The sequence below is a fragment of the Hahella sp. CCB-MM4 genome, assembly GCF_002260525.1.
GTDB lineage: Bacteria > Pseudomonadota > Gammaproteobacteria > Pseudomonadales > Oleiphilaceae > Hahella.
This window is the reverse complement of the sequence record NZ_MRYI01000003.1, coordinates 57,672-115,342: the sequence shown is the minus strand read 5'-3', so window position 1 is coordinate 115,342 and position 57,671 is coordinate 57,672. Positions and strand designations below refer to the sequence as shown.

Annotated in this window: 48 protein-coding genes (2 of these 48 cut by a window edge); 40 read left to right on the top strand and 8 right to left on the bottom strand. The window is 48.3% G+C overall.

Features of this window, described 5'->3' with window-relative positions; genetic code table 11:
* Both dusA and BTA51_RS30630 read right to left on the bottom strand, forming a co-directional pair.
* On the bottom strand, window positions 1-375 hold the beginning of the coding sequence (dusA, locus tag BTA51_RS07635) for a tRNA dihydrouridine(20/20a) synthase DusA (protein ID WP_256385708.1). The gene continues 630 nt to the left of window position 1, outside the view; the window shows 375 of its 1,005 coding nt (coding positions 1-375); its start codon is at window positions 373-375; its stop codon lies off the left edge, out of view.
* A gap of 203 nt (window positions 376-578) precedes the next feature.
* On the bottom strand, window positions 579-881 hold the full coding sequence (locus tag BTA51_RS30630; RefSeq protein ID WP_094706853.1) for a helix-hairpin-helix domain-containing protein: 303 nt from the start codon (window positions 879-881) through the stop codon (window positions 579-581).
* Between the two features lie 247 nt (window positions 882-1,128).
* On the opposite strand from BTA51_RS30630, the gene BTA51_RS07625 reads away from it, so the two are divergent.
* The 9 genes from BTA51_RS07625 to BTA51_RS07585 all read left to right on the top strand — a co-directional run bounded on the left by BTA51_RS07625 (window position 1,129) and on the right by BTA51_RS07585 (window position 13,091).
* Window positions 1,129-1,485, top strand: coding sequence for a histone-like nucleoid-structuring protein, MvaT/MvaU family (locus BTA51_RS07625; protein WP_094706852.1), 357 nt, complete (start codon window positions 1,129-1,131; stop codon window positions 1,483-1,485).
* 242 nt (window positions 1,486-1,727) lie between these two features.
* A complete protein-coding gene (locus BTA51_RS07620) occupies window positions 1,728-3,212 on the top strand; it encodes a capsule assembly Wzi family protein (RefSeq protein ID WP_246840965.1) in 1,485 nt (494 codons plus the stop codon).
* A gap of 4 nt (window positions 3,213-3,216) precedes the next feature.
* Complete coding sequence (locus BTA51_RS07615) at window positions 3,217-5,712, top strand: SLBB domain-containing protein (protein WP_168188098.1); 2,496 nt, start codon at window positions 3,217-3,219, stop codon at window positions 5,710-5,712.
* Between the two features lie 44 nt (window positions 5,713-5,756).
* Window positions 5,757-6,773, top strand: coding sequence for a Wzz/FepE/Etk N-terminal domain-containing protein (locus BTA51_RS07610; RefSeq protein ID WP_210404785.1), 1,017 nt, complete (start codon window positions 5,757-5,759; stop codon window positions 6,771-6,773).
* Window positions 6,774-6,791: 18 nt separating this feature from the next.
* On the top strand, window positions 6,792-7,865 hold the full coding sequence (gene wecA / locus BTA51_RS07605) for a UDP-N-acetylglucosamine--undecaprenyl-phosphate N-acetylglucosaminephosphotransferase (protein WP_094706850.1): 1,074 nt from the start codon (window positions 6,792-6,794) through the stop codon (window positions 7,863-7,865).
* A gap of 75 nt (window positions 7,866-7,940) precedes the next feature.
* On the top strand, window positions 7,941-8,687 hold the full coding sequence (locus BTA51_RS07600) for a glycosyltransferase family 2 protein (RefSeq protein ID WP_094706849.1): 747 nt from the start codon (window positions 7,941-7,943) through the stop codon (window positions 8,685-8,687).
* Window positions 8,688-9,135: 448 nt separating this feature from the next.
* Window positions 9,136-10,056, top strand: a complete 921-nt coding sequence (locus BTA51_RS07595; protein WP_094706848.1) for a ketoacyl-ACP synthase III — start codon at window positions 9,136-9,138, stop codon at window positions 10,054-10,056.
* 118 nt (window positions 10,057-10,174) lie between these two features.
* Window positions 10,175-11,488, top strand: coding sequence for a Wzz/FepE/Etk N-terminal domain-containing protein (locus BTA51_RS07590; protein WP_094706847.1), 1,314 nt, complete (start codon window positions 10,175-10,177; stop codon window positions 11,486-11,488).
* A 190-nt stretch (window positions 11,489-11,678) separates the two neighbouring features.
* Window positions 11,679-13,091 (top strand): mannose-1-phosphate guanylyltransferase/mannose-6-phosphate isomerase, encoded by a 1,413-nt coding sequence (locus tag BTA51_RS07585; protein ID WP_094706846.1) that lies wholly within the window; start codon window positions 11,679-11,681, stop codon window positions 13,089-13,091.
* 68 nt (window positions 13,092-13,159) lie between these two features.
* Here BTA51_RS07585 and BTA51_RS07580 read toward each other — a convergent pair whose 3' ends face one another.
* Window positions 13,160-14,068 (bottom strand): metal ABC transporter substrate-binding protein, encoded by a 909-nt coding sequence (locus BTA51_RS07580; RefSeq protein WP_094706845.1) that lies wholly within the window; start codon window positions 14,066-14,068, stop codon window positions 13,160-13,162.
* Between the two features lie 222 nt (window positions 14,069-14,290).
* On the opposite strand from BTA51_RS07580, the gene BTA51_RS07575 reads away from it, so the two are divergent.
* From BTA51_RS07575 to BTA51_RS07540, 8 genes are all read left to right on the top strand, one after another.
* Window positions 14,291-14,641 carry a PilZ domain-containing protein gene (locus tag BTA51_RS07575; RefSeq protein ID WP_094706844.1) on the top strand — a complete coding sequence of 117 codons (351 nt, stop codon included), beginning with the start codon at window positions 14,291-14,293 and terminating at the stop codon, window positions 14,639-14,641.
* Window positions 14,642-14,872: 231 nt separating this feature from the next.
* Window positions 14,873-15,658, top strand: a complete 786-nt coding sequence (locus tag BTA51_RS07570) for a TatD family hydrolase (protein ID WP_094706843.1) — start codon at window positions 14,873-14,875, stop codon at window positions 15,656-15,658.
* A 90-nt stretch (window positions 15,659-15,748) separates the two neighbouring features.
* A complete protein-coding gene (locus BTA51_RS07565) occupies window positions 15,749-16,597 on the top strand; it encodes an alpha/beta fold hydrolase (RefSeq protein ID WP_094706842.1) in 849 nt (282 codons plus the stop codon).
* An 84-nt stretch (window positions 16,598-16,681) separates the two neighbouring features.
* Entirely contained in the window at window positions 16,682-17,569 is an 888-nt protein-coding gene (locus tag BTA51_RS07560; protein ID WP_168188097.1) for a DUF4892 domain-containing protein, read from the top strand.
* A gap of 21 nt (window positions 17,570-17,590) precedes the next feature.
* Window positions 17,591-18,721, top strand: coding sequence for a patatin-like phospholipase family protein (locus BTA51_RS07555; RefSeq protein WP_094706840.1), 1,131 nt, complete (start codon window positions 17,591-17,593; stop codon window positions 18,719-18,721).
* Between the two features lie 117 nt (window positions 18,722-18,838).
* A complete protein-coding gene (gene prmB / locus BTA51_RS07550; protein WP_094706839.1) occupies window positions 18,839-19,768 on the top strand; it encodes a 50S ribosomal protein L3 N(5)-glutamine methyltransferase in 930 nt (309 codons plus the stop codon).
* Between the two features lie 181 nt (window positions 19,769-19,949).
* Window positions 19,950-21,050, top strand: coding sequence for a chorismate synthase (gene aroC / locus BTA51_RS07545; protein ID WP_094706838.1), 1,101 nt, complete (start codon window positions 19,950-19,952; stop codon window positions 21,048-21,050).
* Complete coding sequence (locus BTA51_RS07540) at window positions 21,004-22,218, top strand: MFS transporter (RefSeq protein WP_094706837.1); 1,215 nt, start codon at window positions 21,004-21,006, stop codon at window positions 22,216-22,218. Before aroC ends, BTA51_RS07540 begins: the two co-directional genes overlap by 47 nt.
* A gap of 23 nt (window positions 22,219-22,241) precedes the next feature.
* Here BTA51_RS07540 and BTA51_RS07535 read toward each other — a convergent pair whose 3' ends face one another.
* Window positions 22,242-23,102, bottom strand: coding sequence for a LysR family transcriptional regulator (locus tag BTA51_RS07535; protein ID WP_094706836.1), 861 nt, complete (start codon window positions 23,100-23,102; stop codon window positions 22,242-22,244).
* A 155-nt stretch (window positions 23,103-23,257) separates the two neighbouring features.
* Between BTA51_RS07535 and leuC the strand changes: the two genes are divergently transcribed.
* The 21 genes from leuC to cysG all read left to right on the top strand — a co-directional run bounded on the left by leuC (window position 23,258) and on the right by cysG (window position 49,836).
* Window positions 23,258-24,673, top strand: a complete 1,416-nt coding sequence (leuC, locus tag BTA51_RS07530; protein ID WP_094707251.1) for a 3-isopropylmalate dehydratase large subunit — start codon at window positions 23,258-23,260, stop codon at window positions 24,671-24,673.
* Window positions 24,674-24,694: 21 nt separating this feature from the next.
* Window positions 24,695-25,342, top strand: a complete 648-nt coding sequence (gene leuD, locus BTA51_RS07525) for a 3-isopropylmalate dehydratase small subunit (protein WP_094706835.1) — start codon at window positions 24,695-24,697, stop codon at window positions 25,340-25,342.
* Window positions 25,343-25,563: 221 nt separating this feature from the next.
* Window positions 25,564-26,664: a 3-isopropylmalate dehydrogenase gene (leuB, locus tag BTA51_RS07520; RefSeq protein ID WP_094706834.1), complete on the top strand. Its 1,101-nt coding sequence runs from the start codon at window positions 25,564-25,566 to the stop codon at window positions 26,662-26,664.
* A gap of 155 nt (window positions 26,665-26,819) precedes the next feature.
* Entirely contained in the window at window positions 26,820-27,935 is a 1,116-nt protein-coding gene (gene asd / locus BTA51_RS07515; RefSeq protein WP_094706833.1) for an aspartate-semialdehyde dehydrogenase, read from the top strand.
* 553 nt (window positions 27,936-28,488) lie between these two features.
* Entirely contained in the window at window positions 28,489-31,530 is a 3,042-nt protein-coding gene (locus BTA51_RS07510; protein WP_094706832.1) for a FimV/HubP family polar landmark protein, read from the top strand.
* Between the two features lie 53 nt (window positions 31,531-31,583).
* Window positions 31,584-32,447: a tRNA pseudouridine(38-40) synthase TruA gene (gene truA / locus BTA51_RS07505; protein WP_094706831.1), complete on the top strand. Its 864-nt coding sequence runs from the start codon at window positions 31,584-31,586 to the stop codon at window positions 32,445-32,447.
* A 147-nt stretch (window positions 32,448-32,594) separates the two neighbouring features.
* Window positions 32,595-33,221, top strand: coding sequence for a phosphoribosylanthranilate isomerase (locus BTA51_RS07500; RefSeq protein ID WP_246840964.1), 627 nt, complete (start codon window positions 32,595-32,597; stop codon window positions 33,219-33,221).
* The gene (gene trpB, locus BTA51_RS07495) at window positions 33,205-34,428 is read left to right on the top strand and encodes a tryptophan synthase subunit beta (RefSeq protein ID WP_094706829.1); all 1,224 of its coding nucleotides are present in this window, start codon (window positions 33,205-33,207) and stop codon (window positions 34,426-34,428) included. Before BTA51_RS07500 ends, trpB begins: the two co-directional genes overlap by 17 nt.
* Window positions 34,429-34,507: 79 nt before the next feature.
* The gene (gene trpA / locus BTA51_RS07490) at window positions 34,508-35,311 is read left to right on the top strand and encodes a tryptophan synthase subunit alpha (protein WP_094706828.1); all 804 of its coding nucleotides are present in this window, start codon (window positions 34,508-34,510) and stop codon (window positions 35,309-35,311) included.
* Window positions 35,312-35,357: 46 nt separating this feature from the next.
* Window positions 35,358-36,308: an acetyl-CoA carboxylase, carboxyltransferase subunit beta gene (gene accD, locus BTA51_RS07485; protein WP_094706827.1), complete on the top strand. Its 951-nt coding sequence runs from the start codon at window positions 35,358-35,360 to the stop codon at window positions 36,306-36,308.
* The gene (folC, locus tag BTA51_RS07480) at window positions 36,301-37,560 is read left to right on the top strand and encodes a bifunctional tetrahydrofolate synthase/dihydrofolate synthase (RefSeq protein WP_168188096.1); all 1,260 of its coding nucleotides are present in this window, start codon (window positions 36,301-36,303) and stop codon (window positions 37,558-37,560) included. The genes accD and folC overlap by 8 nt, the downstream gene beginning before the upstream one ends.
* 74 nt (window positions 37,561-37,634) lie before the next feature.
* Window positions 37,635-38,357 (top strand): SPOR domain-containing protein, encoded by a 723-nt coding sequence (locus BTA51_RS07475; RefSeq protein WP_094706825.1) that lies wholly within the window; start codon window positions 37,635-37,637, stop codon window positions 38,355-38,357.
* A 152-nt stretch (window positions 38,358-38,509) separates the two neighbouring features.
* Window positions 38,510-39,019 carry a CvpA family protein gene (locus tag BTA51_RS07470; RefSeq protein WP_371333177.1) on the top strand — a complete coding sequence of 170 codons (510 nt, stop codon included), beginning with the start codon at window positions 38,510-38,512 and terminating at the stop codon, window positions 39,017-39,019.
* Between the two features lie 67 nt (window positions 39,020-39,086).
* A complete protein-coding gene (gene purF / locus BTA51_RS07465; protein WP_094706823.1) occupies window positions 39,087-40,607 on the top strand; it encodes an amidophosphoribosyltransferase in 1,521 nt (506 codons plus the stop codon).
* Between the two features lie 41 nt (window positions 40,608-40,648).
* Entirely contained in the window at window positions 40,649-41,866 is a 1,218-nt protein-coding gene (locus tag BTA51_RS07460; RefSeq protein ID WP_094706822.1) for an O-succinylhomoserine sulfhydrylase, read from the top strand.
* Window positions 41,867-42,062: 196 nt separating this feature from the next.
* A complete protein-coding gene (locus BTA51_RS07455; RefSeq protein ID WP_094706821.1) occupies window positions 42,063-44,576 on the top strand; it encodes a DNA translocase FtsK in 2,514 nt (837 codons plus the stop codon).
* A gap of 3 nt (window positions 44,577-44,579) precedes the next feature.
* The gene (gene lolA / locus BTA51_RS07450; RefSeq protein ID WP_094706820.1) at window positions 44,580-45,206 is read left to right on the top strand and encodes an outer membrane lipoprotein chaperone LolA; all 627 of its coding nucleotides are present in this window, start codon (window positions 44,580-44,582) and stop codon (window positions 45,204-45,206) included.
* A gap of 4 nt (window positions 45,207-45,210) precedes the next feature.
* The gene (locus BTA51_RS07445; RefSeq protein ID WP_371333176.1) at window positions 45,211-46,554 is read left to right on the top strand and encodes a replication-associated recombination protein A; all 1,344 of its coding nucleotides are present in this window, start codon (window positions 45,211-45,213) and stop codon (window positions 46,552-46,554) included.
* Between the two features lie 107 nt (window positions 46,555-46,661).
* On the top strand, window positions 46,662-47,051 hold the full coding sequence (gene crcB, locus BTA51_RS07440) for a fluoride efflux transporter CrcB (protein ID WP_094706819.1): 390 nt from the start codon (window positions 46,662-46,664) through the stop codon (window positions 47,049-47,051).
* Between the two features lie 72 nt (window positions 47,052-47,123).
* On the top strand, window positions 47,124-48,407 hold the full coding sequence (serS, locus tag BTA51_RS07435; RefSeq protein ID WP_094706818.1) for a serine--tRNA ligase: 1,284 nt from the start codon (window positions 47,124-47,126) through the stop codon (window positions 48,405-48,407).
* 13 nt (window positions 48,408-48,420) lie between these two features.
* Window positions 48,421-49,836, top strand: a complete 1,416-nt coding sequence (gene cysG / locus BTA51_RS07430) for a siroheme synthase CysG (protein ID WP_094706817.1) — start codon at window positions 48,421-48,423, stop codon at window positions 49,834-49,836.
* A gap of 75 nt (window positions 49,837-49,911) precedes the next feature.
* Here cysG and BTA51_RS07425 read toward each other — a convergent pair whose 3' ends face one another.
* Window positions 49,912-50,982, bottom strand: coding sequence for a 3-deoxy-7-phosphoheptulonate synthase (locus tag BTA51_RS07425; RefSeq protein ID WP_094706816.1), 1,071 nt, complete (start codon window positions 50,980-50,982; stop codon window positions 49,912-49,914).
* A 905-nt stretch (window positions 50,983-51,887) separates the two neighbouring features.
* Between BTA51_RS07425 and BTA51_RS07420 the strand changes: the two genes are divergently transcribed.
* Window positions 51,888-53,726 carry a DUF1631 family protein gene (locus BTA51_RS07420; RefSeq protein ID WP_094706815.1) on the top strand — a complete coding sequence of 613 codons (1,839 nt, stop codon included), beginning with the start codon at window positions 51,888-51,890 and terminating at the stop codon, window positions 53,724-53,726.
* Between the two features lie 4 nt (window positions 53,727-53,730).
* Window positions 53,731-54,138 carry a PilZ domain-containing protein gene (locus BTA51_RS07415; protein WP_094706814.1) on the top strand — a complete coding sequence of 136 codons (408 nt, stop codon included), beginning with the start codon at window positions 53,731-53,733 and terminating at the stop codon, window positions 54,136-54,138.
* A gap of 82 nt (window positions 54,139-54,220) precedes the next feature.
* On the opposite strand, the gene BTA51_RS07410 is transcribed toward BTA51_RS07415, so the two are convergent.
* From BTA51_RS07410 to BTA51_RS07400, 3 genes are all read right to left on the bottom strand, one after another.
* On the bottom strand, window positions 54,221-55,300 hold the full coding sequence (locus BTA51_RS07410; RefSeq protein WP_246840963.1) for an alpha/beta fold hydrolase: 1,080 nt from the start codon (window positions 55,298-55,300) through the stop codon (window positions 54,221-54,223).
* Between the two features lie 180 nt (window positions 55,301-55,480).
* Window positions 55,481-56,269, bottom strand: a complete 789-nt coding sequence (locus BTA51_RS07405; RefSeq protein ID WP_094706813.1) for an enoyl-ACP reductase — start codon at window positions 56,267-56,269, stop codon at window positions 55,481-55,483.
* A gap of 206 nt (window positions 56,270-56,475) precedes the next feature.
* Window positions 56,476-57,671 carry the 3' portion of an ABC transporter ATP-binding protein gene (locus tag BTA51_RS07400; protein ID WP_094706812.1) on the bottom strand. Its footprint extends 430 nt past the window's final position, so only the last 1,196 of its 1,626 coding nucleotides appear in the window; its start codon lies off the right edge, out of view — the gene reads right to left on this strand; it ends in the stop codon at window positions 56,476-56,478.

The following is a 57,671-nucleotide window of genomic DNA, read 5'->3' as shown; positions in this document are numbered from 1 at the left end:
AAGGCAATCCGATACAAGTTCTTTTTCTGCCATCAGGCAGGCGCCAATCATATTGTTCTGAACGCGATCGCTTGGGCAGCCAACATTTAAATTAATTTCATCATAACCCCATTGCTCACATAACTTGGAACATTCAGCTAACTGTTTTGGGTCACTGCCACCTAATTGTACAGCGATTGGGTGTTCTTCCGGGTTAAAGTCCAAAAATCTTGATTTATCCCCAAATAGAATAGCTCCAGTTGTTATCATCTCGGTATATAACAATGAGTGGCGACTAATAAGTCTCGCCAGATAACGATAGTGGCGATCAGTCCAGTCCATCATTGGAGCAATAGAAAACTTTCGGCTGAATGGGGTGGTCACTTTGGTTGGCACAGATAATTCCAGACTACGTATTAAAGTGGGTATGGTTTGCAATGGTGTAAACCACCATATTCTAACTCATTTAAGCCTTGTAGTCTTAGACTGCTGATGGGGGAAATAGTAGTTAGTTCGAGGTTGAGGGAGCCCGGAGTGAAATAGAGGCAGTTTCCATTGCAATCTGATAGAGGTCCGGGTTCCCTGCGGGGTAAATAGCGCTATTTAATAGCGATCAAGCTGCGGTTGGCATCGACAGTTTTATTTCCGATTCCCTTTACCAATGCAAGTTCGTCTATTGTCATAAAAGCTCCATTTGTATTTCGAAATTCTACAATGGCCTCTGCTTTTTTTAGCCCAATACCTTTTAGAGTTGTTGCAATGGTATTCGCATCGGCGGTGTTAATATTGACTTTCTCGATGGATGCAATTTTCTGGATGGGGGGTTCGGAAGTTTCAGCGTAGGCGCTGTTAATAAATGTCATTGCCAAAACAAATACTATAGCAGAAAAGATTTTTTCCATGGTTCACTCCTTTGAATATTTTCCTTGCAATCGAAACTGCGAAAACAATATTAATTGTCATTATTTTTTTTGAATATTAGAAATCACTGAATCTGATGTAGGCGCTAGCGTACAATTGTAAGAAATTGTAGATATGTCTTGATAATTTTTGTTTATCGTATAAATTGATATTCAACTTATTTGTGATAAGTTTGTTGTATCTAACAATCAACTTTGATGAACTCTTTTAGAGGTGGAGTCAGTCTGAATGAATAAACTTGCTGCATATATAGAAGCCAAGTCCGAAATGGAAAACTTGAAGAAGCGTCTCGAAGCTTTGGAGAGTGATGAGTCTTTAAAGCAAACGCTTAAATTCCAGAATGAACTTGATAAGTTAATGGATAAGTTTGGCGTGTCCCAGGATGATGTATTGAAAATGTGGGGCAAAGCCAAGGCTGATGCAAAGGGTGCCGCTGATAAGCGTCGCGGAACTCGTCCATTAAAGACATATAAAAACCCTAAAACCGGTGAAACAGTTAAGACTCGCGGTGGAAATCATAAAACTCTTAACGCTTGGCGTGAAGAATATGGTAAAGACGCGGTAGATAGCTGGCTGGTTAAATAGTCATAGATGTCACTTTCTAGGTTGAGTTTTCCTTTCAACCTTCTAGATTAAATAATTTTAAAGGCCGTATGAATTTCGAGCAATTCATGCGGCCTTTCTGTATCTGTAGCTCAGATTGCCATTTGGTCTAATCCAAATCCTTGATTTGTCATTGTCATTTGAAAGTTCTCTTCCCTATAATCATTTCAAACCATAATAAATGAAACTGACTGGATGTCGGTTGCTGAAGGAATGAAAGTTCTGTGAAGGGCCTACTTATAACTTACCTGATAGCCATGGTGTTATCGGGAAGTTCCGCTGTTATTGCCGCTCCATGGACGTCTATTGATGACGTCAGGCTGCGCCAAAGTCTTCAATTGCTTGTAGATTCAGGGTACATCAGTCTGAACGTTACTGCTTGGCCGGTCAATTGGGCCAGTATTCAGCGGGAGCTATCTAGAATTTCTCGAAATCATATTTTCTCACCCTCAGCGAGGGTGGCCTATGACTATATTTCATATGAATTATCCAGAGACAGATCCAGGGCTGTTAAAGTAGAAGCAGGAGCAAGAGCATCATCAGAGGCTCCGCTTTTGAAAAAATATGGTGATGCCTATGGTGAAAATAACGAGCTTTGGGGCAAGCTTGATGCCATAGGAAATAGTTGGGCGTTAGGTATAAAGGCTAGTATGGTAGAAGGAGACTACAGTGATAGTCCTATAGGCCGTTTGGATGGTTCATACATAGCCGGGTTGTGGGGGAATTGGATTATAGGTATTGGCGCTGTAGATCGGTGGTGGGGGGCGGGTTGGCAATCCAGCCTTGTACTTTCGACAAATGCACGACCTGTGCCTGGTATCTATATCAAGCGAAACAATGATTCTACGCCAGACAGTAACTGGCTCAAGTGGGTGGGGCCCTGGAGTCTGGATCTTTTTTTAGGGCAGCTTGAGAGGGATCGGTACATTTCCGATGCAAAGTTTCTTGGTGCAAGGTTCTCGTTTCGGCCGGTTCAGCCACTGGAGGTAGGAATCACAAGGGTGGCTCAATGGGGTGGAGAGGGAAGACCAGAAACGCTTTCTTCGCTATATAATTTGATGATTGGTAAGGATAACCGGGATGATGGGGGGGTTACCGAAGAAAATGAGCCAGGTAATCAACTAGGCGGTATAGATGTTCGTTATTCATTTCGTGTTAATGGATTGCCTAGTGCAGGATATATTCAGGCAATAGGAGAGGATGAAGCAGGTGGTTTACCCTCAAAGACTGCGGGTCTTGTAGGTTTGGAAAGTAATTTTCGGTTAAATAGCTCGAGCATCAATACATATGTGGAGTATGTGGATACCAGAGCTGGAAGGCTTTTTACTGGAAAAGACTATGTAAATACATTTTACAGTCACTCTATCTATCAAAATGGATATCGATATAAGGGGCGAACTTTGGGGGCCTCAATTGATAATGATTCTAAAATGGTTACGTTGGGAGTGTCATTAATACAGCAGGATGACAGCCTGCTCACATTTTCTACTAGCTATATTGAATTGAATGATGATGCTTCCAGCAGTGGGGCTCTTCCGCATGTAAGCTTTAATCAGAAAAAATTGATGGCATATAGGTTAGAGTACCAAGATGAATGGAATGCTTTACGCTATCGCGTGGGTATGAATGTCTATAGTGAAGAAATGGCAAACGACTATACAAATAGTGGTCATTTTGCTCTGTCAGCCGAAGGAACATACAGGTTTTAATTTCATGTTAAGATTCGTTGTCTGCTTATTATTCATCCTTACGACATCCATACAGGCAGCAGTGCCTCAGAATCTCACCAAAGAGCAAATTCAAATATTTATGGAGTTGCCGGCAGCTCAAAGGGAGCAGCTGGCAAAAAAAATGGGGATCGATATAGGTTCTATGCAGAATCATATGCAATCATATGAGCGAAGCAAGTTTGAAAACGTTGAAGTTGTGAAGCCCCTAACGGAGAGTGTTGATCTCTCCAATACTGCTAATGAAGTCTCGGATAGTCTTTTTAGTGAAGAGGAATCAGAAGGCTTCTCTAAGAAGGGGCTTTTTGACAAAGATTTGAAGCCATTTGGTTATGACTTATTTGCAGGAGTGCCTACCACTTTTGCGCCGGTTACAGAAATTCCAGTGCCGGCCGAATATATTGTCGGACCTGGAGACGTCATAAAACTCCAGTTGTACGGAAAAGAAAATCGCATTGTAGATATGACGGTAACTCGAGATGGGACTATTCAAATGCCTGATGTTGGTCCTGTCAGTGTTGCCGGTCTCAGTTTTATAGAAGTTAAGCGCGAACTCAGTCAGCTCGTTAAAGAGCGCTATATTGGAGTGGAAAGTTCTATTTCATTAGGTGAATTGCGAAGCATGCGAGTGTTTGTCCTTGGAGAGGCAAGGGTCCCGGGTTCTTACACAGTGAGTTCACTTTCTACTATTACAAATGCTTTGTACGTTAGTGGCGGAATATTGGAAAGTGGATCATTAAGGAATGTTCAGTTAAAACGAAATGGAAAACTAATTAGTACTCTTGATTTATATGAGCTTCTCTTGGCTGGGGATACCAGTAAAGATTTAAGGCTTCTTCCTGGGGATGTGGTGTTTATACCTTCCGTAGGTAAAACCGTCTCTGTTGATGGAGAGGTCAGAAGACCTGCAATGTACGAAATTAAGTCAGAAAGAAATATCTCTCAGGCTATTGATTTAGCCGGCGGATTGATGCCTCGCGCAAATCTGTCTGCCGTCAAGATGAGTCGGGTGAAGCGGGGGCGGAATACAGAAATTCTAGATGTAGATTTGACAAGTGCAGCCCCTAAAAATCTGGGTTTGGAAAATGGTGATTCTATATATGTTGGCTCTGTAAATGAATTGGCTGAGGGGTATGTTTCTATCAGTGGTGATGTTGTGCGCCCTGGTAATTATGCCTGGCATAAAGGATTGCGTATATCCGATCTTCTCCCATCTTTAAGATTGGATTTGAATGATTCCGCTGATTTGAACTATGCCTTGTTGGTTCGAGAAATAAACGAAAAGAGAGAAGTGTCAACAACGGCAGTTAGTCTCGCTCAGGCTATTAGTCAGCCAGGCTCTCAATATGATCTCCAGTTGGATGAATTAGATTCTTTAATTGTATTTAAAGCGGGAGAAGCTCGCCTTGAGCTATTAACGCCAGTTAATTTAAAGCTTGAGCAGCAAGCGAGGCCGGGAGAGCCTCAAAAAATAGTAAGTATCGCAGGAGAGGTGCGGTTTCCTGGTGAGTATCCACTGCCGCAAAATCAGAGTGTCGAAAATCTCATAATGGCTGCGGGAGGGTTGTTAGATAGTGCCTTCACAGCAAATGCTGAAGTTTCAAGAATTACGAAGTCGGAAGATGGGCAGGTAAAAACCCAGATAATTCCTGTAAATATTACTGACTTATTAAATAAAGAAGACTATTTTAAATTTGAGGGTCGCGACAGAATATTTATTAAGCGAATCCCGGATTACGCATTACGGATGACCATTCGTATAGAGGGGGAGGTTTTGTTTCCTGGAGAGTATACCTTAACCAGAGGGCAAGCTCTTTCTGATCTTCTGAGTCGAGCAGGTGGGTTGACCGATATTGCATTTCCAGAGGGAGCGGTCTTTACCAGAAAAAATCTTGCGGATCTGGAGGCGGAGAGATTGAAAGACGCCCAGGATCGCCTTCAAAGAGATTTAGCCTCATTGCAAATTGAAGCGGCAAATGCCAGTGGAGAAGTCCGTTCAGAAGATGTCTCTACATTGCAAGGAATTCTGGAGCAAGTAAAATCCTCAAAGCCCCTTGGTAGGCTGGTTGTTGATCTAAAGCAGATAGTTGAAGGCAATAAAGCTCAAGACGTAGTGCTGCAGGATGGGGATACCCTGTATGTTCCTCAGATATCTCAGTCTATTACGGTGATCGGAGAAGTTCAGTTTTCCACCAGTCATTTATATAAGCATGGATTGACCGTTGACGATTATATAAAGTTGAGTGGGGGGGAAACTTCTGAGGCTGATGGAAGCAGAGTTTATGTGGTAAGGGCAAATGGTTCGATATGGCTTCCTAGTAACAGCGGGTGGTTTTCTTCTCAGCAGATAGATCTTAGTAATGGAGACACAATTGTCGTGCCTATTGACACAGATCGACTGAATAGCCTTCAGCTTTGGACCAATGTTAGTCAAATATTCTATCAAATTGCTCTTGGTGCTGCTGCCGTAGGAAGTTTATAGGTAGGGGTTAACGTAATAACTGCTACAAGTGTAGTAGTGAGGCGATGATATTATCGATTAAAAAAATGAGACAATGGGCAGAGATGAGTTCTAATCATGCAAAGCGGGGGCTATTGCCAGAAAAAGGAGAAATAATTCCTTCTATTTGGGAGAGAGCTAGTGAAAATAAGAGAGAGCTGGACTTATTTGAGTTAATTTCAGTCTTGTGGGCTGGCAAGTGGGTAATAATTCTGTTTGCAGCTGTGTTTGCCGGCGGTGCTGTTTTCTATTCTCTTAGTCTTCCAGACAAGTATGAGTCTGAGGTAACTTTGGCCCCAGCAGTGGAGCAGAAAAGTGCTTTTGGGTCCCTGGCAGGGCAGTTTGGCGGACTTACTGGCTTGGCTGGTATTAGCTTTGGTGGTAGTGGTTCGGATAAGCTGGTGCTCTCGTTAGAAGTCTTGAAGTCGAGAGAGTTCATAGGAAAATTTATACAAGCGCATGATCTCATGGTACCTTTGCTGGCTGCAAAGGGGTGGGATGCTTCCTCTAATAGCCTTGTTATTAATGAAAAAGTATTTGATGTAAATACACAGCAATGGATTAGGAAGGTTAAGCCTCCCGCTGTGGCTCAGCCTACTCTGTTGGAAGCAACGAGAGCATTCCAGGCAATTATGGCTGTAACGCAAGATAAGCAGACTGGAATGGTATACCTTGCCGTTGAATATTTTTCTCCCGATCTTGCTCAGCAATGGGTTATGGCATTAGTAGAAGATATTAACAAGGAAATGAAGAATAGAGATTTGCTGGATGCAAAGAAGAGCATTTCCTACCTTGAGGCTCAAGTTGAGAAAACTGTTGTTGCTGATGCAAAAGCGATGCTATATCAATTAATAGAAGAGCAAACGAAAAAAGTGATGTTTGCTGAAATAAGAGATGAATATGTTTTTAAAATCGTTGATCCAGCCATTGTTCCTGAAGAAAGGAGTAGACCCAAGAGGTTTTTGATTGTTTTTGTTGGTGGTTTTGCTGGGATGATGATCGCTGTTCTGGCTGTACTAGTTCGATATTTTAATAAAAAATAATCTTCCTCGGGAGCAAATATGGATATCTTTGTTGCAATATTGATTGCATTCATATTGAGCTTTATAGCTGTTAGTGCGGTAAACCCTATTGCAGTAAAGGTGGGGTTAGTTGATGTGCCAAACGCAAGGAAGCGACACTCAGGCAATGTTCCTTTAGTCGGTGGAATTGCTATATTTTTTGCGGTGATATTCGAAATCGTATTCTATGTGGATAGCGGTTGGCAAGTTGATCTTTATTTATTGGCTTCCACTTTGGTAGTAACTATTGGTGCGTTGGATGACCGTTATGATTTGAAGGTCTCATATCGTTTATTGGCGCAGACTCTAGCTGCTTTAATAATGATCATTGGGGCGGGGCTATACATTGATGATCTTGGAGATCTTTTGGGATTCGGCATAGTTGAGTTGGGATATGGAGGTGTTCTTTTTACAATAGTTGCTGTAATGGGAGGGATAAATGCTTTCAATATGGTTGATGGGATTGATGGCTTAGTAGGTTGTTTAAGTTTGGTAAGCTTCTCGTCATTGGCATTTTTATTGGCGCTTGTGGACAGTTATTGGTTGTTCCTTCCGGTATTTTTTATGGGAGCGATATTGGCCTATTTGATGTTTAATCTGGGGTGGCCAAGCAAAAAAGCAAAGAAGATTTTTATGGGCGATGCAGGGAGTATGCTTATTGGTTTCACTGTCGTATGGCTACTTGTTGTGGGTACTCAAGAAGAGGAAGTTGCATTTCACTCAGTGACAGCACTATGGATCATAGCTGTGCCATTAATGGATATGGCTGCAATAATGTGTCGCCGAATGCTAAAAGGCGAATCGCCGTTTAAGCCTGATAGAAATCATCTCCATCATATATTTATTCGAGCGGGTTTTACTTCAAGGCAGGCTCTTCTAGTAATAACATTGACCGCATCTTTGCTTGCGATGTTTGGTGTTGCCATGCAACTACTGGAAGTTAAAGAGTGGGTTTCATTGTCTCTATTTTTATCGGTATTTGCATTGTATTGTTGGCAGCTACAGTATATATGGAGGGCTGTAAGTAGGATACGTCGTTTGTTAAGTAGGACTGGTGTCCAGGGCGCACGCTAGCTACCAGTACTGAATATTGATGTAGTATTGTATAAGTAAGGTTTAAATTACTCTGTTGTGCTTCGGCTTTAAATTATGAAAATTAGTGTTATTACAGCGACATGGAATAGTGAGGATACAATAAAGGAAACTCTGGATTCTATGTCCGCTCAAGATTATGAAAATATTGAGTACATAGTTATTGATGGTGGCTCCAGAGATAATACTTTAAAAATTATAAGAGACTCTGGCGTTAAGGTGGATATACTCGTTTCAGAGAAGGACGGTGGAATATATGATGCTCTGAATAAAGGTATTGCGCTGGCTACCGGGGATGTAATTGGATTTCTGCACTCGGATGACGTCTATGCTTCTAACAGCGTTTTAACTAAAATTTCTCAGGCCTTTGAGCATACTGGAGTTGATGCTGTATATGGTGATCTTGAATATGTGTCAGGTATAGATGAAAGTAAGGTCATTAGGAAGTGGGTAAGTGGGAAGTTTAATAGGCGAAAGATAGGCTTTGGTTGGATGCCGCCTCACCCTACGTTTTACATGAAGAGGAAGCATTATCAAAAGTACGGTGGATTTAGTCTGGGGTATAAGATTGCTGCTGACTACGATTCTATACTTCGATACTTGTGGAAAAATAGTTTGGACGCGAAATACATCCCTGATGTGTTGGTGAGAATGAAGACAGGTGGTGCCAGTAATAGAAGCCTGAAGAATATTCTTATAAAATCCAAAGAGGATTTTCAGGCTTTGAAAGCTAATGGTATATCGCCTTTATTTCCATTGATATGGAAGAATATCTCTAAAATTCCGCAGTTCATTAATCGATAGTAGCTTTACGTTTTTCTTGTCAGTGTTGGCTGCATTTTGTCTACTTGACCCTCTTGGTTGCAATTAGAGTTGTGCCAGCAGAGATAGGTATTTCAGGATGCCATACTCGAGTCTAATCGCAGCTTCATATCACGGTAATAAGTCTGTTGAGTAGGCTCGCAAGGAGTAGCCGGGCTATTCAGAATCACCGTCACATAGATATATGAGACAGTCCAAATCCTTGAGAGTTTAATTAGTCTCTCTGTTTTACATGTGGAAGGTTGCAAAGCCAAGTCGGTAGTTTGTCGAGTCTAACGGCTCCAGTGATCTGGTGTCTTGAGGAAGATGTATTTGGCAAATTGATTTATAGATTAAGGTCGAATTTCCTTGTCGCTATAAATACTTAAACTATGAGTCAACAGTGAGGCGTAAGCACACGCAGTACACGTGCACAGAAACCGGATTCAAAATGATCGGAATAGAACACATTAGCACCTATCTTCCAATGAGTCGGATAGAAAACCTGTCCAGATTGGAGCAATTTGAAATAAACGACTCCTTTATTTCCGATAAAATCGGAATGGTTGAGTTGGCTGTAAAAGACAAAGGTGATGATACTTCTGATCTGTGCGTAAAGGCTGTTAATCAGTTACTGATTGAGAAAGGTGAGATACTGTCTGAAATTGAGTGTCTTATCGTTTGTACCCAGAATCCTGATAACTATGGCTTGCCTCACACTTCTGCAATTGTGCATGGAAAATTAGATCTCCCCAGTAACTGTGCATGCTTTGACGTATCTTTGGGATGTTCTGGATATGTCTATAGTTTGTCCATTATCAAGTCGTTCATGGAGGCTAACGGATACAAAAAAGGATTGTTGATTACAGCGGATCCTTACTCGAAAGTTATCGATATGAACGACAAGAATACGTCCTTGCTTTTTGGAGATGCGGCAACCGTAACTCTGATGAGCGATCAGCCTAAATGGCAAATCGGAAAGAGTATATTCGGCACGGATGGTTCCAGGAATGAGGCTATTCAAGTACGTGCATCTGATCGTAAGTTCGAAATGGCTGGTCGAGCAGTTTTGGATTTTTGCGCAAATATTGTTCCGGACAATATTCGGGAAACCCTCTCAGTCAACAATTTTCAGTTGGCAGATATCGATAAGTTTATTCTGCATCAGGGGAGTAAATTTATTGTCAACATGATTATCAAGCGAATGGAACTTGATCCTGCCAAAGTTCCTTTTGAAGCATCTTCTTATGGTAATACAGTGTCCTCATCTATCCCTATGATTCTCGCAAATGAAAATGATGCGCAGAGTATTTTGTTGTCAGGCTTTGGTGTTGGAGTGAGCTGGGGAAGCGTTGTATTAATGAGGGATTGACAAAATTTTTCATTTTTCCCGCTGCTAACTAACACTTCAGGTTTCTACATCATTGGAAGACTAGAGCCATTCAGATAGAATGGGGCAGCTCTAATCCATGCTGTAGAAAGTGATCAATATGAACCAATATCAAGTTCCTCAAGGTAATGAAGTAGACTTGGGGCAGCTATTTTGGGATGTCATAAAGCGCTGGAAAATGGTTTTTACTATTACTCTGATCGGCGCTGCAATCGCTTTGGGAATAGCTCTCGGCTCTCCGCAAATATATAAGCCTGTTATTCATATCTCTTTACCCAATGATGCCCATGTGGAACATTTTAATCAGGAAAGTGTGGTTAAAATGGAAGGTCGGGAATTGTTTCGCAGATTTTATCAAGCACTTCGCTCAGAAGTGAATTTCAGGCTCTATCTATCAGAATATATGCCTTCCATAAATGAGGGGGAGAGGATTGATGCGAAGGTCGCAGAGGATCTCTCAATAAATAGTTTTATCAGTTCGCTTGAGGTTGTAATGCTTGAACCTTATGGTGGCCGAGATGCATATATTGAGTATCCCTCGCTGATTGAATTGGGATTTCGGAGTTCAGACGAAGCTGTAGCCGTCAAGTTGCTAAACGAATATGTGGTGTATACCAACAAATCTTTACTAATGGATCTGAAGCATCAATTATTTAGGATAACGCATCAACGATTGGATCAAATAAATACTAGGATTTCTACACTTCGTAAGACTGCTGCTTTTAAAAGAGAGCAGAAAATAAAGCGGCTAGAAGCAAAGCGCTCACTGGAAATTAGTCAGCTGAAAAATAATAAGAGAGCTTTGATTGATCTCGCAAGTCGAAATCAAAAGGCGACTCTGGAAAGAGTGAGGGAATCTTTGGTTATCGCTGAAAGTCTCAATATAGAAGATCCCCATCCTCAGGCTAACTTAATAACTGATGGCGGCGAGACAAATACTTCAGGAAGTCAGAGTGCCCCTCTGTATTTGATGGGAGTTAGATATCTAAAAGCTCTGCAAGAAATTCTCTCCAAGAGGAAGGGAGATGTCATTTTTCTTAAGGAGGTAAATGAGATTGATAGCCGTATCGAGGCGATAATAAATGATCCAGAGCTAACGCAGTTGAAAAATAGAGCGTCAGATGATCCCTACATCGATGAGCTTCCGGAGTTGATGGAAGAAGCGGATGATTTAAAGGTGAAAGATCCAAGTTTTGAAGGGATTATGCTTTATCAAATCAGTAAGCCTGCAAGCATCACGGGTGAAGCCATAAAGCCTGACAGACTATCCATAGCGGTTTTTGGGGTGTCATTGGCAGCGATTGTTGCGTTGTTTGTGGCTGTGTTTGTTGAGGGAAACCGACGACGTAAGGTAAAAGCGCATGGAAATGGTTCACACTCTGGAGTTGTGCTAAAGATAAGAGGGGGCTCCTGAAAGGTATTTGTAATTTCGCTATCCTGCAGAGTTCGCTATCCTGAATACTATCTACTTCTGAAATGAGCTGTGGCGATAACTATATTTAAATTTGTCAAAGTCGCCCGGCTAAGTAAATATGAAACCCATAACATAAAGCAGGTAACTGGGTTACCTTAATAGACCATTCGATATCAAGGATAAATTGATCATGTCGCTTGCGACCGTAATCTTGTGCGGAGGCTCAGGTTCTCGTCTTTGGCCTCTCTCTCGTGAAGCATACCCCAAGCAATTCCTAAACCTTACCTGTGGTCAAAGTCTCCTGGAGGAGACTATTGCGCGAGTTTCGCAGTTGGGGGGAGCAGGGAAAATCTCGGTTGTATCCAATGAAGAGCATCGGTTTCTGGTGGCGCAATCCCTTGAGGTTCGCAAAGACTTGGACAGACTGCCAATCATCCTGGAGCCTGTGGGGCGAAATACTGCTCCGGCAATTTCGGTTGCGGCGATGCAGGCAATTGAGAACGACCCCGACAGCATTTTGTTAGTACTGCCAGCTGACCATGTCATTGGTAAGTCCGATGTGTTTGTAGAGGCTGTAGATAAGGCTAAGGCTGCAGCTTCTGAAGGGAAACTGGTAACTTTCGGTATTGTTCCTGATAGTCCTCATACCGGCTACGGATACATCAAAGCAAATATCGCAGGTTCTGATTCCGCGCCAGTGGAAGAGTTTGTTGAGAAACCTGATCAGGCGACCGCCCAAACCTATCTTGATTCCGGGAAATACTACTGGAACAGTGGCATGTTTATGTTCCGGGCAGATCGGTATCTGCAAGAATTAAAGAAATTCAGAGCGGATATTTATGAGGCTTGTGAGAAGGCCTATGCCGGCCGTCAGGCGGATCTGGATTTCATGAGGGTGGACAAGGCAGCATTTGAGGCGTGCCCTGATGATTCTATTGACTATGCTGTGATGGAAAAGACCCAGGATGCTGTGGTTATTCCGTTGGATGCTGGCTGGAGTGATGTCGGTTCCTGGTCCACCTTGTGGGAAATACAGGAAAAAGACGGCTCTGGTAATGTAAAAGTCGGTGACGTCATTACCGAAGATGTGGAAGGTTCCTATATTCATTCTGAGGGGCGTCTGATTGCTGCTATTGGTCTGAAAAATCACGTTATTGTGGAAACCGATGACGTGGTCATGGTGGCGGATAAAGACCGGGTCCAGGATGTTAAAAAACTGGTTGCCCAGGTGAAAGCCCAGGACCGGGAAGAGTATCGCTTTCACAAGAGAGTGCACCGTCCTTGGGGAACCTATGAAGGGATCGCCAGATCCGAGCGTTTTCAAGTGAAGCGCATTACAGTGAAGCCTGGTGGGCGCTTGTCTTTACAGAAACACCACCATCGTGCTGAGCATTGGGTGATCGTGTCCGGGACTGCCAAGGTGACGCGTGGTGAGGAAGAAATGATTCTCACAGAAGATCAGTCTACCTATATACCGTTAGGCGTCGTGCATCGCCTGGAAAATCCCGGCGTTATTCCTGTTGAGCTGATAGAGGTGCAGACAGGGAGTTATCTGGGTGAGGACGACATTGTTCGATTTGATGATACCTACGGTCGGGCATAGGCGAGTTTTCCCTCTCGCATGAAAAAAAGCAGTAGTCTTCGGGCTACTGCTTTTTTATTTGAGTTTTCCTATTTGCAGTTTTCCAGCTTTCTGAGAGTGTCGCTGAAGAAGTCTGTGTAGGTGGCAGACTGTCCCGCCATTGGATCAATTTCGATGATTTTTGTACCTTCCTGATCAAATATCTTGTCAACCAACTTGCTGCTGAATTGAGGTTCTACAATCACGCAGGTGGGGTGATCGATCGCTTTTTGTTTGAGTTGAACCAAGTGTTTAGCGCCGGGGTTTACATCTGTCTGTGGTGTGACTATGTCGGTGATTGTGAGGTTAAGGTCCCTTGCTAAATAAGCATATGCGTTGTGATAAGTGATCAATTGGAGTTCGTTTAAATTTGTGGTCTGTGTGCCAGTAAGGTTTGTCAGCTTCTGTTCGAAGGTGTTGAATGCCATAGAGATACGACCTGGATCTGCGCCTGCTTCCTCAAGCCGCATTCCGGTCAATTGTGCAATCGCGGCAGCATTTTCCCGGTTGAGCCAGATGTGGGGGTCAACAAGTTGATCTTCATGGGAATGATCCGAGTCTGTATGCTCAGTCAAAGCATTTAAGTGGATCAGCAATTCGGGATGTGACTTCTCCATCTCTTCAATCAGTGCGATCTGGAAGTCCGCCGGATTGTTTTTTAGTACGGTCAGGAGAAAGTTTTCGAGACCTGGACCGGCCCATACGAACAGATCTGCCTTACTCAGTTTTCGAAGATCACTTGGTTTTAAGGAGTAATGATGTGGACTTGCCTGAGGAGGGAGCAGATAGTCAACAGTTATCAAGTCGCCGTATGCCTCCTGGAGAATCAAAGCCAAAGGCTTGATTGAGGTCAGGATGAAGGTGGGTGTTTCTGCCCTGGTTTGCCATGACACAACAGATAAAAAGATGGCGAATAGGCTTCCAAGGTATCGGAAAAACAGTGGTTTAGTATGGGGCATAAATAGACTGCAGTTGGTGAAAGGTTATAACATAACAAATTATACATAGAAGTCAGCTTTTGAAAAGCCTGTCGCTACAATTGGTAAGCACTAGACTTTTATCCTCGTCAGAATACACTACACTAAGTGTGTCTATTTAAAGCAAAAACAGCTGTGCAGCTTTCCGTGTTTGGCAATGCAACACTGGCTGTTGGCAGAAGTAACTCTAAGGAAACCGGACCCATGCCTCCAAAATTCGGAGCCCGTAGTGGAATATTAACCCTCACAATCAAGGACAAGGCGGTACTTTACGCCGCTTATATGCCGTTTGTTAGAAACGGCGGTTTATTTATACCGACTGCCAAGTCATATCAGCTGGGGGATGAAGTTTTTCTGTTGCTGAACCTGATGGATGAACCGGAGAAGATTCCTGTTGCCGGCAAAGTCGTTTGGGTCACTCCTAAAGGCGCACAAGGAAATAGAGCGGCTGGAATCGGTGTTCAGTTTAATGGTGAAGATGAAACCGCCAGGAATAAGATTGAGACTTATCTGGCGGGTGCTCTTACTTCAGATCGCCCCACCCATACGATGTAATTGTTGCAAGTCCTAAGCGACTCTGTGTCGATCCTTTTGAATTGCCATGGCAGCTATTCTGCGTTGCTATCATCACATGGATGATATCGTAACCGGGAAAGATGAAAGCCGGGAAGAATGGAAGCCGGGACGGCAGAAGGTCCTAATGTCTGTAGAGCCGATCAGACTGGTTGTCTGAGACGGCTCTTTTCTTTATATAGTTGTATGTTTCATAAATAGTTTGGATTACGCATGCCGTTAGTCGATTCACATTGTCATCTGGATAGAATTGACCTGTCAGAAGTGGGAGGGAGCCTTGATGAGGCTCTGAAAGAAGCGCGGGAAAAAGGTGTGACCGGATTTCTGTGTGTGGATATTGATCTGGATAATTTTCAGGATGTGCTGACCATTGCTGAAAAGTATCCCGATGTATGGTGTTCCGCCGGAGTCCACCCATTAGCAAAAATAGCTGCGGATCAGTTGGACTCTGATGAGTTAAAGAGACTGGCTTTGTCCAGTGATAAAGTTATCGCGGTCGGTGAATGCGGTCTGGATTATTACTACGACGCAGATACTGCCGATAATCAGAGACAGATATTTGAAAAGCAGCTAAAAGTCGCCTGTGAGATTGGAAAGCCGGTCATTGTTCACACCAGAGAGGCTCGCGAAGACACCTTGGCATTATTGCGAAAATATGTACCGCAAGGGCTTACGGGTGTGCTCCACTGTTTTACTGAGTCACTTGAAATGGCGGAAGCGGCGGTTGACCTTGGTTTCTATATTTCATTCTCGGGGATCATAACATTCCGGAATGCAGAGCCTTTGCGAGAGGTCGTCAGGCGAGTGCCGATGGATAAGATTTTAGTCGAGACAGACAGCCCATATCTGGCACCGGTTCCCTATCGTGGGAAAAGTAATCAGCCCAAGTGGGTCGTCGAAGTGGCTCAGTGGGTTGCTGACCTGAAAGGGATTGGATTTGAGCAGCTGGGGCAGGCGACAACCGAAAATTTCAGATCACTGTTTAAGCTTCCTGAGTAAATGAAATACCTGAATAAGCGGAATATCTGAATAAGCACACAATAGACCGGTTGAAAAGAGGGTGGGCTGGATGAGAAGAGGACAGGCCGAGTGAAAGAAGTGACTTTACAGTTGCCGGATATCAAATTGGGCGGGATTCGCTGGGGTGAGGGGAATCCAACCAAAGTTCTGGCGTTGCATGGTTGGCTGGATAATGCGGCGACCTATACATTTCTCGCGCCGTTGTTGGTTGAAGCCGGACTGGACCTTGTTGCTGTGGACCTTGCCGGACATGGTAACTCCCAGCATCGGGCGGCAGGGGGATTCTATCATCTGGTAGACTACATCAAGGAAGTTGGTCAGGCGATTGAGGCGTTAGAGTGGAAGCGCCCTATACTGCTGGGGCATTCGCTCGGCGCGGTTATTTCTTCACTTTATGCTTCTGCGGCCGGGGAGACGATATCCCGGCTGATTCTTATGGAGGCGCTTGGTCCAATGGCTGATCCGCCGGAGAAAACCAGTGAAAATCTGAAGAGGGCCCTGCAACGGGCAATGAAGCCTTCCTCACAAAAGCGTCCCTACTATACTATTGAAAAAGCTGTGGAAGACCGATCGAGAGGATTTGGCGGACTCAGCCTTCTAGCCTCGGAAGCCCTTGTGCAGAGGAATTTGACCGTTGATAAGCAGGGTTGGGTTTGGAAAACAGATTCCAGATTGCGGTGGCCTTCATTTGTTCGTTTCACTGAGCCTCAGGTTGAAAACTACTTGAGTTCTATTAATTTGCCAACATTATTAGTAGCAGCATCCAACGGTATTATTTCATTGGATCCGGAAAAAAATTCTCGGCTGAGTTTTCTCTCCAACGTCAAAAAGGTGCTGGTGGAAGGTGGGCATCACATGCACATGGATGGTGATGTGGTCACTCTCGCTGAGGAAATCATATCGTTTATCCGGGAATGATTTTCAGATAATTGGTGACAGTCGGTTGGCTCGGGTATCTGGTATTTCAGATTAATGATTGGACGGCGTAAAGGAAAAAGCGTAATGGCGGCAACCATGGGTATGAAGACATTGATGTTGGTGTTGGTAGGATTACTATCAATGGCCGCAAATGCGGTGGAAGCCGTACAGGTGCCACTGCAGCCTTTTCCATTGTCGAAGGTGGTTGAGAGTCGTCAGCAGGACATTCCTGAGTATCGGTTGATTACCGGCCCTTTATCCAGCATAGGTGCCATTGTGCGAGCGGAGCAGGAGGAAATAGTCAAAGGCAAGGTCTCTGTTGTCACCTATGAAGTACCCCGGGTGCACACTCCAAGAGAGGTAATGGAGCATTACCTTTCTCAAATCGCGGAAAACAATGCTCGAATCCTGTTCCGCTGTGAAGGAAGGGATTGTGGCAGAAGTAATGATTGGGCCAATGAAATCTTTGAAGAGAGAATTCTCTATGGTCACGATCGCTATCAATACTACACCGTTGCCAGTTTTACCAAAGGCGGTGTTCCTTATGTTGGTGTGATTTATACGATTCGTCGCGGCAACCAGAGAATCTATGCCCATACGGAGTTTATAGAGCTGAGCGAGCCCTATGGAGCGAAGAAAAGTGACAGTGATCGTTATTTGATGATTCCAGCCAGTGAAATATCGGAAACCCGAACACTGAATGAAAAGCTGAATCCCTGGCTTGAAAAGGTGAAAGCGGAGTTTAAAAAGCCTCAAATTGTTATCGTCACTTACAGTAAGCAGGCAAGTGCATCAGAGCTTGAAAATCTGGAAGAGGCCAAGAATCAGGGGAGAATTATGCAGCTGTATCTGGCGCGACAGGCGGTCCCTGAGTCGTCAATAGAAGTGATTGCGGTCGGCCCGTTTGCGTCAGAATCGGTATTTAGCGAACACAAGGTGTTTGTCAGGATATATGCCGTAGAAGCGAAATAGCAGAAGGGAGGGGCTTGATAGATGAGTGACAAATCGCAATCAGGAAACCAGGCCGGGCAGCCAAACTCGGGCTCTCCCAGTCACTCAAAGAAGAATGGTAAAACTGTGGCTCTCGTTTTGGGGAGTGGTGGTGCCAGAGGGTATGCCCATGTGGGGGTTATCGAGGTTCTGGAAGAGCGCGGATACGATATTGTCGCTTTATCAGGTTGCTCGATGGGAGCCCTGGTGGGAGGTATATATGCCGCGGGTAAACTCAGTGAATTCAAGGATTGGGCGACGGGTCTGGACCGTTTCGATATTCTGAGGCTGTTGGACGTGTCATTTAGTTCTCCTGGGGCTATTCGAGGGGAAAAGGTCTTTTCTGTGGTGAGGGATCTTATCGGCGATACTCGCATTGAGGACTTGCCGATAGATTACACTGCTGTGGCCACCGATTTGTTGCATCACAAGGAAATCTGGTTTCAGGAAGGGCTCCTAAGACAGGCGATTCGAGCGTCTGTGGCGATTCCCAGTCTTCTCACGCCAGAGGTAGTAAAGGGGCGGGTGCTTGTTGATGGCGGATTGCTTAATCCTTTGCCAATTATTCCCACGATTGCTTCCCATGCGGATCTGATTGTCGCGGTCAACCTCAGCTTTTTTGATGGAAAAATGGAAGATCGATACTACGACACGATGGAAGTTGCCAGTGATCGGAGTTTTGAAGATTGGATGGGGCAGGTATGGCAAAAAGCCGCCCAGTTGTTTGATCGGGATGCGAAAGAAAAAATTTCAGAAGTGCTGGATCTGGATCTAAAGGATTCTACCGAGAACGATCCTGAGGCAAAAAATGCTATCCAGCCCTCAAACAATGAGCAGGATGAACCGGATGGGAGCGGCAATAAAGGAGGCAATAAAGGGAGCGCTCGTAAAGAGCGTGTACTGTCGTTGGGAAAATTTGACGCGATGAATATGGCATTTGAAGCCATGCAAAGCTCTTTGACTCAATATAAGCTGGCAGGCTATCCACCAGACGTTTTAATCAATATCCCCAAACACGTATGCCTGAGTTTTGATTATCACAAGGCACCTGAACTCATTCAGATTGGTCGTGAAATTGCGACAAAGACTCTGGACGATTTTGAAAACGGGAAGGATGCTCCTTTTAGTCTGTAGGGGATGGGTTATAGGGGAAGTGTTTTTTGTTTCCGGGGAGCTTCCTGAAAACTCCGGAGAGTTAGAAAATAGTCAGTAAACCTCCTATAATACCGCCTTTTCGCTGGAGCCCACTCCGTGTTTGACGCCAATACTCTTGCCCCTCTGCAAACCATCCAGGACTATTTGAGATATGCCTATTCAAAATTCAGGGAGGCTGATCTCTTCTATGGGCATGGTACTGATAATGCCTGGGACGAAGCCGTTCACCTGGTTGCCGGTGTGTTACATTTGCCCTGGGATGTGAGTCCGTCATTGCTTGCCGGCAGGTTGACGGATATGGAAAAAGAGGCGCTTGCCATTGCGCTTAAGCGGCGGGTTGTTGATCGTGAACCGGTGGCATACATTCTCGGAGAATCCTGGTTTATGGGCCTGCCCTTCAAGGTGACTCCTGATGTGCTGATTCCAAGGTCGCCACTGGCTGAAATGCTGACCGATGAACTCCAGCCCTGGTTGGAAGGCTTGTATCCTGAGCGTATCCTGGATTTATGCTGCGGAAGCGGTTGTATTGGTATTGCCGCAGCCTATGTATTCGAAGATACCGAAGTCGTTATGACTGATATTTCAGATCCCGCCATTGATATCGCCAGGGAAAATATCGATCGTCATGCCGTGTCTGATCGTGTCACGGTTGTGAAATCTGATCTTCTGGGTGATGTCGAAGGTACTTTTGATGTAATTCTGACCAATCCACCCTATGTCGATCAGCCGGATATGACGTCACTTCCACCTGAGTTTCTGCATGAGCCCAGGCTTGGTCTGGAGTCAGGGGAAGATGGCCTGGATGCGACCAAAAAAATCCTGGCAGATGCGGCCAATTATCTCAACGAGGGCGGAATTCTGGTGTGTGAAGTCGGAAACAGTATAGATGCCTTGTTTGAGCAGTTTCCCGATGTCATGTTTATCTGCCCTGAATTTGAGCATGGCGGCCATGGTGTGTTTGTGTTGACCAAAGAGCAGCTTGTTGCACATCAGGACCAGTTCAAAGCGGCTGCTGGTACAATTTAAGCTGTTGATACAAATTAAGCTGCAGGGACAATTTAAGGTTGTAGGTACAATTTAAACGGTGTCGACTACGGTATTCTGTCGACGATGAGCAGTGTCCGCCCTGTTAAAAAACTACTTTTGACCTGTTAAGAAACTACTTTTAACCTGTTAAGAAACTACTTCTAAAAAGTGATATAAGTCTATGTCAGGAAACAGTTTTGGAAAGCTCTTTACCGTCACGACCTTCGGCGAAAGCCATGGCATCGCTCTGGGATGTATCGTTGATGGCTGTCCTCCCGGGATAGAGTTGACGGAAGCGGATCTTCAATATGATCTGGACCGACGCAAGCCCGGCACCTCCAGACATACCACTCAGCGAAAGGAGCCTGATCAGGTCAGAATTCTGTCCGGTGTGTTCGAAGGTAAAACTACAGGTACTCCGATAGGTCTTTTGATCGAAAATACCGATCAGAAATCCAAAGACTATGGCAATATCAAAGACCAATTTCGCCCGGCCCATGCCGACTATACATACTGGCATAAATACGGCATTCGGGACTACCGCGGTGGTGGCCGGAGCTCTGCAAGAGAGACGGCAATGCGTGTTGCTGCCGGGGCGATTGCCAAGAAGTTCCTTGCTGCCAAGGGGATCCAGGTGCGAGGCTACCTTTCCCAGTTAGGCCCTATCAAAATTGAAAAAGTGGACTGGTCGATTGTTAATAACAATCCCTTCTTCTGTCCGGATGCGGATAAAATTGAGGAAATGTCAGCCTATATGGACGCCTTGAGAAAGGAGGGTGATTCTATCGGGGCTAAGATTACAGTTGTGGCGCAAGGAGTGCCACCTGGGCTGGGTGAGCCGATCTTCGATCGCCTGGACGCGGAGCTGGCGCACGCGCTGATGAGTATCAATGCGGTTAAGGGAGTTGAGATCGGTGCAGGCTTTGACAGTATTGAGCAAAAAGGAACTTTGCATCGGGATTCGCTAACCCCCCAGGGATTTCTCTCCAATAATGCTGGCGGTATATTGGGAGGGATTTCCAGTGGCCAGGAAATCATTGCCCACATGGCGCTAAAGCCCACCTCCAGTTTGCACTTGCCAGGACAATCCATTGATGTAAATGGTGAGTCAGTAGAGGTAGTCACCAAAGGGCGCCATGATCCCTGTGTGGGGATACGGGCCACGCCGATCGCTGAAGCGATGATGGCGCTGGTGCTAATGGATCATTACCTGCGGCATCGGGCGCAGAATGCCGATGTTGTGGTCAGTACTCCCGATATTGAGGCTGGTAAGCGAGGATAGCCTGAAAGACGTCGACAGGCGGGACGCTTCCTGGAAGCTGTCCACATTCTATTTCTTCTATTTTGCACTGGTGGGCGGAATTGCTCCGTTCCTGCCGGTGTATCTTCAGAATACCGGCTACGGGGCTGCCGAAGTCGGGCAATTAATGTCCATCATCATGCTGACCAAGCTGCTGGCGCCCAACTTCTGGGGTTGGATTGCTGACCGCACCGGTCGTCAGTTGTTATTGGTGCGTGTGGGCAGTTTCTCTGCGTCAGTCTTCTTTCTGGGATTTCTGTTGCTGCATGGCTTCTGGTGGCATGCGCTCTTTCTTGTATTATTCAGCTGTTTCTGGAATGCGGTGCTTCCCCAGTGGGAAGTTATTACTTTGTTTAATCTCGGGGATGGTCGTAGTCAGTACAGTCGCATTCGGTTATGGGGTTCCGTTGGGTTCATCGTCGTAGTATCAGGCTTGGGTCTGTTTTTCGACTATTTCAGCATACATTGGCTTCCGTTCTGGTTGTTAGCGTTCCTCTGTGGAATCTTCCTCACTTCCTGGTTGGTGCATCATCAGCCGGGGAAGCAGGGGCACGGGTCGTTTATGGAGTTTATCCGCACGGTTAAAAGTGTTGATGTGCTGGTGTTCTTTGTAACGGCTTTTCTGGTTCAGCTCTCTTTTGGGCCTTATTACACCTTTCTCAGTATTTATCTGAGTAACCTGGGTTATGACATGGTCACCATAGGTGCTCTATGGGGGTTGGGTGTGCTTGCCGAGGTTCTGCTGTTTATCCGGATGCACAAGTTTATTGAGCGATTCCCATTACGGATGATCATCTTACTATGCTTGTCATTAACTGCACTTCGATGGCTGGGGATTGCTTACTTGGCGTCAAATGTCCTGCTGCTTGTGATGTTGCAGCTCTTGCATGCTGCGAGTTTCGGGGGGCTGCATGCGTCGTCCATCGAGATGGTACACCGTAGCTTCAAGCCTGAGCATGCGGGTCAGGCGCAGGCGATGTATAGCGCCGTAAGCTTTGGGGCAGGAGGTTCGCTGGGGGCATTTGCGAGCGGGATGCTGGTTGAGCAGTATAGTATCTCCACCGCTTTTGTTCTGGCTGGTGTTGTTTCGGCTTTATCTGCCTTGTTGCTGCTCATCGTCTGGCCACAATTGAACCGGTTTTGGGATTAAGGTTGTCGAATCTGCTCCGGCGGCTAATGTTCCAGCTGTTTTAAGAAAGCATTGGCTGCCCGACTGAGCATCCGGCGGGTGTCATGAATAACACCCAGCTCCCGTCGTAGCGGTTGCCCGATTTTCAGTAGCTGAAGGCTGCTATCCAGCATCGATTCGGGTAGTACGCTCCAGCCAAGTCCCACTGATACCATCATTTTGATCGTTTCCAGATAGTTTGTTGGAATGGATGGGCGTAATTGCAACTGATGTCGTTGAAATATTGTTGAAATCTTCTGGAATGTAATGGTGTTGGCGGCAGGCAGGATGGCCCGGTATTTGGTCAGGTCTTTCAGCTCCGGTGTATCAAGAGTGCTTAATGGGTGCTCTTTGGATGCGACAAAGATCAGATCATCATGCCAAAGAGTGTGATATTCCATCAGAGGGTTTTGAGTTTCGGGGAGGGTCATCAGTGCCAGCTCCACGTCGCCATTCAAGACAGCTTGTTCTGCATCCTCGGAGGCGAGAAACCGAAGATCGAAATCCACTTCCGGATAGTCCTTCACAAAGCGGCGAATTTGCTCCGGAAGTCTGTGTAACCCAATATGGTGGCTGGTCGCGATACTGAGTGTTCCGCCGACATTCTCATGTAGGTTCTGGATCAGTGCCTGGGTGTTCTCCACTTCACGAATGATATGTTCAGCCCTCGTTTTTAGAAGTTTGCCGGCTTCTGTCAGTCTGGCATTACGGGGGAGTCGTTCAATCAACGGCGTGGCGAAAGTTTGCTCCAGGTTGGCAAGCCGTTTCGACACTGCCGGCTGGGTGACGTGAAGTTGCTCGGCGGCCGCGGAAAATGAGCCGGTTTCAGCAATTTTGATAAAGGTCTTAAGGTCTATAAGATCCATGGTATTCCAAATATTTATAGAAAACATGAAAAGAATGAATTGGTTTTATTGTAAGCGGGAAAATAGAATAGATACCAGTGACTGGAAAGAAATTCCCGGAAGCGAGCGGAAGTGAATCCGACGATAAAGAAAAAAACTCTGATGAGGTGATGAAGATGGCAGGCAGAACCCTGTATGACAAACTCTGGGACGCGCACTTGGTGAAGCAGCGCGATGACGGTAGTGCGTTGATTTATATCGACCGCCAGCTACTGCATGAAGTCACTTCTCCGCAGGCGTTTGAAGGGCTTCGCCTTGCAGGGCGGAAGCCGTGGCGTATTGATGCCAATCTGGCCACCCCTGATCACAATGTACCGACAACAGAGCGATCCTCGGGGGTTGCCGGGATCGAAGACCCTGTATCAAGAATACAAGTGCAGACATTGGACGAAAACTGCGAAGAGTTTGGCATTGTGGAATTCAAGATGCTGGATAAGCGTCAGGGGATCGTCCACGTCATTGGTCCTGAGCAGGGGGCCACACTGCCGGGTATGACCATTGTCTGCGGTGACTCCCATACCAGTACCCACGGCGCGTTTGCAGCCCTGGCACACGGTATTGGAACTTCCGAAGTCGAGCATGTGCTGGCGACGCAGTGCCTGGTGCAGAAAAAAATGAAGAACCTGTTGATAAAGGTTAATGGGACTCTGCAGCCGGGAGTATATGCCAAAGACATCATTCTCGCGGTGATCGGCGAAATCGGTACCGCCGGCGGGACAGGATATGCCATGGAGTTTGCCGGAACGGCGATAGAGTCGCTGTCGATGGAAGGCCGCATGACCATCTGCAACATGGCCATTGAAGCCGGTGCAAGAGCCGGGCTTGTGGCTGTAGACGATAAAACCATTGAGTACGTCAAAGGGCGTCCCTATTCGCCGGAAGGTGAAATCTGGGATCGAGCTGTCGAAGCCTGGAAAGATCTCAAGAGTGATGCTGATGCTGTGTTCGATAAGGTGGTGGAGCTCGACGGCTCTGCGATTGCCCCTCAGATCACCTGGGGAACCTCTCCCGAAATGGTGGTCAGCATTGAAGGCAATGTACCCAATCCGGAAAAAGCGGCAGACGCTACCAGTGCTGATGGGATAGAGCGCGCTCTTAAATATATGGGATTAAGCGCCGATATGCCGATCAGCAAAGTTCAGCTTGATCGGGTGTTTATTGGTTCCTGTACCAACTCCCGGATTGAGGATCTGCGTGAAGCGGCCACCATCGTCAAAGGCCGTAAAGTTGCATCCACCATTAAGCAGGCCCTGGTGGTTCCAGGCTCCGGATTGGTGAAAGAGCAGGCTGAAAAGGAAGGTCTGGACAAAATCTTTATCGAGGCCGGACTGGAGTGGCGGGAGCCTGGATGTTCCATGTGTCTGGCGATGAATGCCGACAAACTGGGGCAGGGTGAGCACTGTGCCTCCACTTCTAACCGTAACTTTGAGGGGCGTCAGGGGTTTGGTGGTCGTACTCATCTGGTGAGTCCGGCAATGGCTGCAGCTGCTGCGGTATTTGGACATTTTGTTGATGTGCGTGAGTTGGTATAACCGCCCGGGGGAAGAATTATCATGAAAAAGTTCGTAAAGGAAACCGGTGTTGTGGCACCTATAGATCGTGCCAATGTGGATACCGATATGATCATTCCAAAGCAATTTCTGAAGTCCATCAAGCGTTCGGGGTTCGGTCCGAATCTTTTTGATGAATTGCGTTATCTGGATGAGGGGAAGCCTGATCAGGATTGCAGTCAGCGCCCATTGAATCCTGACTTCATCTTGAACCATTCAAGGTATCAGGGGGCCAGTATCCTGCTGGCGCGCCGTAATTTTGGGTGCGGTTCTAGTCGTGAGCACGCTCCCTGGGCCTTGGACGATTATGGTTTTCGTGCGGTTATCGCCCCGAGTTTTGCGGATATATTCTTCAATAATTGCTTTAAGAATGGCTTGCTACCTATTGTTTTAATTGAGGAAATTGTCGAGGAATTGTTTGCCGAAACCTTTGCAAACGAGGGGTATAAGTTAACCGTTGACCTCGAAAAGAAAGTGGTGGTCAAGCCAGACGGTACTGAATACGGCTTTGAGGTTGACGATTTCCGTCAGCATTGTCTGCTGAATGGCCTGGATGAGATAGGGGTAACCCTGGAAGACGCAGACGCGATCAAGCAGTATGAAGAACAAAGACGGGATGATGCACCCTGGTTGTTTTTAGGTGTCCAGTAACCAGTCAGTTTTTTAGTGGCTGCTCCGTACGACTTTGACTGCACGAAACGTGACTGCACTGGAGCATGGCTGTACTAGAGCATGGCTGTAATAGAGCATTGCTGTACTAGAGTCTGGCTGTATTGGAACATAGAGAAAAGCCTGAAAGATGGGCTTAATTAGATTTAGTCGCCAACCGGGAGAGTCGTAGACTTTAGGTTGGCGAGTCAATGAGGATGAACATGTCAAAACAAATATTGGTTCTGCCCGGCGATGGTATCGGGCCGGAAATCGTCACTGAAGCAAAAAAGGTTCTTGAGCTGGTCAACGAGCAGTATGAGCTTGGGCTAAATCTTGTCGAAGGACTGGTGGGCGGCGCTTCCATCGATGCCAATGGAGTGCCCCTGACCGAAGAAACTCTGGCAACCGCCAGGGAATCCGTCGCAATACTGCTGGGCGCTGTCGGTGGTCCCAAGTGGGACAAGCTGGATATGGCCATCAGGCCAGAGAAAGGGCTGTTGGGGCTGCGGAGTAATCTGGAGCTGTTCGCTAATTTGCGTCCTGCAATTTTGTATCCTCAACTGGCAGAAGCTTCCAGCCTCAAGCCTGAAATTGTGGCTGGTCTTGATATTCTTATCGTGCGGGAGTTGACCGGCGGTATTTACTTTGGGCAGCCCAGAGGTGTGAGAACTCTGGAAGCATCCTCAGATTATCCTGAAGGAGAGCGCCAGGGCTACAACACCTATGTGTATAGCGAAAGTGAAATACGCCGGATAGGGCGTGTGGCTTTTGAATCTGCTCGCAAGCGTAGCAAGAAAGTATGTTCGATAGATAAGGCCAATGTGCTTGAAGTGACCGTGTTGTGGCGGGAAATCATGGAGGAATTGGCAAAGGATTATCCTGATGTGGAATTGACCCACATGTATGTGGATAACGCTGCCATGCAATTGGTGAAGGCTCCAAAGCAATTTGATGTCATGGTAACCGGCAACATGTTTGGAGACATCCTTTCAGATGAAGCCGCCATGCTGACTGGGTCCATCGGTATGCTGCCTTCCGCTTCCCTGAATTCATCCGGTTTCGGTATGTATGAACCATGCCATGGCTCAGCGCCGGATATCGCCGGGCAGGGCAAGGCCAATCCGCTGGCAACTATTCTTTCCGTAGCGATGATGTTACGCTACTCAGTTGGGTCTGAGCAGAGTGCTGCTGCTATCGAGGCGGCTGTCGGTAAGGTTCTTGATCAGGGATTAAGGACGCCGGACATCGCTGGCTCGGGTGACGTGAAGGTGGTTTCAACAGCCGAAATGGGCGATGCAGTCGTAGCTGCATTGAAAATCTGAGTGTTCATCCAAGACGCGCACTGGTTCTGATTGATCATGTAGGGGCGAACCTGAGTGTTCGCCCTGTGTGCAATGAAGACGAATAGGATAAGTCATACAAATACCGGATCGAATCCGGAAATTAAGTCATACCAAATAAATGAGGTAATAGAGGAATGAAGAAAGTAGGTTTTGTAGGTTGGCGGGGCATGGTGGGCTCTGTATTGATGCAGCGTATGATCGAAGAAGGCGATTTCACGCGTATCGAGCCTATTTTCTTCACCACCTCTCAGCTTGGTCAGCCGGCTCCTGATGTTGGTAAGGCGGCACCGCCGTTGAAGGACGCCAACAGTATTGAAGAACTGTCCGATCTGGACATTATTATCACCTGTCAGGGTGGAGACTATACCAATAGTGTCTATCCTAAGCTGCGGGAAAGCGGCTGGCAGGGTTATTGGATCGATGCGGCTTCAGCGCTGCGTATGGCTGATCAATCGGTCATCGTCCTCGATCCTGTTAACCGTAATGTCATGGATCGTGCGATTGAAGAAGGGCGTAAAGACTTTATCGGAGGAAACTGCACGGTCAGCTTGATGTTGATGGCATTGGGTGGCCTGTTCCGTGAGAATCTGGTGGAGTGGGTTAGTCCGATGACTTATCAGGCCGCGTCAGGTGCGGGAGCGCAAAATATGCGCGAATTGATTTCCCAGATGGGGGCGATTCACGACGCTGTTCTTGATCCACTGGCGAACCCTGCGAGTTCTATTATTGAGATCGACCGTAAGGTGGCGGAAGCCATGCGTTCTGAAGGCTTCCCAACGGATCAGTTCGGTGTTCCGTTGGCCGGCAGCCTGATTCCCTGGATCGATAAAGCTATGTCTTCCGGTCAGAGCCGTGAAGAATGGAAGGCGCAGGCAGAGGCGAATAAGATCCTGGGGCTTGAGGAAAGTCCTGTTCCTATCGACGGGCTATGTGTTCGTATAGGGGCTATGCGGTGTCACAGCCAGGCGATGACGATCAAGCTCACAAAAGATGTGCCCCTGGATGAGGTGGAGCGTATTATCGCAACAGCAAATGACTGGGTTCGCTTGATTCCTAATGACCGTGATGTCACCATGCGCGAGCTTTCGCCAACGAAGGTCAACGGTAGTCTGGAAATTCCGGTTGGGCGTTTGCGTAAATTGAGCATGGGATCTGAGTATCTGGGAGCCTTCACTGTAGGTGATCAGTTGCTTTGGGGGGCTGCGGAGCCACTTCGAAGAACTCTGGGTATTTTGCTTGGTGCTATCTGATTTTTGCCGGTTTTTTAATAATCGTCTTTAATTGAAGCTATAATTTATAAAACCTCTTCCATGTGAAGAGGTTTTTCTTTTTGAAGAAAGAGTTAACTGAGGATTTGTTTTGTCAGGTGTGAGGCAAAAGCGGTTAGTTGTGTCGGCCTGGGATTAGAAAATGTGCATCGTGTATTAAGGTTGGTTGCCGTCGGCAATATTGCGTTTCAGATTTTAACAAGAGTGTCTTTGGCCTCTTGTCTACAGTGGTCTAAAGTTATTGATTAGACACAGAGTCTGGCTAATAAGCTGTCTGAATTTTGTCCCTTTTGTATAGGTGACATACTCCATGATTTACCAGATCTGAATACGATGCACACTTTGAGTGCTTTTGACGGGGTATTTTCTTGTAAAAATACAGGACGTCATTAATACTTAGTAGCATTATTCAAAGTTTATTCTAAATAATCTTAATTAACTGAAGTTTTTAAACGAAATTTTACGCCGTCAGCCATCTACTGACATGTCGCGATGAGATGATAGGTGGTTAGAAAATTTGGGAAGGATAGACGCTATGGTTCGCAAGCTCGCGATTGCAGCATTTACAGTATCAGCGCTTAGTGCTGGAGTGGCAAAAGCGCTCGGGCTGGGTGAAGTGACTGTTAACAGTTATCTTAATCAGCCGTTGAGCGCAGAAATACAGTTGGTGAATGTCCGGGATCTGGAGCAGAACGAGATACTTACCAATCTTGCGTCTAGAGAGGAGTTTCTCAAAGCCGGGGTGGACAGAATTTATTTCCTCTCCGACTTGCGCTTCAAAGTCGACAAGAAACCGGACGGATCAACAATTATCAGGGTCTCAAGCTCCAAGGCGGTGCGTGAGCCTTTCCTCAACTTCCTTGTCGAGGTCAACTGGCCAACAGGGCGTTTGCTGAGGGAATACGCGGTACTGATTGATCCGCCAACCTATAGTTCAGAACCTGTTGCTCCTGTTCAGACGCCGCAAACTCAGGTATCTCAGAGCACTTCACAGGTATCCCAGAGCACTTCACAGGCAACGCCGAGCCAGACAACTGCACCGAAAACAGCGCCTTCTCCTTCCACGGCAACTGTTTCGACCAGCAGTAGCACTTATGGCCCGACAGGCGGTGATGACACGCTGTGGTCAATTGCCCTGCAGACCCGCCCGGGTTCTGATGTTTCACCACAGAAAATGATGCTGGCTATTCAGGATTTAAACCCTAACGCATTTTTTGATAGCAACATTAACCGGCTGAAGTCTGGTCAGGTATTGCGCCTTCCGACACGTGAGGAAATTGATTCCCGCACATCAAGGGAGGCGATATCTGCCGTTAGTGTACAAAATCGTGAATTTGCTGAGGGAAGCAAGCCAAGAACTGTGGATGCCGCGGCAGAGACTGAGGTCTCCACACCTAGCACTCAGGCATCGCGTGACGAGTTGCGCGTGATTGTTGGTGATGGCGCCGAGAAAGCGACGGGTGATGCAAAAGTTTCCGGAGGTGCAGACTCTGGAGACGGCAGTCTTGCGGATCTGACTCTTGCTAAAGAGCAATTGGATCAGACAAGTCGTGAAAATGTAGAGCTTAAGAGCCGATTGGAAGATCTCCAGGGGCAGCTGGAGACTCTGCAGCGATTGATTGAGCTGAAGGATGACCAACTTGCTGCATTGCAGGGCGAAGCTTCTGTTGAGGAAGCTGAGACCGCAGTGCCGGAAACGACCGTTAGTGAAATGACGCCTGGCGAGACGGCAGAAATGCAGCCTATGTCAGAGGAACCTGTGCCCACTGAGGGAAAGTCCTCTGATGAGTCAATGACTGGCGAAACGGAAATGACTCAGCCGGCCATGACTGAAGGGACTGCCAATGATATTGGCGAGTCTGAAACAGCTGAGCAGCCAGTACCAACTCCGGTGGTCGAAGAGAAGCCGGTCACCAAGCCCAAGCCAATTCCTCCGGTAGCGGAAGAAGAATCGTTCATCGATATGATCATGAACAACGTGGTCTATCAGATTGCGATTGCTGCGGGCGGCGTCATCGTTCTTTTGATTCTCTGGTTGTTGTCACGGCGTAGTGCCAACAAAGAGGAGCACTATGGCGAAGACGACAACGACACTGTTATTACCTTTGAAGATGAGGATGTGCAGGGCCCTGCGGCAGCCGAGGCAGAGGCTGGCGAGATTGGTGCTTCTGATCCGATTGCTGAGGCAGACGTCTATATTGCCTACCAGAAATACGGTCAGGCTGAGCAGGTGTTGGAGTCTGCGTTGCATGACGAGCCTGAGAATCAGGAATATCGTCTGAAGCTGTTGGAAGTGCAGGGCGAGGCTAAAGATGGTGGTAAGTTCGCCGCTACTTATGCAGCGCTTGAGTCCAGTGGTGATGCCGATGTACTTGAGCGAGCTGCTGAAATCAGATCTCGATTCCCCGATTTGACTGATGAGCCAGAGGTTTCTCTGGATGATCTTGAAAGTCAGTTGATGGGTGGAGGGGAGGATTTTGCAACTGAAGAGGAGCTCGAGGTTTCAGATTTAAGTGAAGACTTCGAGCTGGATGTAGATAACCTGGATGATGTCGAAGATACGGTTATCCAGAGCGAAGCCCAGGCGGATTTCGTTCAGGAAGAGAATATCGATCTGGCGCAGGAAGGTTCAGTTGAAAGTGAAGATGATCTGGATATTGAATTTGATCTCAGCGACATAGATCTTGACGATACTACGACAGGCGGAACGGCTGAAGCAGCTGACGAAGAGAGTGAGATGGCCGGATTGGACTTCGATCTCGATGAGGGGGTTATTGATGATCTGGAAGATACGGTCAATCAGCCGCCGGTAGCGACAGACGATGAGTTTAATCTGGATTTGACCGAAGAGCCGGAAGAAACGATTGCCTTTGGTTCTACGGATCTGGGAGATGCTGAGAGCGACGATCTGGATCTTGATTTCAGTGAAGAAATGATAGATCTGGATTCGGATGAAGAGTCTCCGGTGGAGCCTGTCGAAGAGCTTGTGATAGAGCCTGAAGAAGAGCTGAGTCTGGACTTGGATGACGGTGACCTGGATTTCTCTCTGGACGAACAGGGAGTACAGGGTCTAAGTGATGAAGAAGAGAAAGCACTGCAGGATGAAGGGGTAGAAGAGTTCTCATTGGATACTCTGGACGAAGATACCGATCTTGATCTGGATTTAGGTGATGTGTCTGAAGATCTGCAGGAAGAAAAAGCAGAAGATCTCTCAGAAGATATCGCAGAAGAATTTGTTCAGGAAATGGACATGCTTGAGGAAGAGCCGGAAGGCCTGGATTTGGATATTCCCGATCTTGGTGCCGGTGAGGATACGATGATTCAGCCAGCAGTGGACACTGGGTCAACAGGAGAAGGTGCAATTGCAAAACCACAGGACGAGTTCGTAACAGAAATGGAAGAAGATTTTGATTTCCTGTCCGATACAGATGAATCAGCAACCAAGTTGGACTTGGCCCGGGCATATATCGACATGGGAGATAGGGAAGGTGCCCGTGATATCCTGGAAGAGGTTGCGGACGAGGGTAATGATGTCCAGAAGCAGGAAGCTGCTGAATTGCTGAAAGGACTTGATTAATTACGATCCTTGCGAATAATGCGACCCTCTGATCAAGGGGGTCGCAGTCACTAATGCCACAAAATTCCACACATCCCGAATCGCTTTCATCCATTTATCCATTGTCCAATTCGCCACTGCCTCCGTCTGGACGAGTCGCGCTTGTACTGGGATATGAAGGGGCGCGATATCACGGCTGGCAGGCCCAGAATTCTGGAGTGAGCTCTGTTCAACAAACGCTTGAGACGGCCCTGTCACGAGTAGCTGACACATCCCTGCAAGTTGTATGCGCCGGTCGCACTGATGCAGGTGTTAATGCGACACAGCAGGTGGTTCATTTTGAGAGTGCACCATCGAGAAGTCCTCATTCATGGGTGATGGGGGCAAATCACTTTTTGCCGGATGATATCGCCATACAATGGGCGGGCAGTGTCTGTGATGATTTCCACGCCAGATATTCGGCTACCTCCAGAGTTTATCGCTACGTCATTTACAATCATCCCGTTAAGCCGGCCTGGGCGCACGGCAGTATTACCTGGATACACTCTCGCCTTGAAGAGCATCGAATGCATGTGGCGGCTCAGGCGCTACTGGGTGAAAATGACTTTACCTCGTTTCGAGGTTCGGATTGCCAGTCTCATACCCCCTTCAGGAATGTCAGCCGGATCAGTGTGACCAGGAGAGGGGAGTTGGTGATAGTGGAGATTGAGGCTAACGCTTTTTTGCATCATATGGTGCGAAATATAGTTGGCACTTTGTTGCAGGTAGGGACAGGAAAGCAGTCGCCGGAATGGGTGGCCGATGTTCTTGCTGCCAAAAAACGGAGTAAGGCGGGGGTTACGGCTCCCGCAAATGGGTTATATCTGGTAAAAGTTCATTATCCTGAGCAATTCGGCCTGCCGGAAATTCCCTACGGACCTTTCTTTTTGGAAGACTAGAGCGGTGTGCTTTCTGGAAGACTAGGGCGGTGCGGTAATGATGAGCTGGTAGTGTGACAGGAGAATGATTTTTGTGAGGCACATTTCCTCCCTCCGAACGATCCCGTTATAATCCAAATCCCCTTAACTGGAATGGGCACTGCAAAATTGCGTACTCGCTGCAAAATATGTGGAATTACTCGGCTGGAAGATGCGCTTCAGGCCGTAGAGTCGGGCGTAGATGCTTTAGGGTTTGTTTTTTACGAGCCAAGCCCGAGGTACATTGACCCTGTAAAAGCTGACGAAATTGTTCGACAGCTTCCCCCCTTTGTTTCTTCGGTCGGCTTGTTTGTTAATCATGGGCGCGACCAGGTTGAGAGCATTCTTAAAACCGTTCGGCTCGATGTTCTTCAGTTCCATGGTGATGAAGATGATGCTTTCTGCCGTTCGTTTAATAAGGTCTATTACAAAGCCATTGGTGTTGAAAGCGCTGAAGCTCTGCAGCAGAAGATGAGAGAATATCCAGGTGCGTCAGCATTGTTGCTGGATACCCATGATCCCGTGTTAAAAGGCGGAACCGGTAGAAGTTTTGACTGGCGCCTGGTTGGAGCCGAGAGGCCCAAACCAATCATATTGGCCGGAGGCCTGAACCCCGAAAATGTGCGTGAAGCGATTAATTTGACCCATCCTTATGCCGTTGATGTCAGTGGTGGAGTAGAGGCATCGAAAGGGATAAAGGACGCGCAGCTGATGAAAGATTTCTTAAGAGAGGTGTATCGTGACAGTAAGGCTTGATGCCGAAACCTTGGCCAATATTCCCGATGAGCGAGGACATTTCGGACCCTACGGTGGTCGATTTGTCTCAGAAACGCTGATGTCATCTCTGTTGGAGTTGGAAGCCCAGTACGAAAAGCTAAAAAATGATCCGCGTTTTCAGGAAGAGTTCGATCAAGACCTGGCGGATTATGTGGGTCGACCTTCACCTTTGTATTTTGCTGAGCATCTCACCCGGAAAGTGGGCGGGGCTAAAATCTACCTCAAGCGGGAAGATCTCAATCACACCGGCGCTCATAAGGTGAACAACACCATTGGTCAGGCGCTTCTGGCTAAGTATCTGGGCAAGCCCCGCATTATTGCGGAAACCGGAGCGGGTCAGCATGGCGTGGCTTCCGCAACCGTTGCGGCTCGTCTGGGGCTGGAATGTGTTGTGTATATGGGCGCGGAAGATGTTCAGCGTCAGGCGTTGAATGTATACCGCATGAAATTGTTGGGCGCGACGGTCAAGCCGGTAACGAGCGGCACCCGTACCCTGAAGGACGCCATGAACGAAGCGCTGAGGGACTGGGTCACTAATGTTGATGATACTTTCTATATCATAGGAACCGTGGCCGGGCCTCATCCATATCCTAAGCTGGTGCGGGACTTCCAGTCTGTCATTGGACGTGAAGCGCGTCTGCAGTGTCTGGAGAAAGAAGGGCGTTTGCCGGATGCACTTGTCGCCTGTGTGGGCGGTGGATCCAATGCAATGGGATTGTTTTATCCGTTTATAGAAGACGCTAACGTCAAAATGTATGGCGTTGAAGCGGGTGGGCATGGTTTGTCTACCGGACAGCATGCGGCTCCTTTGTGTGCTGGTCGTCCGGGGGTGTTGCATGGCAACAGAACCTATCTAATGGAAGATGATAATGGCCAGATTATGGCAACTCATTCCATATCTGCGGGCTTGGATTACCCCGGTGTAGGTCCTGAGCATTCGTGGCTTAAGGATATCGGTCGCGCCAATTATGTGTCTGCAACAGATGAAGAGGCATTGAGCGCATTCCATACTTTGACTCGCGTTGAGGGCATTATGCCGGCGCTGGAGTCCAGTCACGCCATTGCCTACGCCATGAAGCTGGCCGGGGAAATGGATCGGGATCAGGTTATTGTGGTTAATCTGTCTGGTCGCGGCGACAAGGATATTCATACCGTAGCGAATCTCGACGGAATCGATTTGTTCTGAAGTCAGTCGATACCTGATTGTTTAAACCCATTGGATAAAGGGGGCCGGGAACCGCCGGCTTCTTTGGACAAGGTAAAATATGAGCCGTATAACCTCCTGTTTGAGTGCACTGAAAGACGCTGGTAAAGCTGCGTTGATACCCTATGTAACTGCCGGTGACCCAAATCCATCCGCAACCGTTGGCATCATGCATACTCTGGTGGAAGCCGGCGCGGACATTATTGAGCTGGGTGTTCCGTTTTCTGACCCTATGGCTGACGGTCCTGTGATCCAGCTGGCCTGCGAAAGAGCTCTGGAGCACGGCACTTCGTTACGCGATGTGTTGAATATGGTCGCGGAGTTTCGTGAAAAAGATCAGAAAACACCGGTGGTTCTTATGGGCTACCTGAATCCGGTCGAGGCCATGGGGATGGATCATTTCATCGAAAAAGCCAAGCAAGCCGGGGTTGATGGTGTGTTAACCGTTGATCTGCCCCCGGAAGAGGCTGATGAAGTGGTGCCGGTGTTCAGGGAGGCAGGTTTGGATGCCATTTTCCTGTTAGCGCCAACTACCACAAACGAGCGTATTAAATCTGCGGTGGCACATGGATCGGGATACATCTACTATGTATCTCTTAAAGGGGTGACCGGATCCAGCGCCCTGAATATTGAGGATGTCAGCCAGCAGTTAACCCGTATACGCAGTTTAACTGACATGCCGGTAGGTGTCGGATTCGGTATTAAGGATGCGGAATCCGCAGCTGCCGTTTCGAAAGTAGCCGATGGTGTAATTGTCGGTAGCGCTCTGGTCAATACAATTGCAGAAAATGCCGACTCTTCCGAGAGCATGCATGAGAAAGTCAAAAGTTTGATTGGCTCCATGCGATCTGCAATGGATCAGTAGTCGGGTAAGAAGCTGAATGGAATAAACCGCAAATAAGTAGGTAACTATGAGTAGCTGGCTAGAAAAGATCATTCCTGGAATGGGCGGAGCACAGTCAAAGCACAAGAGCAACGTACCGGAAGGGCTCTGGAAAAAGTGCCCCAAATGTAGTGCTGTGCTTTATCGGCCAGAGCTGGAAAAGAACCTTGATGTTTGCCCCAAGTGCCAGCACCACATGAGGGTGACGGCCAGAAAGCGTATTGATCTGTTTCTGGATAAAGATCATCGGCAGGAGATTTCTCCGGATCTGGAGCCCAGTGACCGTTTGAAATTCAAAGACACCAAGCGTTATCGTGATCGGCTGGTCAGTAACCAGAAATCCACCGGCGAAAAAGACGCCTTGGTCGTATTCAAGGGTACCGTCGAGGCCATACCTGTGGTGGCCGTAGCATTCGAATTCAACTTCCTCGGCGGCTCCATGGGCGCAGTTGTGGGTGAAAAATTCCTACGCGCGGTAAATACCTGTCTTGAGCATAAGTGTGCTTTGATCTGCTTTTCAGCCAGTGGTGGTGCCCGGATGCAGGAGGCACTGATATCTCTGATGCAGATGGCTAAAACCTCCGCAGCATTGGAAGTGATGAAAATGCAGGGATTGCCCTATATTTCGGTCATGACGGATCCAGTCTTTGGCGGTGTCTCTGCGAGTCTGGCTATGCTTGGTGATCTGAATGTGGCTGAACCTAACGCATTGATCGGCTTTGCTGGTCCGCGAGTAATCGAGCAGACGGTGAGAGAGAAGCTTCCCGAAGGTTTTCAGCGTAGCGAATTCCTGCTCGAGCACGGGGCAATTGATATGATCATATCCAGGGGGCAGATGCGTAATCGCTTGGCGGCGATTATTTCCAAGCTGCAAAACCTGCCGGCACCGGATGCTGAATCAGAACCTGAGTTCGACGAAACGGCCGGTCAGCATGCACTGCCGGAAGATGTCTCTCCGAGCCCGGGTACTAATGTCTGATAAATCTCTCGATCAATGGCTTGATGATGTAACGAAACTGCATGATCAGGTAATCGAAATGGGTCTGGACCGGGTCGCTGATGTCGCGTCCAGACTGCTCCCCAAGCATTTCCCCCAGGCCGGATGTAAAATCGTCACGGTTGCCGGTACCAATGGTAAAGGGTCAACTGTGGCGGCTTTGGAAGGTTTGGCCCTTCAGGCTGGCTGGAAGGTCGGGGCATATACTTCGCCCCATATTCGACTCTTTAACGAACGTGTCAGAATCCAGGGCGAAGATCTTGATGACGACTCCATTGTGCGCGCTTTCGAAAAGGCTGAGTCTGTCCGCGAAGGTGTGGCGTTAACCTATTTCGAGTTCACTACGCTGGTTGCGTTTGCGGCCTTTGTCGAGGCCGGTCTAGACCTTTGGATTCTTGAGGTCGGGCTCGGCGGACGTCTGGACGCAGTTAATATTGTGGATCCTGATCTGGCGGTCATTACCACTATTGATGTTGATCATCAGGAATGGCTGGGCGATAACCGGGAAATGATCGGACGGGAGAAGGCCGGTATATTCAGGCCCGGTATACCCGTGTTACTTGGCGACGCTGACATGCCTGTCTCCGTATTTGATTATGCAGACAAGCAATCATGTGAGGTGCTTCAGTGGCAGCGTGACTACTCACTGGAACATGATGTCTGGAAAGGAGCCAGTCCCGAGGGGAAGCCCCTGGAAGCAGTTCTGGCTGCTCTGCCTGATATACCGGCAGCCAATATTGCTACGGCAATTCAGTCGGCGGTGATGATTGGTATCCCGCTGGATGTCTTTGCCGGAGGCAAGCCGTTTCCATTGCTTAATCTCATGGGGCGATTCCAGAAAGCGGGTAGTCATCCTGAGATTGTTCTGGATGTTGCGCATAATCCCCATGCTGCTCGATATTTGGCCGGGTGGTTGAAGGAGCATCCGGTCGAAGGTCCTACCGTGGCGGTATTTTCTGCCTTGAAGGATAAAGATATTGATGGGGTTGTAAGCGCATTATCCGGCTCATTCAAGCGATGGCATATTTTTGAGCTGGAAGACGTCAGGGCATGCCAGTTGGATTCATTGGAGGAGTTCTGTCGGTCTCAGCGCGCCAACGTCAGTCGACACGATGGGGCCGCGGATGCGCTTTCCAGTGCAAGGCTGGAAGCCGGTGAGTTGGGCAGGGTGGTTGTATTCGGATCGTTCTTCACAGTGGCAGCGATTCTCGAAACAGGTATCATATCACTCTGATTTATCAGGTTGGTTTGTGTTAGTGCTTCTAACCTGATGATATATTTGGTTATTTAACGGTCAGAGTGCAATAAATGGATGGATTGAAGCAGAGAATAGTCGGGGCGGTCGTCCTGGTGTCGCTGGCAATCATTTTTATTCCCATGGTATTTGAGCAATCTCATCAGGCTCGTACCTCTCATGTCATCAGCATCCCGCCGGAGCCCGAGGTTCCCAAGTTCACGATTGAGGACCCGAAGCCTCCCACATTAAGGCGTTCTGAGACTCCCTCGACAGTCGATGTAACAGAAGCAGTCGATGTAAATGAAATAGTCGATGTTACTGAAAATAGCGCCGGTGGTTCGGTTCTAGAGGCTAAAGAGCCCAAAGAGCAAAAGCAGGAGGTCGCAGCCCAGAGTGTCGCGCCGCAGAAGGTTGAATTGCCAAAGCCGGAAGAAAAGGAAGTTGTCCAAAATAAAGAGCCGGTACTAAAGCCTGAATCGTCGGCTTCAAAAGAGATTGCAGAGCTTGATAGCCAGGTAAAAGACCTGTCTCTTGATGAAAATGGAGAGCCGGTAGCCTGGGCAGTGCAGATAGGTACATTCAAGAATCGCGACAGCGCCCTCAAAATACGCGACGAGCTGAATAAAGAAAAAGTTCCGGCTTTCACCCAGGAAATCCAATCAGGTGCCGACAATCTGATAAGGGTCTTTGCAGGGCCAACCCTGAAACGCGAGCAGGCCGATCGGCTAAAAGACAAAATGGATAAGCGGTATCAGGTATCTTCGTTGGTCGTCAGATATAAACCCGCCAACTAAATGCTCCCACTCTCTATTAAATTCAGTCTCTTAGAGAGTGATTGTCGCTTTGTGCTCTCACTACGGAATTTCATTCAGCTTTAGTTTTGCTGTGGGGACGTTTTTGATAGAATGTGCGCCCTTCAAATGATGGGAAGGTTGTTGTCGGCTATATGATGAGCATATTGAATTGGGCTGATTGGGTGATTCTTGGAATTATTGCCCTGTCGACCGTGGTCAGCATTGTGCGCGGGTTTGTCAAAGAGGCTTTGTCTCTGGTCAGCTGGATTCTGGCATTTATTGTTGCCCGTATGTTCTACATTAATCTGGCAACGCTTTTGGAAGGATTGATTGCCGCTCCCTCCGTTAGGCTGCTGGTGGCATTTGCTCTTCTTTTTGTAGCGACTTTGATCGTCGGGGCGCTACTAAATCATCTTATTTCTGCGTTGGTAAAGACCACCGGTCTTTCCGGTACCGATCGGGTGCTGGGAATGGTATTTGGGTTGGTGCGTGGCGTGATCCTGGTCGTTGTGGTTGTTGCATTGCTGCGACTGACGCCGGTCACCCAGGATGCCTGGTGGTCTGAATCATCTTTAATTTCACATTTCGAGAAGATTGAAGCCTGGTCACGTTCAGTGTTCGGGGATCCAATCAAGTCTATGCTTAAATCAACAGCCGGATAGGCCCAGGTGATATACTTCTTGGGAGTAAACGGCTTGTGCGCTCAGGCAAAAGGGTGAGGTATTAATCATGTGCGGTATTGTTGGTATCGTAGCGAAATCCAATGTAAACCAGGAATTGTACGATGCTTTAACGGTGCTCCAACACCGGGGGCAGGATGCCGCAGGAATAGTGACATTCCAGGATGAGCGCTTCTTTCTGCGCAAGGATAACGGCTTGGTGCGGGACGTATTCCGCACCCGGCACATGCTGCGGCTTGCCGGGAACGTGGGAATCGGGCACGTCCGTTATCCGACTGCCGGAAGTTCCAGCTCAGCAGAGGCGCAGCCGTTTTATGTGAATTCACCTTACGGAATTACTCTGGCCCACAACGGTAATCTGACCAACACCGAAGAAGTGGCGAATGAGATATACCGGACAGACCTGCGTCATATCAACACAAATTCTGATTCCGAAGTCTTGTTGAACGTGTTTGCCCATGAACTGCATAAGCAGGGCAAACTTGTGCCGACCAAAGATGAAGTATTTGCGGCGGTCAATGCGGTACATAAGCGTGTTAAAGGAGCTTATGCCGCCATCGCCCTGATTACCGGATATGGTATCGTCGGCTTCCGTGATCCAAATGGAATTCGGCCGGCCTGTTACGGTAAGCGGGTATCGGAAAAAGGGACCGAGTATATGATTGCGTCCGAAAGCGTGGCGCTCAGCTCTCTAGGTTTCGAGATGGTGCGCGATATTCAGCCGGGAGAAGCTATCTATATCGAAACTGACGGTACTCTGCATACTCAGCAATGCGCTGAAGAGCCCGTATTGAATCCCTGTATTTTCGAATTGGTCTATTTTGCCCGTCCGGACTCGATTATTGACGGTATATCCGTATACAAAGCCCGTTTGCGAATGGGGGATCATCTGGCTGAGAAGATTCGACGGGAGCGCCCGGATCATGATATCGATGTCGTGATGCCGATTCCTGATACCAGTCGTACGTCAGCCATGCAGATGGCTTTGAATCTCGGAATTAAGTATCGGGAAGGGTTCATGAAGAACCGCTATATCGGCCGCACGTTTATTATGCCTGGCCAGAATCAGCGCAAAAAATCAGTACGGCAAAAGCTGAACCCGATTGAGCTGGAATTTCGTGGCAAGAATGTCATGCTGGTGGACGACTCGATTGTTCGCGGGACCACCTGCAAGGAAATCGTACAGATGGCCCGGGATGCTGGAGCCAAAAAGGTTTATTTCGCATCTGCTGCGCCGGCAGTTAGATATCCAAACGTGTACGGCATCGACATGCCTGCGGCTAAAGAGCTGATAGCACATGGCCGTACGGTGGAAGAAGTGCGCTCGCTGATTGGCGCTGACTGGCTGATATACCAGGATCTTGAAGACCTGGTCGAATGCGCGCGCGAGGGTAATGCCAATATTGAAAAGTTTGACTGTTCAGTATTTGATGGCAAATATGTGACCGGCGATATCACGGAAGCCTATTTGCAGCGGCTGGAGTTGCTGCGTAGTGACAGCAATAAGTCCCAGCAGGAAGAAGAGTTGATGTCTGCGCAGGTCCCTCTCGATTTGCATAACGACGAGTGAAGATTAACCGAATACAGTTAGCGTGAGGCTGATAGCCGAGTATGGCAAGAAAGACAGAGAGCCGTGAAATACTGAGTGCGCCCGATCTGGAGTGGAATGACGCTACCCAGGCAATCAGGGCGGGGCAGCAGAGAACGCACCAGCAGGAACATAGCGAGGTTATTTATACTACCTCAAGCTTTGTTTTTAACTCTGCTGCGGAGGCTGCAGCTAAATTTGGAGGGGAAGAGGCTGGAAATATCTATTCCCGGTTTACCAATCCTACGGTTCACATGTTTGAAGAGCGTCTGGCTGCTCTGGAAGGTGCAGAGCGTTGCCTGGGGACTTCCTCTGGCATGGCCGCCATTCTTGCCACGGCAATGGCGCTGTTGAAATCCGGTGATCATGTTGTCTGCTCGCGCAATGTATTCGGTACCACTCACGTGGTGTTCGAGAAATACCTGAAAAAATTCGGTGTAGAGACCACCTTTGTGAGTCTGACTGATCTTGCAAGCTGGAAGGCGGCCATTCGCCCCAATACTCGTTTTCTGTTTCTGGAAACCCCTTCCAATCCATTGAATGAGGTTGCAGATATACGTGCATTGGCGGATCTGGCTCATGACAACGGCAGTCTTCTGATCGTCGACAATTGTTTTTGTACTCCGGTTTTACAGAAGCCGCTGGCCTTAGGCGCTGATTTGGTCATTCACTCTGCCACCAAGTTCTTGGACGGGCAGGGACGTTGTGTCGGCGGTGCTGTCGCCGGGCCTAACGCACTGGTCGAGGAAGTCTTCGTATTCATGCGTTCGGGTGGATTTTCCATGAGCCCCTTCAATGCGTGGGTGTTCCTGAAAGGACTGGAGACACTCCCTATTCGTATGAAAGCCCATTGTGAGCAAGCTTTGGAGCTGGCTACCTGGCTCAAGGAGCAGGCTTGGGTGGACGAGGTCTTCTATTGTGGATTGCCTGAGCATCCAGCCTATGAGCTGGCCAGTCAGCAGCAGAAAGGTTATGGCGGGGTGATTTCATTCAGGGTGAAAGGTGGTCGGAAGGAAGCGTGGACGCTGATCGACAACACTGACTGGATCTCAATTACCGCAAATCTTGGCGATACCAAGACTACGATGACCCATCCGGCGACCACAACTCACGGCAGATTGTCCGATGAGGAGAAGCGTCTGGCAGGAATTTCTGAGAACCTGATTCGTATCTGTGTGGGTCTTGAGGATATTGAAGATATCAAGCAGGATCTGCTCAAAGGTGCGGCTGCTATAGGGTAATCGCTTCCCCAAAGGGTAATGTTCCCTTTGGGGCGATTTATTAAATCCTTATAAAACAAACTACTACAATAGTTACTTAATTTTAATTGTTAATTACTTCCCATCATATTTCTTACTGGTTCAACTACCCGCTACCCTTGTGTACACTAGAGGCCAGTAATTTTCAGGCCTTGGAGTAAAAGGCCTTACAAATCCTATGGCTGCAGAATTAGATCAAACCAGAACCAAGCGATATATTGAGCAGGGGCTTCGTGAAGGCCTGCTCATTTTGTGCGTCACTCTAGCTGCTTATCTTGTGATCGCCCTCATATCATATGATCCGAATGATCCCGGTTGGACCAATACCGGGCGGCATTCCCAGGTCGTTAACTATGCCGGCGCAGTAGGCGCCTGGATTGCTGATGTATTGCGCTATTTCTTCGGCAACGTCTCCTACTTGTTCCCTTTGCTGTTTGGAATCAAAACGATTCAATTATTTCGGCATCGACACAAAAAAGTCCCTATCAACTGGCCAATTACCGGGCTCAGAGTTCTGGGGCTGATCTTACTGATGGTCGCGGGTTGTTCTCTGCTGGCGATGTATTCGGTGGCGGGCTCAGATCCCCATGCCGGGGGAATTCTTGGCAGTGAAGTGGCCAAATGGTCTGTCTCAGTGTTTAACATGGTAGGGACCACGCTGATAGCCGTAGCTTTCCTGCTTATCGGTTTCAGTCTGTCCACAGGTTTGTCATGGCTGAAAATCATGGATTGGGTCGGCGGGAGAACTCTGGTGATGTTTGGTTTGACAGCCAATAAGCTGAAGTCAACCAGTGGTAGCTTCTCTGAGTCCATGAAGCGCCGTGCAGAGGAAAAGGCTGAAGAAAAGAAAGAAAAGCTTGCGCAGAAAGAAGAGAAGAAGCGCAAGGAGCCCAAAATTGGGCAGGTTGATACGGAGCTTGCCAATACAAGAGCTGACGACTCGCCTAAGCGCAAGCTGTTGAGCTTCAGTAAAAAAGAAAGCGTCAAAGAAAGATCTAGAGAAAGTGCCGATGATGATGCCGGGGTGCCGGTTCTGGATCAGCCGGTCTCTGTGCCGGTGGAGCCGGAATCTGAGTCGGGCAAGAAGATCAAGATCTCTCCGTTTCAAAAGAAAAACGCCGGGGAAAGTAAACGGGCCAAGAAAGACTCGCAGCCTTCACTGTTTAATTTTAAAGAAGGTCCTCTGCCTCCTCTGACGTTGCTTGATCCGCCTGATCCCCATAAGAAGGGGGGCTTTTCGAAAGAGGCTCTGGAAAATTTGTCGGAGTTGCTCGAGACCAAGCTGGCGGACTTTGGGGTGATTGCAGAGGTTGTGGAGGTTAATCCCGGGCCGGTCATTACTCGTTTTGAAATACAGCCTGCGCCGGGGGTAAAAGTTAGCCGGATCAGTAACCTGGCGAAGGATCTTGCCCGATCATTGGCGGTGCTGAGCGTGCGGGTGGTGGAAGTCATTCCAGGAAAATCTGTGGTAGGGATAGAGATTCCCAATGAGAACCGTGAAATGGTCAGGCTCAGGGAAGTTTTGTCGTCTTCCGAATATGATAATTCCCATTCACCTCTCTCACTTGGGTTGGGTAACGACATTGCTGGTAATCCAGTGGTGGAGAATCTGGCCAAGATGCCTCACTTGCTAGTGGCGGGTACTACCGGTTCCGGTAAATCAGTAGGCGTGAACGCCATGCTGCTAAGCATGCTGTACAAGGCGACACCGGAAGAACTCAGGCTGATCATGATTGATCCCAAGATGTTGGAGCTTTCCATCTATGATGGTATTCCTCATCTGTTGACACCGGTGGTGACGGATATGAAGGAAGCCGCCAACGCCCTGCGCTGGTGTGTGGGGGAGATGGAGCGCCGTTATCGATTGATGGCCGCCCTGGGTGTCAGGAATTTAGCCGGATACAACAAGAAGGTGAAGGATGCTCAGGAGGCCGGCGATCCGATTATGGATCCCCTCTGGAAAGCCTCCGAACATGCCTTGGATGATGAGGTTCCGTCCGAGTTGGATACATTACCATTTATTGTGGTGGTAGTGGACGAGTTTGCCGATATGATGATGATCGTCGGCAAAAAAGTGGAAGAGCTGATCGCGCGGATTGCGCAAAAAGCCCGTGCCGCAGGTATTCACTTGATCCTGGCAACACAGAGACCGTCGGTTGATGTTATTACTGGTCTGATCAAGGCAAACGTGCCGACCCGGATTGCGTTCCAGGTATCGTCAAAAATCGACTCCCGTACCATCCTCGATCAGGGTGGTGCAGAGCAGCTGCTGGGGCATGGTGACATGCTTTACATGCCGCCGGGGACCAGTCTGCCTATCCGTGTCCATGGGGCATTTGTGGCGGATGAAGAGGTGCACGCGGTGGTCAGTGACTGGAAGCAGCGGGGTGAGCCTGATTACCTCGATGAGATTCTGGAAGGGGTCACGGACAGCGAATATGTTGCCAGCATGGATGGTGGCGGAGGTGGCGAAAACAATAACGGCACTGAGAAAGACGAACTCTTTGATCAGGCGGTTGCTTTCGTTACTGAATCGCGTCGTGCTTCCATATCTGCGGTGCAACGACGACTTAAAATTGGTTATAACCGTGCTGCCAACCTGGTAGAGGCTATGGAGGCAGCCGGAGTGGTATCTGCCGCAGGGCATAATGGGTCACGGGAAGTCCTGGCCCCACCTCCACCCAGGGATTAATTTATGCGAAATCTGTTTTTTGTACTGGCATTGTGTGCCGGTTTTTTCAGTCAGGTTGCTCAGGCATCTACAGCCTCAGAGGAACTGACAAAATTATTGAAGCCAATTGAAACCTTTTCAGCATCGTTTGAGCAGACATTGGTTTCAGCTTCAGGGCAGACACTCCAGCAGGTAACAGGAGTGCTCAAGGCGCAACGTCCGGGGCTGTTTTTCTGGCACACTCAGCCTCCTCTGGAGCAGACCATTGTGACGGATGGCGAAATGGTTTGGCTATATGATCCGGATCTGGAGCAGGTCACCGTTCAAACGCTGTCCCAGCAGCTGTCAAATACTCCTGCACTGTTGCTGAGCGGAGAGGTTTCTACGATTGACAGAGAATACAATGTGGTCAGTCGAGAGACCGGCAATGCGGAAACCTCCATTTTTCAGCTGACGCCAAAGGGAGTCGACTCTTTATTCGATACCCTGCAGTTAGGGTTTAACCATGGCGTACTGACCACCATGGAACTGAAGGATTCTCTCGGGCAGGTTACGACGTTGTACTTCAGCGATTCTGAAATGAATCTACCGTTCAGTGAGAACACCTTCCACTTCGAGATACCCGACGGTGTAGACGTCATTCGGGAGTAGTGCCTTGAACCTGAATCTGTTTGAGGCTGAAGGTAAAAGCGAGAGCCACGCACCTCTCGCAGCCCGGCTCAGGCCAAGAGCGGTTAACGAGTATATCGGCCAGGAGCACTTATTGGGGCCGGACCGTCCGTTGAGGAAGGCGCTGGAGAAGGATAGCATTCACTCTATGATCCTGTGGGGGCCTCCCGGGGTCGGAAAAACCTCCCTTGCCAAACTGATCGCTGCGACAACGGGTGCCGAATTTCTGACCATGTCGGCGGTACTGCATGGCGTAAAAGACATCCGCGAATTTGGTGAGTTGGCGAAAAAGCATCGTCAGGCAGGTATGCGGACCATTGTATTCGTGGACGAGGTTCATCGTTTTAACAAGGCCCAGCAGGACGCATTTTTACCCTATGTTGAAGATGGCGATTTCGTCTTCGTCGGGGCGACCACAGAAAACCCTTCCTTTGAATTGAATAATGCACTGCTGTCACGGGCCAGGGTGTATTTGTTGAAGTCTCTCTCCCAGGACGACTTGGTTGGTTTATTGCGTAAAGCTCTCACCGATGCTGAGAGGGGGCTTGGGCATGTCGAATGGCAGGTGGCCGATGACCTTCTGCACAAAGTGGCGATGGTGGCTGACGGCGACGCCCGTCAAGCGCTTAACCTGATCGAAACCATGTCGGATCTGGCAGAGGTGTCTGACAACAAAGGTGAGTTGAATGAAGCCATGCTGGCGGAAGTCACTCAAATGTCGCTAAAGCGCTTTGATAAGGGCGGCGACGTATTCTATGACCAGATATCAGCTCTACATAAATCGGTGCGGGGATCGAATCCAGATGCCTCCCTGTACTGGTTTGCAAGAATGCTGGATGGAGGCTGCGATCCCTTGTACATCGCCCGCCGGGTAGTGCGTATGGCCAGTGAAGATATCGGCAATGCGGATCCAAGAGGGCTGCCGCTGGCCTTGGCGGCATGGGATGTTCAGGAGCGCCTGGGAAGCCCCGAAGGGGAGCTGGCTATCGCTCAGGCAATCGCTTATCTGGCAGCTGCCCCCAAAAGTAATGCTGTCTATAAAGCTTTTAATCAGGTGAGGGATCTGGTGAAAAATACACCGGATTACCCCGTACCCCTGCACTTGCGAAATGCGCCGACAGGTTTGATGAAAGAACTGGGGTACGGTCACGAATACCGTTATGCCCATGATGAGCCGGATGCCTATGCTGCGGGGGAAAATTATTTTCCAGAACAGCTTCAGCCTGTTACCCTTTACGAGCCTGTCCCCAGAGGCCTTGAACTGAAAATTGGTGAGAAGCTTCAGCGCCTCAAAAACCTGGATATAGAGGCAACAAAAAAGCAGAAATAGAGTGACAAATGAGCAGCAGGCGAGGAAGCAGGTAGAACATTTTTTTACTTCCTTGAAGTAGGCTTATTAGAAAACAGGTTCAAAAGAGAACAGGACATTAAATCACTGTGAATAATGTTTTGCATTTGTTAATTGTTGGTGCTGGAGGCGCAGTAGGGGCTATCGGGCGTTACTTGGTCGTGGCATTGGCAACGAATTACTTCGGTAACAGGTTTCCCTGGGGAACGCTGTTGGTGAATCTGATAGGTTCGTTTCTTCTAGGGGCTGCCTTTGTTATTGTCCTGGAAAAGCTGCAGGGACATGCAGAGCTGCGATCACTGATCATGGTGGGGTTTCTAGGAGCATTCACCACATTTTCCACATTTTCTCTGGAAGTATTCAGTCTGTTTCACAGCGGCCATGTATTCTCAGCTATGGCCTATGTTTTAATGAGCGTTATACTATGCGTTTTGGCATCGGGGCTTGCCGTTACCTTGACCAGGATGCTTATTCAGTGATGCTGTAGACGACCGTTCCAGGCGTTTGCAAGGAATTTTCACACTCTGTTTATATAAAAATCGGAATTATTCATGCTTGACCCAAAACTTCTTCGTGCCGATCCTGAGGCCATCGCCCAGCAATTGAAGGTTAAATACTTCGAGTTGGATATTTCAGCATTCCAGAGTCTGGAAGATCGACGTAAATCGATTCAAATGCGTACGGAAGAACTTCAGAGTGAACGTAATAGCAAGTCAAAGAATATCGGAAAGCTGAAGGCTGCCGGCGAAGACATTCAGCCTCTGTTGGATGAAATGGCTTCTATTGGGGAGAGCCTGGATGAAGCTAAGCAGGAATTGAATGAAGTTCAGGCAGAGATGGAATCTCTGATGCTTGGAATTCCCAATATTCCTGACGCCGACGTACCTGAAGGAAAAACCGAAGACGAGAATGTCGAGGTTCGGGTATGGGGAGAGCCCAAAGCGTTTTCATTTGAACCCAAAGATCATGTGGATCTTGGTGAAGGGCTTGGTCTGCTTGATTTTAACCGCGCGGCAAAAATCAGTGGCTCCCGGTTTGTTGCCATGCACAGCGGACTTGCAAGGCTGCATCGTGCATTGGCTCAGTTCATGCTGGATACCCACACCCAAGAGAACGGGTATCAGGAAGTCATGGTGCCATATCTGGTGCATGCTGAAGCTCTACAAGGCACAGGACAGCTGCCAAAGTTCGAAGAAGATCTGTTTAAGATTCCCGGTGAGCATAATTTCTACCTGATTCCCACAGCGGAAGTTCCAGTGACCAATCTGGCACGGGACACTATCCTGGAAGGTAAAGAGCTACCGCTCAAATATGCCAGCCATACTCCATGTTTCCGTAGTGAAGCCGGGAGCTATGGGCGAGACGTCCGCGGGATGATTCGCCAGCATCAGTTCGAAAAGGTTGAACTGGTTCATGTCGTTGACCCCAGCACCTCCGCCGCCGCATTGGAAGAATTGACGGCTAATGCTGAAAAAATACTGCAAAAGCTGGAGCTGCCATACCGGGTCGTGGCGCTCTGTGGAGGTGATTTAGGATTCTCTGCGGCGAAGACCTACGATATCGAGGTTTGGTTGCCGGGACAGCAGAAATACCGTGAAATTTCTTCCTGCTCCAACTGTCGGGATTTCCAGGCTCGTCGTATGCAAGCCCGCTGGCGTAACCCTGCCACAGGTAAGCCAGAGCTTGTGCATACCCTGAATGGCTCTGGTTTGGCTGTTGGACGAGCACTGCTGGCGGTTATGGAAAACTATCAGCGCGAAGACGGCAGCATAGAAATTCCCGTAGTTCTCCGGCCATACATGGGCGGGCTTGAACTGCTTGAGCCGCAAAGCTAGAGGGCTCATATTGATGGAAAAACAATCTTCCGGGCAATGGGACTTCCTTCCTGTTGTCCTTGATCTGAGGAACAAGCCCTGCCTGGTGGTGGGAGAAGGGGAGCAAGCGGCCAGGAAGATTGAATTACTGCTACGGGCAGGAGCCCGGATTCAGCTGGTGGCTGGTGAGGAATCGGTTGCGGGCCGCGAGCTGGTGGATAGAGAGCTGGCAGAGAATGAAGCAGTCACCCTGGTCGGCAAATCGTATGATGAATCAATGTTGCAGGGCGTGGCATTGGTGGTGGCTGCATCTGAAAAGGCGGCTTTGAATGCGGATATTGCCAAGTCCTGCCAGCAGCGGCATATCCCTGTAAATGTGGTGGAAAACCCTGCCTTAAGCAGCTTCATTTTCCCCTCCATCATCAACCGTCATCCGGTGCTTGTTGCTGTCAGCAGCAGTGGGGACGCACCGGTATTGACCCGATTGCTTCGTAACCGGTTGGAGTCGACGATTCCGCATGGTGTCGGACGCCTGGCTGAACTTGCAGGAAAATATCGGGAAATTGTCCGGGACAAATTCAAGCATATCAATCAGCGTCGTAAGTTCTGGGAGCAAACCCTCGAAGGAACAATTGCCGATTTGGTGTATGCCGGAAGAATGGATAAAGCAGAAGAGCTTTTCCAGGAATCCCTGGAGGATGCTGATTTTGATTCCAAAGGCGAAGTATATCTGGTGGGTGCCGGGCCGGGTGATCCGGACCTGCTGACCTTCCGCGCGCTGCGGCTGATGCGGCAGGCGGATGTGGTTCTTTATGACCGTTTGGTTTCTCCGCAAATTCTGGATCTGGTTCGCCGCGACGCAAAACGCATTGATGTGGGCAAGGCGCGTTCCAACCATACTCTGCCGCAAGGTGAGATTAATCAGTTGTTGGTCGATCTTGCCAAAGAGGGCAACAGAGTCCTCCGGCTGAAAGGCGGTGATCCCTTTATCTTTGGTCGAGGTGGAGAGGAAATCGATCGGTTGGCAGATGCGGGTATTCCGTTTCAGGTTGTTCCAGGGATTACAGCTGCCGCAGGCTGCGCATCCTATTCGGGTATACCTCTTACTCACAGGGATTGCTCCCAGTCAGTTCGCTTCGTTACCGGGCATCTCAAGAACAATACTTGTGATTTGCCTTGGGCGGAATTCGTCCACGAGCACCAGACTCTGGTGTTTTATATGGGCCTCCTTGGCTTACCGGTTATTGCGCAGCAGCTTATGGCGCATGGTATGCGCCCTGATATGCCGGTGGCCCTTGTTTCCAGGGGAACACTGCCTGATCAGGAGGTGTTGACGGGGACGCTTGCTGATATCGCTGAAAAGGTCGGACAGTCACAGGTTCACGGGCCGACAATCATCATCATTGGCGAAGTGGTCAAACTCAGGGAAAAGCTGGACTGGATGGCCTGATTTACAGTCAGAAGGACAAAAAAAGACGGGTATAGCCCGTCTTTTTTATTGGAGACTGTTTGCGTTTATGAGGGATTATTTGCGCTTGGGCAATGCATCCTTCAGCTTAGCGTACATTTCCCGAAGACTCTTTTCAGTTGTCTCCCAATCGATACAGGCGTCTGTAATGGATACGCCATACTTCAGTTGAGAAAGATCTTCCGGGATCGGTTGATTGCCCCAATGAATATTGCTCTCAACCATCAGGCCAACGATGGAGTTGTTACCTTCAACTATCTGGTGTGCCACGTCCATCATGACCAGCGGCTGGTTAGCGGGGTCCTTACTGGAGTTTGCGTGACTGCAGTCCACCATAATGGCTTCGCGAAGGCCGGCCTTCTTGAGGTCCTGTTCGCAGTGAGCCACACTGACGGTATCGTAGTTCGGCTTACCATCTCCGCCACGCAATACAACATGCCCGTAAGCATTTCCTTTGGTACGAATGATGGACACCTGTCCCTGTGGGTTAATTCCCAGGAACGAGTGAGGGTAAGACACTGACTTCATGGCATTCACGGCGACTGTCAGGCTGCCGTCAGTACCGTTTTTGAAACCGATCGGCATGGACAGTCCACTGCTCATCTCACGGTGAGTCTGGGATTCTGTGGTGCGTGCCCCGATAGCTGACCAGGCAATTGTGTCCTGGAGGTACTGAGGGGAGATAGGGTCCAGTGCTTCAGTAGCCGTTGGCAGTCCCATTTCAGCGAGGTCAACCAGCAGCTGACGACCAACATGCAATCCTTTCTCAAGATCAAAAGTGTCGTCAATGTTGGGGTCGTTAATGAGGCCTTTCCAGCCAATGGTGGTGCGGGGCTTTTCAAAATATACCCGCATCACCAGGTATAGGGTATCGTCCAGTTCATCCGCCAGCGCTTTCAGTCGCTTGGCATAGTCTTTCGCTGCTTCTATGTCATGAATTGAGCAAGGGCCTATAACCACAAACAGGCGATGGTCTTTCCGGTCAAGAATGTCACGGATAGTCTGCCGCCCCTTGTAGACGGTTTGTTCTGCTGCTTCAGACAGAGGGATATCTTCTTTAAGGCGATCAGGGGTAATGAGAATGTCCTGACTGGCGACATTAACGTTATCGATCTGGTGTACTGACATAATGATTCCGTGTTTTTTATAGCGTTCTGGATGGTGCAATCTGGCTCGATTGGGCCGTTATACTGCGCTATTCAAGGGGTAAATGCAATCAAGATCAAGGAGAGATGTCACACAATGACATTTACATTGTGATCCCGGGGTGGAGATTGTTCCGGTAAAGGAAATATTGTTCCAAAACAGAGCATTGCGGTATGTTTAAATAATATGTCAATAATACTCACTGCTGGTTCAGCAAAGAAACTGCTGATTCAACAAAAAAATAGTATGGCTTCGTTTTTGGGTGGCTAAATCAGGCATATCCGGGATCACGAATATGCCTGATGAGTAGCCGGCGGTAATTACATATCGCAAAATGGAAGATGCGGAAAGGATGATAAAGGCCGCGTATCCGTACGCCGATCTGTACGTCGCCGGTTTACCACTGCTTCGGGTTTTTCTGACGGTGCTGGCCGGGTCACAGGTGACAGGCGGCGGTCAAATTTGCGGCGTTCTCTGGTCAAGTCGTACATGCTGAGTCCTCCTTGTCATTGTTATGGACCCACGTATTAGCATAGCAATGTTACAGCATGCCGGTGATACCGAATCTTCATAACAAACCGCTGCCAATAACCATTGGTTTTTTAAAAAGCACTTTCTTGTGCAAAAGACATTCCTGTGTAAAAAACATCCTTGTGTAAAAAACATCACGCTGTATTAAGTATTCTGGGGAGCAATAGTTGAACACTGTATGGTGTTGAGCACAGCTAAGTCTTAAACCTGATGATTCAGTCCACGTATTAAATCAAGTATTAAACATGGTTAAATGTCTCTGCATACTGTACCTGACCGAGGTCACGACATTTATCATCCATGATGTTGATCTATAATGATTCTGTCTGACCAAAACTTAAATAGAATTCTTCAGGATGAATTTTGCAGTGATTCCAGAAAAGGACCACGTAACTTCCGACTCCAGTTCAGTCGGTGTAGAGCAACTGGCTGGCGCGCTTTTGAGGGTGAATCTGCCTGAAACCGAAAACATCTTTCGTGTGGCAGGTACCATGCTGATTGAAAGCGATGAGGATCGTCATGTTGTGGCGACCAGACTGGCGGATATCAGTCGCGATAAAAAACATCAACTGAGAGATGTTATCAAGCAGTTGAACCTCGATATGGGAGGTCTCGACAGGTCCATCATCAATTGTCTGGTATTTATGAACAGAGCCACTGAGCAGTGGCAGGCCCAGAGCCCCCTGGATCCGTTTGTACGAAAGTCCCTGATGCGCAGAAGATACATTCTGGCGGCATTGCTACTGGACCAGCCTGAATTCGTGTTGGATCCGAAGCATCCGGTCAACGAGATTCTGGGCCTGGTTGAGGACCTTTTCCTGGGGTGGGAAGAGGAAAAAGGGCAACCTCCAACATTTGTTATGAAATCCCTGAATGTTCTGACGAGGCTGCTGGATGCAGATCATTGTTTGATCAGGGAGGAACAGGAACTGGCACGTAATGCTCTGTTCGGCGAGTGGGAGAAGGAGCAGAAACGGCGAAAAATGATGGAAGATCGCCTGATACAGTCGGAGCTCGGCCTGGACAATGTCTGGTATGCCCAGCAATTGGCGATTCAGACGATTAATAAGTTTGCTGCCGGGAAAACGTTGCCACCGGATATCAGCCAGTTCCTGTCGACCGTCTGGCTGGATTCCATGCGACTGATCATTCTCTCTAAAGGTGAGGAAAGCCGCGAGTTCCAGTTAATGTTCAAACTGACTGACCGTATTGTGTTTACCTATAAAGGCCAACACAGCGCTGGGCAGATGCAGCGTTTGTATGACTACGCCGGGCAGTTGGTGGATGAGCTGCAAAATCATTTGCACAGTCTCGACAAGAATCCCGATGAGCAGGAACGGCAATTGGTTGTTCTGCAAAATGTAGTGTTACAGATCATTAAACAACAGGAAGTAGCCAGAGAAGAGTTCAATGCCCTGGAGTGTGAATTCATCGATGTTGATCAAAGCAGTGTCTCTGACATTGTTAATGAATTGCAGGAACTTCAGGGTAAGTGGTTCCGTAAATTTGATCGAATGTGCCGGCTGGTACATATACTGCCACGGCAGCAGGCAATTTTATGGAGCGATTTTAGCGGCCGGAAAGTCGCTTTGGAGCCTGCCAAGGAGTTTTACGCTGAGTGGCGCTCGGGGAAAAAAGGTGAGTTGACGCAGTCAACAAGACTACAGGAAATATGCTCAGAGGTTGCCCTGGAAATTGTGGCAACGGACGTTGCTCACCGGAAAGCGCTGCAGATGAAGCTCGAGGAAGAGCGTAGTATCCGGGCTGCGGCAAAGGCGAAAGCTGAGGCAGAAGCAAAAGCCATCATGGCAGCCCGAGAAGAAGCCCAGAGGAAGAAGGATGCTGAACGAGCGGAAATAGAAGAGCGTATGCGTCAGCAGGCTATCGAGGAAGAGGAACGCAGGCGTCTGCAGGCCGAGCATGATGCGGTGGACGCTATCGATAGTCTGAGGATCGGTGGCTGGGCTCATTTTGAAAAAGATGGAAAAGAGGTTCGGGCCAAATTGGGCGTTCGTTTCAATGCGACAGGTCGATTGGTATTCGTCGATGAGTTCGGAATGAAACTCGCTGAACTTCAGCGGGATGAAGCCAAGGAGCTGATCTTGGCTGGCAAATTCAAATTGCTTGGAGCTGATGCGGATCTTGAAGAAAGGCTTTCAAGGGCTGTAGGGCGTATCGGGATTGCGAAGAGGTAAGATTATGCACAACAAGAATCCTCTGGACGATAATCTGAGAACGGAGCCTCGGCTCCCTCATAATGAAGTGATCTATGTTGAAATCAAGTCATCAGGGGCTGTGGAAAATGGTGATCTTGGGCCAGTCATCAAGGCATCGGAAACAGTGGATGTGTCCGCCAACGGAATTCAGGTCAGGGTCACTCAGCCCATGAGGGTGGGGGCTTTCATCGAGCTCGGTATTATTCGCGAGAAAACCGGTGATCGCTACGATCTTGTTGCCGAGGTACGGTGGCAGAAACGCCTTCCGGGGTCTGTAGGATATCTCGTTGGATTGGCGCTTGTTGAATCCGATGACACTTCAATTGTTGAGTGGAAGCTGGCTGTCTCAGCCATGTTGGGTGATGATGCTGACGACCATGTGCGTTGTTAGTTCATGACCCGTTTCATCAAGAGGTGGGATATCTACGTTATATCCCACCGGCTGGGTTATTTTGTAATTTAATCCTCTGGCCTTAAAGTCCTTCCATCGGGGCAAAGTCTGAAGAAAGATCATCTCCCTGCAGGATGGATTCAAGTTCGTCTATGGATGGCGATGACTTGGTTGGTGCCTGCTGAACATCCGCCAGGAATACAATGGCATCCTGAACGGTTTGATAAGGAATCTCTTCCATCGGCACATGGCCGACTCCCGGATAGCTGATGAACTGCAGATTTCTCACGTCTGCTTTCCAGCGATCTGCCAGAGCGATGGGAATCCAGTGATCTTCCTCTCCCCACATCAGCAATGTCGGGGCGTCTATGCTGGCAAAGGGCAGCGGACGGTCCACGCTCGATGCCTCGGATTCCATCTGCATTGTCTTTACATAGATTGCCTTGGCGCCAGGCCTCTGGGCCATGTGGACATAGCGATACAGGTTGTCTTGGCTAAGACGGGACTTATCGCCGTATATCTCCATCACATTCTTTGTGATCAGAAAGGGGGGTTGGATAAACTTTGAAAGCGTACTGATTACGGGCGTGGTAGCGAGCTTGAATACCCAGGGCTGTTCGTGGGGATAACCGGCTGGGTCGATCAGAATCAATTTTTCCACTCTTTCAGGGTATTGAGCAGCATAGCGAGCTGCAATATAGCCTCCGAACGAATTGCCTGCCATGGAGAAGCGCTCAAGCTCGACATTCTCTATGAATTTCGCAAAGGTGTTGAAAACGTAATCCTCATTGAACTCATCAATGTCTTCCGGGCCACCGGTTAACCCGAATCCGGGCATATCGAGGGAAATGACCCGAAAATTCTTGGTGAGTTCTTCTGTCCAACCATCCCAGGTTTGTAGAGAGGACATCACTCCGTGCATCAACACGATAGCCGGACCTTCGCCAATATCCCGGTAATGTATTTCCAGACCGTTCACCTCAACGAACCTGGAATTCTGATCGGTATACTTTTTCTTCAGGTCTTTCAGTGGAATATCCGCCATGCCCATGGCGTTTGCGAGGGTAGGGCTGGCCTTCATTGCCGGCTTCATGGAACTGCAACCGCTGGTTGTCAGTATCAACAAAGCGATCAGGAGACTGAATAGTGAGGATCGAGTCATGTGATGTTGTCGTTATGTCCGGTAGATGTTCACAATCCGTTACATTAATGAGAAAAATCTTTCATTACAGTGACGTGGTGCTGAAATTCTACTACGGGTCAGGGTGACATTCACCGCAGATACAAAAAAGGGAAGCTGAAGCTTCCCTTTTTAAGATCAGGTTTTAAGAGCTGTTGCTGCTTATTCCGCTTCCCAGGCCATGGCGGTGGTGTTGAAGCCGCCGTCGACGTAGAGAATTTCGCCGCTGATACCGCTGGCGAGATCGGAGCACAGAAACATTGCGGCGTTGCCAACTTCATCGATAGTGACATTGCGACGCAGAGGGGTCTGTTTGGCATTCTCTGCCAGCATCTTGCGGAAATCCTTGATGCCGGATGCCGCCAGGGTGCGGATAGGTCCTGCAGAAATGGCATTGACGCGGGTGCCTTCGGGGCCAAGGCTGCTGGCCATGTAGCGGGTGTTGGCCTCAAGACTGGCCTTGGCCAGACCCATGACGTTGTAGTTGGGGATGGCACGTTCTGCACCCAGATATGTCAGGGTCAGCAATGAACCGTTACGGCCACGCATAAGATCGCGTGCTCCCTTCGCCAGCGCAACAAAGCTGTAGGAGCTGATGTCGTGAGCGATACGGAACCCTTCCCGGGTGGTGACATCCACATAGTTGCCGTCGAGTTCGTTTCCTGGAGCAAAACCTACCGAGTGAACCAGGATATCAATGCCATCCCAGTGTTTGCCGATCTCGGTAAACAGGTTGGTGATTTCTTCATCGTTGGCAACATCACATGGGAAGGTGAGTTTTGAGTCGTACTCAGCAGCAAAGTCTTCGACCCGGCCTTTGAGTTTGTCATTCTGATAGGTCAGAGCAATTTCTGCTCCTTCGCGATGGAAGGCATCTGCAATGCCTTTGGCGATAGATAGTTTGCTGGCAACGCCGACAATTAGCGCTTTTTTACCTGACAGTAATCCCATAATCGTTGTCCGTCTGTTTCACTGTTTAATTGTCATAATATTCGCTTGGCCTTGAGGTATCAAAAGGCGTGAGCCGAATATAACCGTTCTGTTATTGCTCTGTATTACTACTATTCCCATGTCTTTATAAATAAACATGCTTTACGAATAACTATGCACTACAAATAGCTAGGTGTTAAAAATAACTAGGTGTTAAAAAACACGTATTACGAAAAGGCGGCATCCAGCAGTTTACGGGTGTACTCCTGTGCCGGATTGGCAAATATTTCACCCGTCTGACCTTCCTCTACCACGCATCCTGACTTCATCACCAAAATTCTATGGCTCAGTGCTTTTACCACGGCCAGGTCATGACTGATAAAGATATAAGCCAGTTTGTACTTTTGCTGTAACCGGCGCAGTAATCCGATAACCTGTTTCTGCACGGATCTGTCCAGTGCTGAAGTCGGCTCGTCCAATATGATGAGCTTTGGCTTCAGAACCAGCGCTCGGGCGATGGCAATTCTCTGACGCTGTCCCCCGGAGAATTCGTGTGGGTAACGATCCATAACTTCCGGGTCGATCTCTACGTCCTGCAACGCCTCCACGACCTTTTTCATGCGCTCATCTTCACTCAAATCCGGTGCATGAACCAGTAGACCTTCTTCTACAATCTGTGCAATTGACATCCTTGGGCTCAGGCTTCCATAAGGATCCTGAAACACAATCTGCATATTGTTGCGAAAGGGATTGAAGGCTTTCTGGTCGAGTTTTTCAAGTGCAGTACCCTCGAATGACCATTCGCCCTTAGCGGGAAGCAACTTCAACAGACCGAGGCCTAATGTGGTTTTCCCGCTACCGCTTTCTCCGACGATTCCCAGAGTTTCTCCTTCTTTCAGCTGAAGGTCGATATCTCGGGTTGCCTGTAGTGACTTGATGGTCCTGCCCCAGAAATTCTTTTTTAAAGGAAAGGAAATATTGACGCCATGAGCCTTTAGTAGGACTGGGGCAGAAGCATCTACCGGATCGGGAGAGCCGGACGGCTCAGCATCCAACAGCATCCTGGTGTAGTCGTGCTGGGGTGAAGTAAAGACGGATTCACGTGATCCTTGCTCAACAATATGGCCATCCTTCATCACGGCCACTTTATTCGCATAATGGCGAACAATTCCCAGATCGTGGGTAATCAACAGAACGGACATTTCGAGTTTGGATTGAAGGTCACGGATCAGCTCCAGTATCTGCTTTTGTACCGTGACATCCAGCGCGGTTGTCGGTTCATCGGCAATGAGTAGCTTTGGATCGTTAGCCAGAGCCATGGCGATCATGACTCTTTGTTTCTGGCCTCCGGACAACTGATGGGGATAGCTTGCGAGCCGGGTTTCCGGGTCAGGAATGCCAACGAGATCAAGCAGCTCTATAA

Coding starts and splice junctions, on each gene's coding strand:
- BTA51_RS30630 (WP_094706853.1), bottom strand. CDS start 881: ATGGAAAAAATCTTTTCTGCTATAGTATTTGTTTTGGCAATGACATTT.
- BTA51_RS07625 (WP_094706852.1), top strand. CDS start 1,129: ATGAATAAACTTGCTGCATATATAGAAGCCAAGTCCGAAATGGAAAAC.
- BTA51_RS07615 (WP_168188098.1), top strand. CDS start 3,217: ATGTTAAGATTCGTTGTCTGCTTATTATTCATCCTTACGACATCCATA.
- BTA51_RS07610 (WP_210404785.1), top strand. CDS start 5,757: ATGATATTATCGATTAAAAAAATGAGACAATGGGCAGAGATGAGTTCT.
- wecA (WP_094706850.1), top strand. CDS start 6,792: ATGGATATCTTTGTTGCAATATTGATTGCATTCATATTGAGCTTTATA.
- BTA51_RS07600 (WP_094706849.1), top strand. CDS start 7,941: ATGAAAATTAGTGTTATTACAGCGACATGGAATAGTGAGGATACAATA.
- BTA51_RS07595 (WP_094706848.1), top strand. CDS start 9,136: ATGATCGGAATAGAACACATTAGCACCTATCTTCCAATGAGTCGGATA.
- BTA51_RS07590 (WP_094706847.1), top strand. CDS start 10,175: ATGAACCAATATCAAGTTCCTCAAGGTAATGAAGTAGACTTGGGGCAG.
- BTA51_RS07585 (WP_094706846.1), top strand. CDS start 11,679: ATGTCGCTTGCGACCGTAATCTTGTGCGGAGGCTCAGGTTCTCGTCTT.
- BTA51_RS07580 (WP_094706845.1), bottom strand. CDS start 14,068: ATGCCCCATACTAAACCACTGTTTTTCCGATACCTTGGAAGCCTATTC.
- BTA51_RS07575 (WP_094706844.1), top strand. CDS start 14,291: ATGCCTCCAAAATTCGGAGCCCGTAGTGGAATATTAACCCTCACAATC.
- BTA51_RS07570 (WP_094706843.1), top strand. CDS start 14,873: ATGCCGTTAGTCGATTCACATTGTCATCTGGATAGAATTGACCTGTCA.
- BTA51_RS07560 (WP_168188097.1), top strand. CDS start 16,682: ATGGCGGCAACCATGGGTATGAAGACATTGATGTTGGTGTTGGTAGGA.
- BTA51_RS07555 (WP_094706840.1), top strand. CDS start 17,591: ATGAGTGACAAATCGCAATCAGGAAACCAGGCCGGGCAGCCAAACTCG.
- aroC (WP_094706838.1), top strand. CDS start 19,950: ATGTCAGGAAACAGTTTTGGAAAGCTCTTTACCGTCACGACCTTCGGC.
- BTA51_RS07540 (WP_094706837.1), top strand. CDS start 21,004: ATGTTGTGGTCAGTACTCCCGATATTGAGGCTGGTAAGCGAGGATAGC.
- BTA51_RS07535 (WP_094706836.1), bottom strand. CDS start 23,102: ATGGATCTTATAGACCTTAAGACCTTTATCAAAATTGCTGAAACCGGC.
- leuC (WP_094707251.1), top strand. CDS start 23,258: ATGGCAGGCAGAACCCTGTATGACAAACTCTGGGACGCGCACTTGGTG.
- leuD (WP_094706835.1), top strand. CDS start 24,695: ATGAAAAAGTTCGTAAAGGAAACCGGTGTTGTGGCACCTATAGATCGT.
- leuB (WP_094706834.1), top strand. CDS start 25,564: ATGTCAAAACAAATATTGGTTCTGCCCGGCGATGGTATCGGGCCGGAA.
- asd (WP_094706833.1), top strand. CDS start 26,820: ATGAAGAAAGTAGGTTTTGTAGGTTGGCGGGGCATGGTGGGCTCTGTA.
- BTA51_RS07510 (WP_094706832.1), top strand. CDS start 28,489: ATGGTTCGCAAGCTCGCGATTGCAGCATTTACAGTATCAGCGCTTAGT.
- truA (WP_094706831.1), top strand. CDS start 31,584: ATGCCACAAAATTCCACACATCCCGAATCGCTTTCATCCATTTATCCA.
- trpA (WP_094706828.1), top strand. CDS start 34,508: ATGAGCCGTATAACCTCCTGTTTGAGTGCACTGAAAGACGCTGGTAAA.
- accD (WP_094706827.1), top strand. CDS start 35,358: ATGAGTAGCTGGCTAGAAAAGATCATTCCTGGAATGGGCGGAGCACAG.
- folC (WP_168188096.1), top strand. CDS start 36,301: ATGTCTGATAAATCTCTCGATCAATGGCTTGATGATGTAACGAAACTG.
- BTA51_RS07475 (WP_094706825.1), top strand. CDS start 37,635: ATGGATGGATTGAAGCAGAGAATAGTCGGGGCGGTCGTCCTGGTGTCG.
- BTA51_RS07470 (WP_371333177.1), top strand. CDS start 38,510: ATGATGAGCATATTGAATTGGGCTGATTGGGTGATTCTTGGAATTATT.
- purF (WP_094706823.1), top strand. CDS start 39,087: ATGTGCGGTATTGTTGGTATCGTAGCGAAATCCAATGTAAACCAGGAA.
- BTA51_RS07460 (WP_094706822.1), top strand. CDS start 40,649: ATGGCAAGAAAGACAGAGAGCCGTGAAATACTGAGTGCGCCCGATCTG.
- BTA51_RS07455 (WP_094706821.1), top strand. CDS start 42,063: ATGGCTGCAGAATTAGATCAAACCAGAACCAAGCGATATATTGAGCAG.
- lolA (WP_094706820.1), top strand. CDS start 44,580: ATGCGAAATCTGTTTTTTGTACTGGCATTGTGTGCCGGTTTTTTCAGT.
- serS (WP_094706818.1), top strand. CDS start 47,124: ATGCTTGACCCAAAACTTCTTCGTGCCGATCCTGAGGCCATCGCCCAG.
- cysG (WP_094706817.1), top strand. CDS start 48,421: ATGGAAAAACAATCTTCCGGGCAATGGGACTTCCTTCCTGTTGTCCTT.
- BTA51_RS07425 (WP_094706816.1), bottom strand. CDS start 50,982: ATGTCAGTACACCAGATCGATAACGTTAATGTCGCCAGTCAGGACATT.
- BTA51_RS07420 (WP_094706815.1), top strand. CDS start 51,888: ATGAATTTTGCAGTGATTCCAGAAAAGGACCACGTAACTTCCGACTCC.
- BTA51_RS07415 (WP_094706814.1), top strand. CDS start 53,731: ATGCACAACAAGAATCCTCTGGACGATAATCTGAGAACGGAGCCTCGG.
- BTA51_RS07410 (WP_246840963.1), bottom strand. CDS start 55,300: ATGACTCGATCCTCACTATTCAGTCTCCTGATCGCTTTGTTGATACTG.
- BTA51_RS07405 (WP_094706813.1), bottom strand. CDS start 56,269: ATGGGATTACTGTCAGGTAAAAAAGCGCTAATTGTCGGCGTTGCCAGC.